Source organism: Vibrio tasmaniensis (genome assembly GCF_024347635.1).
Classification (GTDB): domain Bacteria; phylum Pseudomonadota; class Gammaproteobacteria; order Enterobacterales; family Vibrionaceae; genus Vibrio; species Vibrio tasmaniensis.
The window spans coordinates 115343-173013 of record NZ_AP025510.1 but is presented as its reverse complement, the minus strand read 5'-3'; the positions used below and the strand labels follow the sequence as shown (position 1 = coordinate 173013).

General features: G+C 45.2%; 42 protein-coding genes, 10 tRNA genes, 9 rRNA genes and 1 riboswitch (2 of these 62 running past the window's edge). Of the genes, 15 read left to right on the top strand and 46 right to left on the bottom strand.

Features of this window, described 5'->3' with window-relative positions; genetic code table 11:
* The 8 genes from rplK to OCV44_RS00775 form a co-directional block, all read right to left on the bottom strand.
* Positions 1-126, bottom strand: the beginning of a protein-coding gene (rplK, locus tag OCV44_RS00810; RefSeq protein WP_010435555.1) for a 50S ribosomal protein L11. 303 nt of this gene lie to the left of the window's left edge; 126 of the gene's 429 nt are visible here — the first part of the coding sequence; its start codon is at positions 124-126; its stop codon lies beyond the left edge, outside the window.
* A 213-nt stretch (positions 127-339) separates the two neighbouring features.
* On the bottom strand, positions 340-888 hold the full coding sequence (gene nusG / locus OCV44_RS00805) for a transcription termination/antitermination protein NusG (protein ID WP_012605006.1): 549 nt from the start codon (positions 886-888) through the stop codon (positions 340-342).
* A 13-nt stretch (positions 889-901) separates the two neighbouring features.
* Positions 902-1279, bottom strand: coding sequence for a preprotein translocase subunit SecE (gene secE / locus OCV44_RS00800; RefSeq protein ID WP_017096511.1), 378 nt, complete (start codon positions 1277-1279; stop codon positions 902-904).
* A gap of 223 nt (positions 1280-1502) precedes the next feature.
* Positions 1503-2687, bottom strand: coding sequence for an elongation factor Tu (gene tuf / locus OCV44_RS00795; RefSeq protein WP_012604914.1), 1185 nt, complete (start codon positions 2685-2687; stop codon positions 1503-1505).
* A 94-nt stretch (positions 2688-2781) separates the two neighbouring features.
* Positions 2782-2857 (bottom strand) — tRNA-Thr (locus tag OCV44_RS00790).
* Between the two features lie 13 nt (positions 2858-2870).
* Positions 2871-2945 (bottom strand) — tRNA-Gly (locus OCV44_RS00785).
* A 39-nt stretch (positions 2946-2984) separates the two neighbouring features.
* Positions 2985-3069 (bottom strand) — tRNA-Tyr (locus OCV44_RS00780).
* 44 nt (positions 3070-3113) lie between these two features.
* Positions 3114-3189, bottom strand: a tRNA-Thr gene (locus OCV44_RS00775).
* Positions 3190-3398: 209 nt separating this feature from the next.
* Here OCV44_RS00775 and coaA point away from each other — a divergent pair.
* Positions 3399-4322, top strand: a complete 924-nt coding sequence (gene coaA, locus OCV44_RS00770; RefSeq protein ID WP_009844725.1) for a type I pantothenate kinase — start codon at positions 3399-3401, stop codon at positions 4320-4322.
* Positions 4323-4329: 7 nt separating this feature from the next.
* Here coaA and birA read toward each other — a convergent pair whose 3' ends face one another.
* A complete protein-coding gene (gene birA, locus OCV44_RS00765) occupies positions 4330-5295 on the bottom strand; it encodes a bifunctional biotin--[acetyl-CoA-carboxylase] ligase/biotin operon repressor BirA (RefSeq protein WP_139686232.1) in 966 nt (321 codons plus the stop codon).
* On the bottom strand, positions 5292-6338 hold the full coding sequence (murB, locus tag OCV44_RS00760) for a UDP-N-acetylmuramate dehydrogenase (RefSeq protein WP_139686233.1): 1047 nt from the start codon (positions 6336-6338) through the stop codon (positions 5292-5294). The genes birA and murB overlap by 4 nt, the downstream gene beginning before the upstream one ends.
* Positions 6339-6404: 66 nt before the next feature.
* Between murB and OCV44_RS00755 the strand changes: the two genes are divergently transcribed.
* The 5 genes from OCV44_RS00755 (at position 6405) to OCV44_RS00735 (ending at position 11626) form a co-directional block, all read left to right on the top strand.
* Positions 6405-6836, top strand: coding sequence for a GNAT family N-acetyltransferase (locus tag OCV44_RS00755; RefSeq protein ID WP_139686234.1), 432 nt, complete (start codon positions 6405-6407; stop codon positions 6834-6836).
* 91 nt (positions 6837-6927) lie between these two features.
* Positions 6928-8268 (top strand): CDP-diacylglycerol--serine O-phosphatidyltransferase, encoded by a 1341-nt coding sequence (pssA, locus tag OCV44_RS00750; RefSeq protein WP_139686235.1) that lies wholly within the window; start codon positions 6928-6930, stop codon positions 8266-8268.
* Between the two features lie 154 nt (positions 8269-8422).
* Entirely contained in the window at positions 8423-9457 is a 1035-nt protein-coding gene (locus tag OCV44_RS00745) for an IS630 family transposase (RefSeq protein ID WP_261900926.1), read from the top strand.
* Between the two features lie 78 nt (positions 9458-9535).
* Positions 9536-10553, top strand: a protein-coding gene (locus OCV44_RS00740) for an IS630 family transposase (protein WP_261900925.1) whose coding sequence is annotated in 2 segments (ribosomal slippage) — positions 9536-9994 and positions 9996-10553 — 1017 coding nt in all. Because the reading frame shifts where the segments join, the coding sequence is not laid out codon by codon here.
* A 37-nt stretch (positions 10554-10590) separates the two neighbouring features.
* A protein-coding gene (locus OCV44_RS00735; protein ID WP_157665725.1) for an IS630 family transposase occupies positions 10591-11626 on the top strand; the annotation gives its coding sequence in 2 pieces (ribosomal slippage) (positions 10591-11049 and positions 11051-11626; 1035 coding nt in all).
* 197 nt (positions 11627-11823) lie between these two features.
* On the opposite strand, the gene OCV44_RS00730 is transcribed toward OCV44_RS00735, so the two are convergent.
* The 15 genes from OCV44_RS00730 to OCV44_RS00660 form a co-directional block, all read right to left on the bottom strand.
* Positions 11824-11900: transfer RNA gene (locus tag OCV44_RS00730), tRNA-Asp, on the bottom strand.
* Between the two features lie 67 nt (positions 11901-11967).
* A 5S ribosomal RNA gene (gene rrf / locus OCV44_RS00725) occupies positions 11968-12083 on the bottom strand.
* A 100-nt stretch (positions 12084-12183) separates the two neighbouring features.
* Positions 12184-15077, bottom strand: a 23S ribosomal RNA gene (locus tag OCV44_RS00720).
* A 404-nt stretch (positions 15078-15481) separates the two neighbouring features.
* Positions 15482-15557: transfer RNA gene (locus OCV44_RS00715), tRNA-Val, on the bottom strand.
* Between the two features lie 32 nt (positions 15558-15589).
* Positions 15590-15665: transfer RNA gene (locus tag OCV44_RS00710), tRNA-Lys, on the bottom strand.
* Between the two features lie 2 nt (positions 15666-15667).
* Positions 15668-15743 (bottom strand) — tRNA-Glu (locus OCV44_RS00705).
* A gap of 90 nt (positions 15744-15833) precedes the next feature.
* A 16S ribosomal RNA gene (locus OCV44_RS00700) occupies positions 15834-17388 on the bottom strand.
* A 389-nt stretch (positions 17389-17777) separates the two neighbouring features.
* Positions 17778-17893: ribosomal RNA gene (gene rrf / locus OCV44_RS00695) — 5S ribosomal RNA — on the bottom strand.
* A 91-nt stretch (positions 17894-17984) separates the two neighbouring features.
* Positions 17985-20878, bottom strand: a 23S ribosomal RNA gene (locus tag OCV44_RS00690).
* A gap of 334 nt (positions 20879-21212) precedes the next feature.
* Positions 21213-21288, bottom strand: a tRNA-Ala gene (locus OCV44_RS00685).
* 21 nt (positions 21289-21309) lie between these two features.
* Positions 21310-21386, bottom strand: a tRNA-Ile gene (locus OCV44_RS00680).
* A 67-nt stretch (positions 21387-21453) separates the two neighbouring features.
* Positions 21454-23008, bottom strand: a 16S ribosomal RNA gene (locus tag OCV44_RS00675).
* Between the two features lie 389 nt (positions 23009-23397).
* A 5S ribosomal RNA gene (rrf, locus tag OCV44_RS00670) occupies positions 23398-23513 on the bottom strand.
* A gap of 95 nt (positions 23514-23608) precedes the next feature.
* Positions 23609-26502, bottom strand: a 23S ribosomal RNA gene (locus OCV44_RS00665).
* A 355-nt stretch (positions 26503-26857) separates the two neighbouring features.
* Positions 26858-28412, bottom strand: a 16S ribosomal RNA gene (locus OCV44_RS00660).
* Together the 16S, 23S and 5S rRNA genes with 6 tRNA genes alongside form the textbook arrangement of a ribosomal RNA operon.
* A gap of 633 nt (positions 28413-29045) precedes the next feature.
* On the opposite strand from OCV44_RS00660, the gene OCV44_RS00655 reads away from it, so the two are divergent.
* Positions 29046-29498, top strand: a complete 453-nt coding sequence (locus tag OCV44_RS00655; protein WP_009848258.1) for an RNA recognition motif domain-containing protein — start codon at positions 29046-29048, stop codon at positions 29496-29498.
* Here OCV44_RS00655 and murI read toward each other — a convergent pair.
* From murI to OCV44_RS00640, 3 genes are read right to left on the bottom strand one after another with little or no spacing between them, the layout of a single operon-like run.
* Complete coding sequence (gene murI / locus OCV44_RS00650) at positions 29461-30267, bottom strand: glutamate racemase (protein WP_211349782.1); 807 nt, start codon at positions 30265-30267, stop codon at positions 29461-29463. The two genes, OCV44_RS00655 and murI, sit on opposite strands and share 38 nt — an antisense overlap.
* Positions 30268-30327: 60 nt before the next feature.
* Positions 30328-30993, bottom strand: coding sequence for an adenine nucleotide alpha hydrolase (locus OCV44_RS00645; protein WP_139686119.1), 666 nt, complete (start codon positions 30991-30993; stop codon positions 30328-30330).
* Positions 30994-31041: 48 nt separating this feature from the next.
* Positions 31042-32916 carry a TonB-dependent receptor domain-containing protein gene (locus OCV44_RS00640; protein ID WP_139686118.1) on the bottom strand — a complete coding sequence of 625 codons (1875 nt, stop codon included), beginning with the start codon at positions 32914-32916 and terminating at the stop codon, positions 31042-31044.
* A gap of 40 nt (positions 32917-32956) precedes the next feature.
* Positions 32957-33158, bottom strand: a riboswitch (cobalamin riboswitch).
* Positions 33159-33342: 184 nt separating this feature from the next.
* Here OCV44_RS00640 and trmA point away from each other — a divergent pair.
* Positions 33343-34452: a tRNA (uridine(54)-C5)-methyltransferase TrmA gene (trmA, locus tag OCV44_RS00635; protein ID WP_139686117.1), complete on the top strand. Its 1110-nt coding sequence runs from the start codon at positions 33343-33345 to the stop codon at positions 34450-34452.
* Between the two features lie 86 nt (positions 34453-34538).
* Here the strand turns inward: trmA and OCV44_RS00630 are convergent, their stop codons facing one another.
* Both OCV44_RS00630 and fabR read right to left on the bottom strand, forming a co-directional pair.
* Complete coding sequence (locus OCV44_RS00630) at positions 34539-34910, bottom strand: YijD family membrane protein (protein WP_139686116.1); 372 nt, start codon at positions 34908-34910, stop codon at positions 34539-34541.
* Entirely contained in the window at positions 34910-35551 is a 642-nt protein-coding gene (fabR, locus tag OCV44_RS00625; protein ID WP_010438693.1) for an HTH-type transcriptional repressor FabR, read from the bottom strand. The genes OCV44_RS00630 and fabR overlap by 1 nt, the downstream gene beginning before the upstream one ends.
* A 327-nt stretch (positions 35552-35878) precedes the next feature.
* On the opposite strand from fabR, the gene sthA reads away from it, so the two are divergent.
* On the top strand, positions 35879-37279 hold the full coding sequence (sthA, locus tag OCV44_RS00620; RefSeq protein ID WP_086048554.1) for a Si-specific NAD(P)(+) transhydrogenase: 1401 nt from the start codon (positions 35879-35881) through the stop codon (positions 37277-37279).
* Between the two features lie 185 nt (positions 37280-37464).
* Here sthA and dinF read toward each other — a convergent pair whose 3' ends face one another.
* The 4 genes from dinF to OCV44_RS00600 all read right to left on the bottom strand — a co-directional run bounded on the left by dinF (position 37465) and on the right by OCV44_RS00600 (position 40991).
* Complete coding sequence (gene dinF, locus OCV44_RS00615; protein WP_211349781.1) at positions 37465-38820, bottom strand: MATE family efflux transporter DinF; 1356 nt, start codon at positions 38818-38820, stop codon at positions 37465-37467.
* A 117-nt stretch (positions 38821-38937) separates the two neighbouring features.
* The gene (locus tag OCV44_RS00610) at positions 38938-39816 is read right to left on the bottom strand and encodes a class I SAM-dependent methyltransferase (RefSeq protein WP_139686115.1); all 879 of its coding nucleotides are present in this window, start codon (positions 39814-39816) and stop codon (positions 38938-38940) included.
* 97 nt (positions 39817-39913) lie between these two features.
* On the bottom strand, positions 39914-40534 hold the full coding sequence (lexA, locus tag OCV44_RS00605; RefSeq protein WP_009848249.1) for a transcriptional repressor LexA: 621 nt from the start codon (positions 40532-40534) through the stop codon (positions 39914-39916).
* 94 nt (positions 40535-40628) lie between these two features.
* Positions 40629-40991 (bottom strand): diacylglycerol kinase, encoded by a 363-nt coding sequence (locus tag OCV44_RS00600; RefSeq protein WP_139686114.1) that lies wholly within the window; start codon positions 40989-40991, stop codon positions 40629-40631.
* Between the two features lie 219 nt (positions 40992-41210).
* On the opposite strand from OCV44_RS00600, the gene plsB reads away from it, so the two are divergent.
* Both plsB and OCV44_RS00590 read left to right on the top strand, forming a co-directional pair.
* Positions 41211-43634, top strand: a complete 2424-nt coding sequence (plsB, locus tag OCV44_RS00595) for a glycerol-3-phosphate 1-O-acyltransferase PlsB (protein WP_009848247.1) — start codon at positions 41211-41213, stop codon at positions 43632-43634.
* 166 nt (positions 43635-43800) lie between these two features.
* The gene (locus tag OCV44_RS00590; protein WP_261900921.1) at positions 43801-45177 is read left to right on the top strand and encodes an IS4 family transposase; all 1377 of its coding nucleotides are present in this window, start codon (positions 43801-43803) and stop codon (positions 45175-45177) included.
* A gap of 73 nt (positions 45178-45250) precedes the next feature.
* On the opposite strand, the gene ubiA is transcribed toward OCV44_RS00590, so the two are convergent.
* On the bottom strand, positions 45251-46105 hold the full coding sequence (gene ubiA / locus OCV44_RS00585) for a 4-hydroxybenzoate octaprenyltransferase (protein WP_139685689.1): 855 nt from the start codon (positions 46103-46105) through the stop codon (positions 45251-45253).
* Positions 46106-46648 carry a chorismate lyase gene (locus OCV44_RS00580; protein ID WP_170213746.1) on the bottom strand — a complete coding sequence of 181 codons (543 nt, stop codon included), beginning with the start codon at positions 46646-46648 and terminating at the stop codon, positions 46106-46108.
* 162 nt (positions 46649-46810) lie between these two features.
* On the opposite strand from OCV44_RS00580, the gene OCV44_RS00575 reads away from it, so the two are divergent.
* Entirely contained in the window at positions 46811-47218 is a 408-nt protein-coding gene (locus tag OCV44_RS00575; RefSeq protein WP_009848242.1) for a flagellar basal body-associated protein FliL, read from the top strand.
* A gap of 87 nt (positions 47219-47305) precedes the next feature.
* Here the strand turns inward: OCV44_RS00575 and glpG are convergent, their stop codons facing one another.
* The 6 genes from glpG to ftsY all read right to left on the bottom strand — a co-directional run bounded on the left by glpG (position 47306) and on the right by ftsY (position 52961).
* Positions 47306-48148, bottom strand: coding sequence for a rhomboid family intramembrane serine protease GlpG (gene glpG / locus OCV44_RS00570; protein ID WP_139685691.1), 843 nt, complete (start codon positions 48146-48148; stop codon positions 47306-47308).
* 56 nt (positions 48149-48204) lie between these two features.
* Positions 48205-48525 (bottom strand): thiosulfate sulfurtransferase GlpE, encoded by a 321-nt coding sequence (gene glpE, locus OCV44_RS00565; RefSeq protein ID WP_017084865.1) that lies wholly within the window; start codon positions 48523-48525, stop codon positions 48205-48207.
* 419 nt (positions 48526-48944) lie between these two features.
* Positions 48945-49802 carry an RNA polymerase sigma factor RpoH gene (gene rpoH / locus OCV44_RS00560; RefSeq protein WP_010438716.1) on the bottom strand — a complete coding sequence of 286 codons (858 nt, stop codon included), beginning with the start codon at positions 49800-49802 and terminating at the stop codon, positions 48945-48947.
* A gap of 177 nt (positions 49803-49979) precedes the next feature.
* Complete coding sequence (gene ftsX, locus OCV44_RS00555) at positions 49980-50948, bottom strand: permease-like cell division protein FtsX (RefSeq protein WP_139685692.1); 969 nt, start codon at positions 50946-50948, stop codon at positions 49980-49982.
* Positions 50935-51612, bottom strand: coding sequence for a cell division ATP-binding protein FtsE (ftsE, locus tag OCV44_RS00550; protein ID WP_009848236.1), 678 nt, complete (start codon positions 51610-51612; stop codon positions 50935-50937). Before ftsE ends, ftsX begins: the two co-directional genes overlap by 14 nt.
* 77 nt (positions 51613-51689) lie before the next feature.
* Complete coding sequence (gene ftsY, locus OCV44_RS00545; protein ID WP_139685693.1) at positions 51690-52961, bottom strand: signal recognition particle-docking protein FtsY; 1272 nt, start codon at positions 52959-52961, stop codon at positions 51690-51692.
* A 230-nt stretch (positions 52962-53191) separates the two neighbouring features.
* Between ftsY and rsmD the strand changes: the two genes are divergently transcribed.
* Complete coding sequence (gene rsmD / locus OCV44_RS00540) at positions 53192-53794, top strand: 16S rRNA (guanine(966)-N(2))-methyltransferase RsmD (RefSeq protein ID WP_004736589.1); 603 nt, start codon at positions 53192-53194, stop codon at positions 53792-53794.
* Between the two features lie 10 nt (positions 53795-53804).
* Positions 53805-54071 carry a DUF1145 domain-containing protein gene (locus OCV44_RS00535; RefSeq protein ID WP_009848233.1) on the top strand — a complete coding sequence of 89 codons (267 nt, stop codon included), beginning with the start codon at positions 53805-53807 and terminating at the stop codon, positions 54069-54071.
* Between the two features lie 116 nt (positions 54072-54187).
* Here the strand turns inward: OCV44_RS00535 and OCV44_RS00530 are convergent, their stop codons facing one another.
* The 4 genes from OCV44_RS00530 to OCV44_RS00515 form a co-directional block, all read right to left on the bottom strand.
* Positions 54188-54772, bottom strand: coding sequence for a YhgN family NAAT transporter (locus tag OCV44_RS00530; protein WP_139685694.1), 585 nt, complete (start codon positions 54770-54772; stop codon positions 54188-54190).
* 209 nt (positions 54773-54981) lie between these two features.
* Positions 54982-55218: a YecH family metal-binding protein gene (locus tag OCV44_RS00525; RefSeq protein WP_017079825.1), complete on the bottom strand. Its 237-nt coding sequence runs from the start codon at positions 55216-55218 to the stop codon at positions 54982-54984.
* A gap of 90 nt (positions 55219-55308) precedes the next feature.
* Positions 55309-55929, bottom strand: coding sequence for a lysoplasmalogenase (locus OCV44_RS00520; protein WP_139685695.1), 621 nt, complete (start codon positions 55927-55929; stop codon positions 55309-55311).
* A gap of 927 nt (positions 55930-56856) precedes the next feature.
* The gene (locus OCV44_RS00515; RefSeq protein WP_009848229.1) at positions 56857-57231 is read right to left on the bottom strand and encodes a hypothetical protein; all 375 of its coding nucleotides are present in this window, start codon (positions 57229-57231) and stop codon (positions 56857-56859) included.
* A 244-nt stretch (positions 57232-57475) separates the two neighbouring features.
* On the opposite strand from OCV44_RS00515, the gene OCV44_RS00510 reads away from it, so the two are divergent.
* Positions 57476-57671, top strand: partial view of a DUF2500 domain-containing protein gene (locus OCV44_RS00510; protein WP_139685696.1) — the 5' portion only. 134 nt of this gene lie beyond the right edge of the window; 196 of the gene's 330 nt are visible here — the first part of the coding sequence; it begins with the start codon at positions 57476-57478; its stop codon lies off the right edge, out of view.

Below are 57671 nucleotides of genomic sequence, written 5' to 3'. Positions count from 1 at the left end.
GAACGCTTTACAGAATTCCATGATGTTCACGCCGTGTTGACCTAGAGCAGGACCAACCGGTGGACTTGGGTTTGCCATACCAGCTGCAACTTGCAGTTTGATATAAGCTTCAACTTTCTTAGCCATGATATTTCCTAATTTTTGGGTACATGCGCTAGCCGTAAGGCAAGCTCCCCTTAATTTCAATTAACTCTTTCTTACTTCGATAGAAGTAAAAAGGCGCGAAATTATAATCATAATTCGCGCCTTTAACAACCCTAAAAAGGTGATTTTTTATACTCTTTCATTTTGAACAGCTTGTTAAATAGTTATCAACAGCTTACTCAAACTAACCGAGTCTTAGTCTAGTTTCTCAACCTGACCAAATTCAAGCTCAACAGGTGTTGCACGACCAAAGATCGATACAGATACCTTAATGCGGCTCTTCTCGTAATCCACTTCTTCAACAGTACCGTTAAAGTCAGCAAATGGACCATCGTTCACACGAACCACTTCACCCGCTTCGAACATTGTCTTAGGACGTGGAGACTCGCTCGCTTTCTCTAGACGGTTCAAGATAGCATCAGCTTCTTTGTCAGTGATTGGTGCAGGACGATCAGAGGTACCACCAATGAAGCCCATAACACGAGGAATGCTGCGTACTAAGTGCCATGATTCATCATTCATGATCATTTGCACTAATACGTAGCCAGGGAAGAACTTACGTTCGCTTTTACGGCGTTGACCTGCACGCATTTCCACTACTTCTTCAGTAGGTACTAAAACGTCACCAAAGAATTCTTCCATGTCGTGCATTTTAATATGTTCGCGTAACGATTGAGATACACGACCTTCATAGCCAGAAAAGGCTTGAACTACATACCAACGTTTTTTTGGAGCTTCACTCATGAATCAGAACCCTCTACACCCCAGTCGCTAGAGAAACTAAACGGACCATAATGCCGTCAATTCCCCAAAGCACTAGAGACATAACAATACATACAGCTAAAACGATCAATGTAGTTTGCATAGTTTCTTGGCGAGTAGGCCAAACAACTTTACGAATCTCCATACGAGATTCTTTTGCAAAATCGATCGCAGCTTTACCTTTAGTTGTTGTTGCTGCAACGCCTAGTGCGGCAGCAATCAGCACAACTACACCTGCAGCGCGAATTACAACAGACAATTCACCATACAGGTAATTACCCACAACAGCAGCAGCCAACAGTACAAAAGCGACTACCCACTTCATTGTATCTGCTGCACCTGAGCTATCAGGAGTTTCAGCGTTTGCTTTCATAAAACCAACCTGTGATAAGTCTTAAATATAGACGACAATAACCCCGCTGTTGCAGGGCACATTCCTTTGCGTTGCAAAACAACACATCTAACAGTCATTTTAGTTAAAAAGACCGTTTAATTCTTTGCTAAGAGCTAAAATTGATGTCAAAACACTCAACTCTTTTTTCAGCGCAGAAAAAGGGCATCAAATGATGCCCTTTTTACTAGTGGTTCGTCAAATCTTATGCAAAGATTTTAGCTACAACACCAGCACCAACTGTACGGCCACCTTCGCGGATTGCGAAACGTAGACCTTCGTCCATTGCGATTGGAGCGATTAGCTCAACAGTCATTTGAACGTTGTCACCTGGCATTACCATTTCTACGCCTTCAGGTAGAGTGATGTCGCCTGTTACGTCAGTTGTACGGAAGTAGAACTGTGGACGGTAACCCTTGAAGAAAGGAGTGTGACGGCCGCCTTCGTCTTTAGAAAGTACGTATACTTCAGACTCAAACTTAGTGTGTGGGTTGATTGAACCTTTAGCAGAAAGTACTTGGCCACGTTCAACGTCATCACGCTTAGTACCACGTAGAAGTGCACCAACGTTCTCACCTGCACGACCTTCGTCAAGCAGTTTACGGAACATTTCAACACCAGTACAAGTAGTAAGAGTAGTCTCTTTGATACCAACGATTTCTACTTCGTCACCTACACGTAGGATACCGCGCTCGATACGACCAGTAACTACAGTACCACGACCTTGGATTGAGAATACATCTTCAATAGGAAGTAGGAACGGTAGATCAACAGCACGCTCTGGAAGTGGAATGTAAGAATCTAGTGCTTCTGCAAGCTCAACGATCTTGTCTTCCCACTGCTTTTCGCCGTTTAGAGCGCCAAGTGCAGAACCTTGAATTACTGGAAGGTCGTCTCCTGGGTACTCGTACTCAGAAAGAAGTTCACGAACTTCCATTTCTACTAGCTCAAGTAGCTCTTCGTCATCAACCATGTCACATTTGTTCATGAATACGATGATGTAAGGGATACCAACTTGACGACCAAGTAGGATGTGCTCACGAGTTTGTGGCATAGGGCCATCTGTAGCAGCAACAACTAGGATACCGCCGTCCATTTGAGCAGCACCAGTGATCATGTTTTTAACATAATCGGCGTGTCCAGGACAGTCTACGTGTGCGTAGTGACGTTCAGGAGTATCGTACTCAACGTGAGAAGTTGCGATTGTGATACCGCGCTCGCGCTCTTCTGGAGCGTTATCGATAGATGCGAAATCTTTAGCAACACCGCCGTACACTTTTGCAAGTGTAGTACAGATAGCAGCAGTTAGAGTTGTTTTACCGTGGTCAACGTGGCCGATAGTACCAACGTTTACGTGCGGTTTCGTACGTTCAAATTTTTCTTTAGACATGGGGTGTCCCTCTAGGTACGGATTAGGTGGCTTAAAATAAGACCACGCAACCAAAAAAATGGTTTTTTTATTAAAAGGAGAAGAAGCTTTAGACTGGTGCTAATACCCAGAGTCGAACTGGGGGCCTCACCCTTACCAAGGGTGCGCTCTACCGACTGAGCTATATCAGCACACAAAATGAGTTGGAGCGTGCAGCGGGAATCGAACCCGCATCATCAGCTTGGAAGGCTGAGGTAATAGCCATTATACGATGCACGCAACACGTAACTCTGTTTGAGCTATTTAACCTTTAGAATATGGTGGAGGGAGACGGATTCGAACCATCGAAGGCAGTGCCGGCAGATTTACAGTCTGCTCCCTTTGGCCACTCGGGAACCCCTCCAAATTTTGAGCTTTCTCTCGCTTACCTTAAAGAAAGGGAGAAAGTGGTGCCGACTACCGGAATCGAACTGGTGACCTACTGATTACAAGTCAGTTGCTCTACCTACTGAGCTAAGTCGGCACAAGTGGGGCGCATTTTATTGAATGATTTTCCACCTTGCAATAGTAAATTGAAAAAAAGTGAAAAATTCTCCTATCAAATTCCTATATACAGCTATTTAGCTCAAGGTTTCTGCCTTTAACCCACATCTAGTACAGGAAGATATTTTATTTATCTATCGCTTGATGTATTTTCCATGCACTTGTTTTGTTATCCACTATAGAGTTTATATGAGCCCATTTATGTCATTTGACCGCGAACGTTGGTCTGAGCTAAGGAATTTAGTTCCGATGACACTTTCTGAGAGCGACTTAAAAGAGCTTCAAGGCATCAATGAAAAGCTCACAATGGAGGAAGCTGTTGAGATCTACCTGCCGCTCTCTCGTCTGTTAAATCTCTATGTGGCAGCCAGACAGAATAGAAACTCAGTACTCCATCAATTCCTGGATAAAAACGAGAAAGCACCACCTTTTATCATCGGTATTGCTGGAAGTGTCGCTGTTGGCAAAAGTACGACAGCACGACTCCTTAAAGCCCTACTTTCTCGCTGGGAGAACCACCCAAAAGTTGAACTAGTGACAACCGATGGCTTCTTATACCCAAATGAGGTGTTAGAAGAAAAAGGATTGATGAGCAAAAAAGGCTTTCCGGAGTCTTACGACATTAAGCGTTTAGTGAACTTTGTTTCGGATGTAAAAGCATGCAAGAGAAATGTCACGGCACCCGTGTACTCGCATCTTACGTACAACATTACTGATGACGTTAAGTGCGTCGACCTACCAGATGTGCTTATTATTGAAGGGCTTAATGTCTTACAAACAGGCATGAATGATCCACACGAGCCACATCGCGTGTTTATTTCAGACTTCCTTGATTTCTCACTCTATGTTGACGCTGATAGCCAACAAATCAAAGAGTGGTACGTCAATCGCTTTATGAAATTCCGCGATGGCGCGTTTACCAAACCTGGCTCTTACTTTAGTCATTACACGAAATTATCGAACCAAGCAGCACTGGATAAAGCGGAAGGTATCTGGAGTTCAATTAATGGCTTGAACCTAGAACAAAATATCCTTCCGACACGAGAAAGGGCTCACTTGATTCTACGTAAAGGCGCAGATCATATGGTTGAAGAAGTGTTACTAAGAAAATAGTAACGTCTTAGTCGCCTTTTCTTAGCGATATCTCACCACCGATATAGCGCTCGACACCATTCTCAGTTTTGAGTAATACAGCACCTTGTTCATCGATGCCTTGAACAACACCTTCAATTTCTCTAGGTCCAATGATCAACCTAACATTGCGACCTAAGAAATTATCTAAGCGGTTCCAACGTTCTACAAAATTCGACATCCCTTTCTGCTCATAATCGACAAGGGACTTATCCCAAGCATTGATCAGAGTCTGCGCTAACTGGTTACGATCGGGGACTTTTCCATCACACACTTCTTTAAGAGAAGTCCAAGGTTGGCCAATACCTGATATTGTTGGATCCATGGATAAGTTTAGCCCCAACCCAATCACAATATGAGCAGCGCCACCAGACTGCCCTGACAGTTCTACCAAGATACCTGCAAGCTTCTTGTCATTGTGGTAAAGGTCGTTCGGCCATTTGAGCTTTATACCTTCTACGCCCATCTCTTCCAAAGCTTCAACAACAGCGACACCAACCACAAGGCTCAAGCCCATTGCGGCAGCCATCCCTGCGTCGAGTCTCCAATACATTGAAAGATAGAGGTTTGCACCGAATGGCGATACCCACTCTCGTCCACGACGTCCACGTCCCGCAGCTTGATATTCAGCAATACAGACAGACCCCGATTCGAGGGTGCTAGTTCGCTCTAATAGATGTTGGTTTGTTGAACCTATGATTGGAATGAGTTCAAGAGCAGCATCGCGACTCACTGCAGATAACTTTTCTTGGTCAAGCATATCTAAACGACTGGCTAGCTTATAACCTTTGCCTTGTACTCGATAGATATCTAATCCCCACTCTTGAATACCTTTAATGTGCTTACTGATAGCCGCTCGTGACACACCGATCATTTCACCTAGGCCTTCACCTGAATGAAACTCACCGTCAGCAAGACATCTCAATAGTGCAAGTTTGGTACTGTGCTCTCTCATCCCAATGACTCCAAAGCTTTATCTAGGTTTGTTTCGCGGTCTCGCCCCATAAAACGCACTTCATGTTCCAATCGTATATCGAATTTATTCAAGACAGATTGGCGCACTCGTTCTGCAAGCTTAAGGATATCCACAGCAGAAGCCTCATCATAATTGATGATAACTAATGCCTGGTTTGGGTGAACTTGAGCACCGCCTTCTGTCACGCCTTTGAACTCGCATTGATCAATCAGCCAGCCTGCAGCGACTTTGATCATGTCATTGTTCTCATAGCCGACAATGTTGGGATATAGCGCTAACAAGCGATCAAAATGATCTTTGGTGATCACAGGGTTTTTGAAGAAGCTACCCGCATTGCCTTGGACTCTAGGGTCTGGCAGCTTGCTTGAACGGATAGCACATACTTCATCAAATATAGTACGAGGAGAGAGAGTCTCGACAGGAAGGCTTTTTAACGGGCCGTAGTGATTGCATGGCTCCCACTCTTTCGGCAACGTCAAACCAATCGCAACAACGAGCGCTTTACCATAGAGGCCGTGTTTGAAAATTGAATCTCGGTAACCAAAGAGACATTCTTCTTTGCTTAATCGCTTAACTGTATAAGTATCCAGACACAGGATATCGACATACTCGCATACGTCTTGCAACTCAACACCATACGCACCAATATTCTGAATCGGAGCAGAGCCTGAACAGCCGGGTATCATTGCTAGATTTTCTAGGCCACCCAGCCCCTTATCGACACTCCACTCAACCAAGCTTGGCCAATCCTCCCCACCATTTACATGCAGTAGGTGATGACTGTCCGTCTCGGTCAGCTTAATCCCGGCCAATTTATTCACAATAACCAGGCCAGCGAAGTGCTCAGTAAAAAGCATATTACTGCCCTTACCCAGTATTAACTTAGGTAAATCTGACCATTTAGGGTCTCTGTAAACGGAAATCAATTCTTCGGTAGTAGTGACTTCAACCAACGCATCACACGTCTGATCGATGGAAAAAGTATGAACATTTTTTAAACTAGCATTGAGATGGAATTGCATGGCGATATTCAATTAACTTACACTGCGGTCATTCTACAGCAGATAAACCAATGGCGCAGTGACTGAATGAACAATGTCATCATTACTCAATTAGACCCAGTAAAGATTCCCCTAGTTAAACGTTTCTATAAAGAACATTATCCAACGGGAAAAGCGAACAAGAGTGAACTGATCTATTCGTTATTACTAGATAACGAGCTTTGTGGTGTCGTGCGTTTTCGCACCATTGAAGATAATCGCTTACTTACCGGTATGGCGATATCAAAACAACATCGTGGTAAGCAATTAGGCTCCCAACTTATGGATTATTGTGTACAGCACACGCTAACGAAAAAAGATTACTGTTTTGCATACGCTCATCTCACCAATTTTTACGCGCGCCACCAATTCGTACAAATAGCCCCTAAAGATCTGCCTAATGCTCTAAGAGTTTTGTACGAACGCTATTCGAATAGCGGAAAAGATCTCATTCCTATGCATTATCAGCAAAATTGTTAGAGAATGCCTCGATCATCTAGTATTTGGGTCTATCCCTTTGGTAAAATTCAAGGTTCGCAATTTTGCATATTTTTAAGGTAAAACAGTCAATATGATTGCCAGTAGGAATCCATTCATACAGTTGCCAACCATAGCGCAGAATCCTGACAAGTTTGAAGTACTACTATCAGCGCAAGAGTTTAGAGCTCGCTTACTTGATGAGATATCTCGCGCAACAACTCGTATTAGTTTAGTCGCTTTGTATCTTGAAGATGATGAGGCTGGCCGTGAGATCCTAACTGCCTTATATGAAGCAAAGCAAAAGAATCCAGAATTAGATGTGAGTGTGTGTGTCGATTGGCACAGAGCTCAACGTGGATTGATTGGCGCGGAGTCTTCTGAAGGCAATGCAGCGATGTATAAAGAGTTCGCAGAAAAATATCAGCACTCTGTACCTGTCTATGGCATTCCAGTTCGCGGTAAAGAAGTCTTTGGCGTATTGCACTTAAAGGGGTTTATCGTCGATGACAGTGTGATATACAGCGGTGCAAGCCTTAACAATATCTACCTGAACTACCATGACCGCTATCGCTTTGACCGCTACCATGTTTTAAACAACTCAGCACTTTCTGACTCGATGTTTAGCTACGTGCAGGAGCAGATGATCTCAGATAGTGCTGTTTACGACTTAGCAGATAAGAACAAGCCTGCAACCAAAGAGCTGAAACCAGCGATTCGCCAGTTTCGAGCTTCCCTAGCAAGATCTCAGTATCAATTCGATGGACAAGACGTTTCTGCAGAGCAAGTTGCTGTAACACCATTGGTTGGTATCGGTAAAAGACGTAACCGTCTGAATCAGGGAATCAATCAACTTGTCGCTCAAGCTAAAGATGAAATATTTATCTGCACACCTTACTTCAACTTTCCACCTAGCCTAGCTAAAGAAGTAAAGAAAGCGCTTAAGCGTGGCGTAAAGGTCAGTATTGTTGTTGGCGATAAGACAGCGAATGATTTCTTTATCTCACCAGAAGAAGAGTTTAAAACGATTGGTGGGCTGCCTTACCTTTACGAATTGAACTTACGCCGTTTCGCTAAAGCTAATGAAGCTCATATTGCTAGTCGTAATCTATCAATTCGACTTTGGCAACACGATTCCAATAGCTACCACCTAAAGGGGATTTGGGTCGATAAGCGCTACATGCTACTAACAGGCAATAACCTAAACCCGCGCGCATGGAAACTGGATTTAGAGAACGGTATCTTTATCCAAGACAACTACCATCACCTAACAGACAAGTTCCAAGCTGAAGTAGATAATATCCTTCAACACACTCAACTTATCTGTACTTATAAGCAGTTAGATAAGGTAGAGAGCTACCCGATGGAAGTTCAGAAGTTGATTCGTAAGATCACTCGCGTCAAAGCCGACAGAGTGCTTAAGCAAATACTGTAGTAGATGTATTAACAACACTATTTATCAACGCCTAGCAAACGCTAGGCGTTTTTGTATCTACGAGATAGCGAGATACTTTGAAGAAGGCGACTTATACCAATTAAAGTCAAAATATGATCTAATTAAGGCCGTCGAACTCTTACAGAAAATCGCCATGGATAGCCTTAATAATACTGATTTTAAAAAGCTAGCAAGCCAACAAAAAACCATTCAAATGAAGGTTCGCTTGCTAGCACTTGCCCACTTCAAAGAAGGTCACTCGCGTACTCAAATTTCCAAATACCTTAAAGTCAGTCGAACTAGTGTAAACAAATGGGTTCAAGTATTTCTTGAAGAAGGATTGGAAGGGCTTCAAGAAAAACCTCGCACAGACAGACCTGCATACCTCAATGCAGAACAACGAAAACAACTCAGTGCATTCATTAAGAAAGAAGCAGAGTCCCCTTCAGGCGGGCGCCTTGTCGGGAGCGATATACATGACTACATCGTGAAAAACTTTGATAAATACTACCACCCTAATTCTATCTATTATCTCCTCGACCACATGGGCTTCTCTTGGATAACTTCTCGCTCCAAACACCCTAAACAATCACAGCAAATCCAAGACGATTTTAAAAAATTCAAAATAGAAACGATCCTTAAGATCCCCGGCCATATTGGGCTAGAGAGTGTTGATGTCTGGTTTCAAGACGAAGCTAGGTTTGGCCAACAGAACACAACGACACGTCTTTGGGCGACTCGTGGAACGAGGCCTCGCGTGGTAAAACAACAGCAATTTGAATACGCTTATTTGTTTGGTTCGGTATGCCCTGAAAGAGGAATTGGCGAAGCCATAGTGGTTCCTTGGGTTAACAAGGACATAATGACAAATCACTTAGAGCAGATATCTAAGGCTACTGAAAAAGGACGTCATGCTGTCGTTATAATGGATGGTGCAGGCTGGCATACCGATGATATTGCGAGAGAGTTTAATAACGTCAGTACTATTAAGCTTCCTCCCTACTCGCCAGAGCTTAACCCTATAGAGCAAGTTTGGAGTTGGTTGCGACAACATTATCTAGCGAATCAAAGTTTCACTGATTATAACGACATTGTTTCCAAGGTTTGTTGCGCTTGGAATGAATTTCTTGAGTGCAAAGAGCGTGTCACAAAAATGAGCAGAAGGGATTGGATAAACCTGATCAGTTAATTTTCCGGATTGGTATTATACCAATTAAAGTAAAAATATGATCTAATTAAGGCCGTCGAACTCTTACAGAAAATCGCCATGGATAGCCTTAATAATACTGATTTTAAAAAGCTAGCAAGCCAACAAAAAACCATTCAAATGAAGGTTCGCTTGCTAGCACTTGCCCACTTCAAAGAAGGTCACTCGCGCACTCAAATTGCCAAATACCTTAAAGTCAGTCGAACTAGTGTAAACAAATGGGTTCAAGTATTTCTTGAAGAAGGATTGGAAGGGCTTCAAGAAAAACCTCGCACAGGCAGACCTGCATACCTCAATGCAGAACAACGAAAACAACTCAGTGCATTCATTAAGAAAGAAGCAGAGTCCCCTTCAGGCGGGCGCCTTGTCGGGAGCGATATACATGACTACATCGTGAAAAACTTTGATAAATACTACCACCCTAATTCTATCTATTATCTCCTCGACCACATGGGCTTCTCTTGGATAACTTCTCGCTCCAAACACCCTAAACAATCACAGCAAATCCAAGACGATTTTAAAAAAATTCAAAATAGAAACGATCCTTAAGATCCCCGGCCATATTGGGCTAGAGAGTGTTGATGTCTGGTTTCAAGACGAAGCTAGGTTTGGCCAACAGAACACAACGACACGTCTTTGGGCGACTCGTGGAACGAGGCCTCGCGTGGTAAAACAACAGCAATTTGAATACGCTTATTTGTTTGGTTCGGTATGCCCTGAAAGAGGAATTGGCGAAGCCATAGTGGTTCCTTGGGTTAACAAGGACATAATGACAAATCACTTAGAGCAGATATCTAAAGCTACTGAAAAAGGACGTCATGCTGTCGTTATAATGGATGGTGCAGGCTGGCATACCGATGATATTGCGAGAGAGTTTAATAACGTCAGTACTATTAAGCTTCCTCCCTACTCGCCAGAGCTTAACCCTATAGAGCAAGTTTGGAGTTGGTTGCGACAACATTATCTAGCGAATCAAAGTTTCACTGATTATAACGACATTGTTTCCAAGGTTTGTCGCGCTTGGAATGAATTTCTTGAGTGCAAAGATCGTGTCATACCAATTAAAGTAAAAATATGATCTAATTAAGGCCGTCGAACTCTTACAGAAAATCGCCATGGATAGCCTTAATAATACTGATTTTAAAAAGCTAGCAAGCCAACAAAAAACCATTCAAATGAAGGTTCGCTTGCTAGCACTTGCCCACTTCAAAGAAGGTCACTCGCGCACTCAAATTGCCAAATACCTTAAAGTCAGTCGAACTAGTGTAAACAAATGGGTTCAAGTATTTCTTGAAGAAGGATTGGAAGGGCTTCAAGAAAAACCTCGCACAGGCAGACCTGCATACCTCAATGCAGAACAACGAAAACAACTCAGTGCATTCATTAAGAAAGAAGCAGAGTCCCCTTCAGGCGGGCGCCTTGTCGGGAGCGATATACATGACTACATCGTGAAAAACTTTGATAAATACTACCACCCTAATTCTATCTATTATCTCCTCGACCACATGGGCTTCTCTTGGATAACTTCTCGCTCCAAACACCCTAAACAATCACAGCAAATCCAAGACGATTTTAAAAAAATTCAAAATAGAAACGATCCTTAAGATCCCCGGCCATATTGGGCTAGAGAGTGTTGATGTCTGGTTTCAAGACGAAGCTAGGTTTGGCCAACAGAACACAACGACACGTCTTTGGGCGACTCGTGGAACGAGGCCTCGCGTGGTAAAACAACAGCAATTTGAATACGCTTATTTGTTTGGTTCGGTATGCCCTGAAAGAGGAATTGGCGAAGCCATAGTGGTTCCTTGGGTTAACAAGGACATAATGACAAATCACTTAGAGCAGATATCTAAAGCTACTGAAAAAGGACGTCATGCTGTCGTTATAATGGATGGTGCAGGCTGGCATACCGATGATATTGCGAGAGAGTTTAATAACGTCAGTACTATTAAGCTTCCTCCCTACTCGCCAGAGCTTAACCCTATAGAGCAAGTTTGGAGTTGGTTGCGACAACATTATCTAGCGAATCAAAGTTTCACTGATTATAACGACATTGTTTCCAAGGTTTGTCGCGCTTGGAATGAATTTCTTGAGTGCAAAGATCGTGTCACAAAAATGAGCAGAAGGGATTGGATAAACCTGATCAGTTAATTTTCCGGATTGGTATCACAAAAATGAGCAGAAGGGATTGGATAAACCTGATCAGTTAATTTTCCGGATTGGTATAATCAATGGTTGATCGTGGGTTACTGGCCATAAACAACCTTTACGGAAGTCGTAACCAAGAGTTAAAACTCATACGCCAGAAACGACGAAAGCCTAGTCGTAAGACTAGGCTTTCTGATAAGTGGCGGAGTGGACGGGACTCGAACCCGCGACCCCCGGCGTGACAGGCCGGTATTCTAACCAACTGAACTACCACTCCGCAGTGGTCAACTCACTAAGTGAGCGTCCATATCTCCAGGTCGGTCAACCTAAAGATTTAATTTAAAGCCTGGCGATGTCCTACTCTCACATGGGGAAGCCCCACACTACCATCGGCGCTATTGTGTTTCACTTCTGAGTTCGGCATGGAATCAGGTGGGTCCACAATGCTATGGTCGCCAAGCAAATTTTAAAATTCGGAAAGCTTATTTAAAAGTATTTCTCTTCAAACGCATTCAAGGTCTGGTCTTTCTATTGAGTCCACAAAACCCCTTGGGTGTTGTATGGTTAAGCCTCACGGGCAATTAGTACAGGTTAGCTCAATGCCTCGCAGCACTTACACACCCTGCCTATCAACGTCGTAGTCTACGACAACCCTTTAGGACACTTATAGTGCCAGGGAAAACTCATCTCAAGGCTCGCTTCCCGCTTAGATGCTTTCAGCGGTTATCGATTCCGAACTTAGCTACCGGGCAATGCCATTGGCATGACAACCCGAACACCAGAGGTTCGTCCACTCCGGTCCTCTCGTACTAGGAGCAGCCCCTTTCAATTTTCCAACGCCCACGGCAGATAGGGACCGAACTGTCTCACGACGTTCTAAACCCAGCTCGCGTACCACTTTAAATGGCGAACAGCCATACCCTTGGGACCGACTTCAGCCCCAGGATGTGATGAGCCGACATCGAGGTGCCAAACACCGCCGTCGATATGAACTCTTGGGCGGTATCAGCCTGTTATCCCCGGAGTACCTTTTATCCGTTGAGCGATGGCCCTTCCATTCAGAACCACCGGATCACTATGACCTGCTTTCGCACCTGCTCGAATTGTCATTCTCGCAGTCAAGCGGGCTTATGCCATTGCACTAACCACACGATGTCCAACCGTGTTTAGCCCACCTTCGTGCTCCTCCGTTACTCTTTGGGAGGAGACCGCCCCAGTCAAACTACCCACCAGGCACTGTCCGTAATCCCGATTCAGGGACCAACGTTAGAACATCAAAACTACAAGGGTGGTATTTCAAGGACGACTCCACCACATCTAGCGACGCGGTTTCATAGTCTCCCACCTATCCTACACATGTAGGTTCAATGTTCAGTGCCAAGCTGTAGTAAAGGTTCACGGGGTCTTTCCGTCTAGCCGCGGGTACACTGCATCTTCACAGCGATTTCAATTTCACTGAGTCTCGGGTGGAGACAGCGTGGCCATCATTACGCCATTCGTGCAGGTCGGAACTTACCCGACAAGGAATTTCGCTACCTTAGGACCGTTATAGTTACGGCCGCCGTTTACCGGGGCTTCGATCAAGAGCTTCGACCGAAGTCTAACCCCATCAATTAACCTTCCGGCACCGGGCAGGCGTCACACCGTATACGTCATCTTACGATTTTGCACAGTGCTGTGTTTTTAATAAACAGTTGCAGCCACCTGGTATCTGCGACTCTCGTCTGCTCCATCCGCAAGGGACTTCACTGATAAGAGCGTACCTTCTCCCGAAGTTACGGTACCATTTTGCCTAGTTCCTTCACCCGAGTTCTCTCAAGCGCCTTGGTATTCTCTACCCGACCACCTGTGTCGGTTTGGGGTACGATTCCTTACAATCTGAAGCTTAGAGGCTTTTCCTGGAAGCATGGCATCAATGACTTCACTACCGTAGTAGCTCGACATCGTATCTCAGCGTTAATGAAAGTCCGGATTTACCTAAACTTTCCGCCTACGTACTTGAACCTGGACAACCGTCGCCAGGCCCACCTAGCCTTCTCCGTCCCCCCATCGCAATTGTAAGAAGTACGGGAATATTAACCCGTTTCCCATCGACTACGCCTTTCGGCCTCGCCTTAGGAGTCGACTTACCCTGCCCCGATTAACGTTGGACAGGAACCCTTGGTCTTCCGGCGAGGGAGTTTTTCACTCCCTTTATCGTTACTCATGTCAGCATTCGCACTTCTGATACCTCCAGCAGCCCTTACAGACCACCTTCAACGGCTTACAGAACGCTCCCCTACCCCACATACCCTAAGGTACGTAGCCGCAGCTTCGGTGTATAGCTTAGCCCCGTTACATCTTCCGCGCAGGCCGACTCGACCAGTGAGCTATTACGCTTTCTTTAAATGATGGCTGCTTCTAAGCCAACATCCTGGCTGTCTGAGCCTTCCCACATCGTTTCCCACTTAGCTATACTTTGGGACCTTAGCTGGCGGTCTGGGTTGTTTCCCTCTCCACGACGGACGTTAGCACCCGCCGTGTGTCTCCCGGATAGTACTTACTGGTATTCGGAGTTTGCAAAGGGTTGGTAAGTCGGGATGACCCCCTAGCCTTAACAGTGCTCTACCCCCAGTAGTATTCGTCCGAGGCGCTACCTAAATAGCTTTCGGGGAGAACCAGCTATCTCCAGGTTTGATTGGCCTTTCACCCCTAGCCACAAGTCATCCGCTAATTTTTCAACATTAGTCGGTTCGGTCCTCCAGTTGATGTTACTCAACCTTCAACCTGCCCATGGCTAGATCACCTGGTTTCGGGTCTAATCCTAGCAACTGTACGCCCAGTTAAGACTCGGTTTCCCTACGGCTCCCCTAAACGGTTAACCTTGCTACTAAAATTAAGTCGCTGACCCATTATACAAAAGGTACGCAGTCACACCACGAAGGTGCTCCTACTGCTTGTACGTACACGGTTTCAGGTTCTATTTCACTCCCCTCACAGGGGTTCTTTTCGCCTTTCCCTCACGGTACTGGTTCACTATCGGTCAGTCAGTAGTATTTAGCCTTGGAGGATGGTCCCCCCATATTCAGACAGGATATCACGTGTCCCGCCCTACTCGTTTTCACTGATTATGAGATGTCGATTACGGGGCTATCACCCTTTATTGCGGCACTTTCCAGAGCCTTCATCTGTCTCATTAAAAGCTTAAGGGCTAATCCAATTTCGCTCGCCGCTACTTTCGGAATCTCGGTTGATTTCTCTTCCTCGGGGTACTTAGATGTTTCAGTTCCCCCGGTTTGCCTCCTGTTGCTATGTATTCACAACAGGATACTTACTTATGTAAGTGGGTTTCCCCATTCAGGAATCCCAGACTCAAAAGGTTATTACTACCTAATCTGGGCTTATCGCAAGTTATTACGCCTTTCATCGCCTCTGACTGCCAAGGCATCCACCGTGTACGCTTAGTCACTTAACCATACAACCCGAAAGGGTTTCTATTTGCTTTCACTTTAAAAAGTGAAGACAAATAAGCGTATGGCAACTAACCAAGGTTTTTGGTTGTCATTAAGAAGGGTTAATTCTCAATGACTGTTTGCCGGACTCAATTGTGAATCAAACTAACGTTTGATTCGAATACAAGACACTTGAATGTGTTTGTTGTGTTTATCTAATGAAAGATAAACATTGAGAACTTTTAAATTTGATTGAATTACTTGTAAGTAAATCAATCAGTCAGCTTTCCAAATTGTTAAAGAGCATGAGACTTTAAGAACCAGTGTTCTAAAATTCACATTTTCTAAAGACTCTCAGGGTCAAACACACCAACCAACGACAAAAGAAGTGGTTTGGATATGACAATAACCAAGAATATTTAGAGAATGGTGGGCGATACCGGGCTCGAACCAGTGACCCCCTGCTTGTAAGGCAGGTGCTCTCCCAACTGAGCTAATCGCCCACGATAGTTTTAATTCCTTCGCGGAGAAAGAATGGTGGGTCGTGCAGGATTCGAACCTGCGACCAATTGATTAAAAGTCAACTGCTCTACCAACTGAGCTAACGACCCAATGGTATCCCGTAGGGGAGTCGAACCCCTGTTACCGCCGTGAAAGGGCGGTGTCCTAGGCCTCTAGACGAACGGGACACTGGATATTGAAGAACTTGGGAGTTCTTCGTCTCTTTACTTTTCTAAACCTAATCAATCTGTGTGGACACTCATCGTGGTATCTTCGTATAAGGAGGTGATCCAGCCCCAGGTTCCCCTAGGGCTACCTTGTTACGACTTCACCCCAGTCATGAACCACAAAGTGGTGAGCGTCCTCCCCGAAAGGTTAAACTACCCACTTCTTTTGCAGCCCACTCCCATGGTGTGACGGGCGGTGTGTACAAGGCCCGGGAACGTATTCACCGTGACATTCTGATTCACGATTACTAGCGATTCCGACTTCATGGAGTCGAGTTGCAGACTCCAATCCGGACTACGACGCACTTTTTGGGATTCGCTCACTATCGCTAGCTTGCTGCCCTCTGTATGCGCCATTGTAGCACGTGTGTAGCCCTACTCGTAAGGGCCATGATGACTTGACGTCGTCCCCACCTTCCTCCGGTTTATCACCGGCAGTCTCCCTGGAGTTCCCGACATTACTCGCTGGCAAACAAGGATAAGGGTTGCGCTCGTTGCGGGACTTAACCCAACATTTCACAACACGAGCTGACGACAGCCATGCAGCACCTGTCTCAGAGCTCCCGAAGGCACACCTGCGTCTCCGCTGGCTTCTCTGGATGTCAAGAGTAGGTAAGGTTCTTCGCGTTGCATCGAATTAAACCACATGCTCCACCGCTTGTGCGGGCCCCCGTCAATTCATTTGAGTTTTAATCTTGCGACCGTACTCCCCAGGCGGTCTACTTAACGCGTTAGCTCCGAAAGCCACGGCTCAAGGCCACAACCTCCAAGTAGACATCGTTTACGGCGTGGACTACCAGGGTATCTAATCCTGTTTGCTCCCCACGCTTTCGCATCTGAGTGTCAGTGTCTGTCCAGGGGGCCGCCTTCGCCACTGGTATTCCTTCAGATCTCTACGCATTTCACCGCTACACCTGAAATTCTACCCCCCTCTACAGCACTCTAGTTCACCAGTTTCAAATGCAGTTCCGAGGTTGAGCCCCGGGCTTTCACATCTGACTTAATGAACCACCTGCATGCGCTTTACGCCCAGTAATTCCGATTAACGCTCGCACCCTCCGTATTACCGCGGCTGCTGGCACGGAGTTAGCCGGTGCTTCTTCTGTTGCTAACGTCAAGATGCGCAGCTATTAACTACACACCCTTCCTCACAACTGAAAGTACTTTACAACCCGAAGGCCTTCTTCATACACGCGGCATGGCTGCATCAGGCTTGCGCCCATTGTGCAATATTCCCCACTGCTGCCTCCCGTAGGAGTCTGGACCGTGTCTCAGTTCCAGTGTGGCTGATCATCCTCTCAGACCAGCTAGGGATCGTCGCCTTGGTGAGCCATTACCTCACCAACTAGCTAATCCCACCTAGGCATATCTTGACGCGAGAGGCCCGAAGGTCCCCCTCTTTGGCCCGTAGGCATTATGCGGTATTAGCCATCGTTTCCAATGGTTATCCCCCACATCAAGGCAATTTCCTAGGCATTACTCACCCGTCCGCCGCTCGACGCCCATTAACGCACCCGAAGGATTGTTAGTGTCGTTTCCGCTCGACTTGCATGTGTTAGGCCTGCCGCCAGCGTTCAATCTGAGCCATGATCAAACTCTTCAATTTAAGATTTTGTGACTCAACGAATACTGACTTCAAAACTAATATTTACCGAAGTAAACATGTAATTCTAAAGCTATTACCATTCCAACAGAATGGTAATGAATTGACTGTGCCAAATAACCGAAGTTATTCGTATTGGTCACTCAGTTCATTGAAATCAATTTTGATTCCGAAGAATCTGTTTTATCTAACGATAAAACGTTTTGATATTCATCAACGAGTGCCCACACAGATTGATAGGTTTAAATTGTTAAAGAGCTTTGCTTTCAGTGCCTTAGCAAGTAAGCAGGACGCGTATAATACGCTTTCCACTTTGAAAGTCAACATAAAACTCTAAGAAACTTAGAACTCTATGGTGACTTGTCTATTAAATAGACAAAGTCGAAATTAAAGCCTGGCGATGTCCTACTCTCACATGGGGAAACCCCACACTACCATCGGCGCTATTGTGTTTCACTTCTGAGTTCGGCATGGAATCAGGTGGGTCCACAATGCTATGGTCGCCAAGCAAATTTTAAAATTCGGAAAGCTTATCTAAAATATCTCTTCAAACTCATTCAAGGTCTGTCTTTGAGTCCACAAAACCCCTTGGGTGTTGTATGGTTAAGCCTCACGGGCAATTAGTACAGGTTAGCTCAATGCCTCGCAGCACTTACACACCCTGCCTATCAACGTCGTAGTCTACGACAACCCTTTAGGACACTTATAGTGCCAGGGAAAACTCATCTCAAGGCTCGCTTCCCGCTTAGATGCTTTCAGCGGTTATCGATTCCGAACTTAGCTACCGGGCAATGCCATTGGCATGACAACCCGAACACCAGAGGTTCGTCCACTCCGGTCCTCTCGTACTAGGAGCAGCCCCTTTCAATTTTCCAACGCCCACGGCAGATAGGGACCGAACTGTCTCACGACGTTCTAAACCCAGCTCGCGTACCACTTTAAATGGCGAACAGCCATACCCTTGGGACCGACTTCAGCCCCAGGATGTGATGAGCCGACATCGAGGTGCCAAACACCGCCGTCGATATGAACTCTTGGGCGGTATCAGCCTGTTATCCCCGGAGTACCTTTTATCCGTTGAGCGATGGCCCTTCCATTCAGAACCACCGGATCACTATGACCTGCTTTCGCACCTGCTCGAATTGTCATTCTCGCAGTCAAGCGGGCTTATGCCATTGCACTAACCACACGATGTCCAACCGTGTTTAGCCCACCTTCGTGCTCCTCCGTTACTCTTTGGGAGGAGACCGCCCCAGTCAAACTACCCACCAGGCACTGTCCGTAATCCCGATTCAGGGACCAACGTTAGAACATCAAAACTACAAGGGTGGTATTTCAAGGACGACTCCACCACATCTAGCGACGCGGTTTCATAGTCTCCCACCTATCCTACACATGTAGGTTCAATGTTCAGTGCCAAGCTGTAGTAAAGGTTCACGGGGTCTTTCCGTCTAGCCGCGGGTACACTGCATCTTCACAGCGATTTCAATTTCACTGAGTCTCGGGTGGAGACAGCGTGGCCATCATTACGCCATTCGTGCAGGTCGGAACTTACCCGACAAGGAATTTCGCTACCTTAGGACCGTTATAGTTACGGCCGCCGTTTACCGGGGCTTCGATCAAGAGCTTCGACCGAAGTCTAACCCCATCAATTAACCTTCCGGCACCGGGCAGGCGTCACACCGTATACGTCATCTTACGATTTTGCACAGTGCTGTGTTTTTAATAAACAGTTGCAGCCACCTGGTATCTGCGACTCTCGTCTGCTCCATCCGCAAGGGACTTCACTGATAAGAGCGTACCTTCTCCCGAAGTTACGGTACCATTTTGCCTAGTTCCTTCACCCGAGTTCTCTCAAGCGCCTTGGTATTCTCTACCCGACCACCTGTGTCGGTTTGGGGTACGATTCCTTACAATCTGAAGCTTAGAGGCTTTTCCTGGAAGCATGGCATCAATGACTTCACTACCGTAGTAGCTCGACATCGTATCTCAGCGTTAATGAAAGTCCGGATTTACCTAAACTTTCCGCCTACGTACTTGAACCTGGACAACCGTCGCCAGGCCCACCTAGCCTTCTCCGTCCCCCCATCGCAATTGTAAGAAGTACGGGAATATTAACCCGTTTCCCATCGACTACGCCTTTCGGCCTCGCCTTAGGAGTCGACTTACCCTGCCCCGATTAACGTTGGACAGGAACCCTTGGTCTTCCGGCGAGGGAGTTTTTCACTCCCTTTATCGTTACTCATGTCAGCATTCGCACTTCTGATACCTCCAGCAGCCCTTACAGACCACCTTCAACGGCTTACAGAACGCTCCCCTACCCCACATACCCTAAGGTACGTAGCCGCAGCTTCGGTGTATAGCTTAGCCCCGTTACATCTTCCGCGCAGGCCGACTCGACCAGTGAGCTATTACGCTTTCTTTAAATGATGGCTGCTTCTAAGCCAACATCCTGGCTGTCTGAGCCTTCCCACATCGTTTCCCACTTAGCTATACTTTGGGACCTTAGCTGGCGGTCTGGGTTGTTTCCCTCTCCACGACGGACGTTAGCACCCGCCGTGTGTCTCCCGGATAGTACTTACTGGTATTCGGAGTTTGCAAAGGGTTGGTAAGTCGGGATGACCCCCTAGCCTTAACAGTGCTCTACCCCCAGTAGTATTCGTCCGAGGCGCTACCTAAATAGCTTTCGGGGAGAACCAGCTATCTCCAGGTTTGATTGGCCTTTCACCCCTAGCCACAAGTCATCCGCTAATTTTTCAACATTAGTCGGTTCGGTCCTCCAGTTGATGTTACTCAACCTTCAACCTGCCCATGGCTAGATCACCTGGTTTCGGGTCTAATCCTAGCAACTGTACGCCCAGTTAAGACTCGGTTTCCCTACGGCTCCCCTAAACGGTTAACCTTGCTACTAAAATTAAGTCGCTGACCCATTATACAAAAGGTACGCAGTCACACCACGAAGGTGCTCCTACTGCTTGTACGTACACGGTTTCAGGTTCTATTTCACTCCCCTCACAGGGGTTCTTTTCGCCTTTCCCTCACGGTACTGGTTCACTATCGGTCAGTCAGTAGTATTTAGCCTTGGAGGATGGTCCCCCCATATTCAGACAGGATATCACGTGTCCCGCCCTACTCGTTTTCACTGATTATGAGATGTCGATTACGGGGCTATCACCCTTTATTGCGGCACTTTCCAGAGCCTTCATCTGTCTCATTAAAAGCTTAAGGGCTAATCCAATTTCGCTCGCCGCTACTTTCGGAATCTCGGTTGATTTCTCTTCCTCGGGGTACTTAGATGTTTCAGTTCCCCCGGTTTGCCTCCTGTTGCTATGTATTCACAACAGGATACTTGCTTATGCAAGTGGGTTTCCCCATTCAGGAATCCCAGACTCAAAAGGTTATTACTACCTAATCTGGGCTTATCGCAAGTTATTACGCCTTTCATCGCCTCTGACTGCCAAGGCATCCACCGTGTACGCTTAGTCACTTAACCATACAACCCGAAAGGGTTTCTATTTGCTTTCACTTTAAAAAGTGAAGACAAATAAGCGTATGGCAACTAACCAAGGTTTTTGGTTGTCATCAAGAAGGGTTAATTCTTAATGACTGTTTGCCGGACTCAATTGTGAATCAAACTAACGTTTGATTCGAATACAAGACACTTGAATGTGTTTGTTGTGTTTATCTAATGAAAGATAAACATTGAGAACTTTTAAATTTGATTGAATTACTCGTAAGTAATCAATCAGTCAGCTTTCCAAATTGTTAAAGAGCTAGATTTCTTTCGAAACCATTTTTAAATATTTTCAGATAAAAACACTTAAAGATGGTGGAGCTATGCGGGATCGAACCGCAGACCTCCTGCGTGCAAGGCAGGCGCTCTCCCAGCTGAGCTATAGCCCCATCTTTGTTTCTAGTCGATATTGGTGGGTCTGAGTGGACTCGAACCACCGACCTCCCGCTTATCAGGCGAGCGCTCTAACCAGCTGAGCTACAGACCCAATATCGTCTCTTTTACTTTTCTAAACCTAATCAATCTGTGTGGACACTCATCGTGGTATCTTCGTATAAGGAGGTGATCCAGCCCCAGGTTCCCCTAGGGCTACCTTGTTACGACTTCACCCCAGTCATGAACCACAAAGTGGTGAGCGTCCTCCCCGAAAGGTTAAACTACCCACTTCTTTTGCAGCCCACTCCCATGGTGTGACGGGCGGTGTGTACAAGGCCCGGGAACGTATTCACCGTGACATTCTGATTCACGATTACTAGCGATTCCGACTTCATGGAGTCGAGTTGCAGACTCCAATCCGGACTACGACGCACTTTTTGGGATTCGCTCACTATCGCTAGCTTGCTGCCCTCTGTATGCGCCATTGTAGCACGTGTGTAGCCCTACTCGTAAGGGCCATGATGACTTGACGTCGTCCCCACCTTCCTCCGGTTTATCACCGGCAGTCTCCCTGGAGTTCCCGACATTACTCGCTGGCAAACAAGGATAAGGGTTGCGCTCGTTGCGGGACTTAACCCAACATTTCACAACACGAGCTGACGACAGCCATGCAGCACCTGTCTCAGAGCTCCCGAAGGCACACCTGCGTCTCCGCTGGCTTCTCTGGATGTCAAGAGTAGGTAAGGTTCTTCGCGTTGCATCGAATTAAACCACATGCTCCACCGCTTGTGCGGGCCCCCGTCAATTCATTTGAGTTTTAATCTTGCGACCGTACTCCCCAGGCGGTCTACTTAACGCGTTAGCTCCGAAAGCCACGGCTCAAGGCCACAACCTCCAAGTAGACATCGTTTACGGCGTGGACTACCAGGGTATCTAATCCTGTTTGCTCCCCACGCTTTCGCATCTGAGTGTCAGTGTCTGTCCAGGGGGCCGCCTTCGCCACTGGTATTCCTTCAGATCTCTACGCATTTCACCGCTACACCTGAAATTCTACCCCCCTCTACAGCACTCTAGTTCACCAGTTTCAAATGCAGTTCCGAGGTTGAGCCCCGGGCTTTCACATCTGACTTAATGAACCACCTGCATGCGCTTTACGCCCAGTAATTCCGATTAACGCTCGCACCCTCCGTATTACCGCGGCTGCTGGCACGGAGTTAGCCGGTGCTTCTTCTGTTGCTAACGTCAAGATGCGCAGCTATTAACTACACACCCTTCCTCACAACTGAAAGTACTTTACAACCCGAAGGCCTTCTTCATACACGCGGCATGGCTGCATCAGGCTTGCGCCCATTGTGCAATATTCCCCACTGCTGCCTCCCGTAGGAGTCTGGACCGTGTCTCAGTTCCAGTGTGGCTGATCATCCTCTCAGACCAGCTAGGGATCGTCGCCTTGGTGAGCCATTACCTCACCAACTAGCTAATCCCACCTAGGCATATCTTGACGCGAGAGGCCCGAAGGTCCCCCTCTTTGGCCCGTAGGCATTATGCGGTATTAGCCATCGTTTCCAATGGTTATCCCCCACATCAAGGCAATTTCCTAGGCATTACTCACCCGTCCGCCGCTCGACGCCCATTAACGCACCCGAAGGATTGTTAGTGTCGTTTCCGCTCGACTTGCATGTGTTAGGCCTGCCGCCAGCGTTCAATCTGAGCCATGATCAAACTCTTCAATTTAAGATTTTGTGACTCAACGAATACTGACTTCAAAACTAATATTTACCGAAGTAAACATGTAATTCTAAAGCTATTACCATTCCAACAGAATGGTAATGAATTGACTGTGCCAAATAACCGAAGTTATTCGTATTGGTCACTCAGTTCATTGAAATCAAGTTTGTTACCGAAGTAACTGCTATTACCTAAGTAATAACGTTTTGATATTCATCAACGAGTGCCCACACAGATTGATAGGTTTAAATTGTTAAAGAGCTTTGCTTTCAGTGCCTTAGCACGTAAGCAGGACGCGTATAATACGCTTTCCACTTTGAAAGTCAACATAAAACTCTAAGAAACTTAGAACTCTATGGTGACTTGTCTATTAAATAGACAAAGTCGAAATTAAAGCCTGGCGATGTCCTACTCTCACATGGGGAAACCCCACACTACCATCGGCGCTATTGTGTTTCACTTCTGAGTTCGGCATGGAATCAGGTGGGTCCACAATGCTATGGTCGCCAAGCAAATTTTAAAATTCGGAAAGCTTATCTAAAAGTCTCTTCAAACGCATTCAAGGTCTGTCTTTCTATTGAGTCCACAAAACCCCTTGGGTGTTGTATGGTTAAGCCTCACGGGCAATTAGTACAGGTTAGCTCAATGCCTCGCAGCACTTACACACCCTGCCTATCAACGTCGTAGTCTACGACAACCCTTTAGGACACTTATAGTGCCAGGGAAAACTCATCTCAAGGCTCGCTTCCCGCTTAGATGCTTTCAGCGGTTATCGATTCCGAACTTAGCTACCGGGCAATGCCATTGGCATGACAACCCGAACACCAGAGGTTCGTCCACTCCGGTCCTCTCGTACTAGGAGCAGCCCCTTTCAATTTTCCAACGCCCACGGCAGATAGGGACCGAACTGTCTCACGACGTTCTAAACCCAGCTCGCGTACCACTTTAAATGGCGAACAGCCATACCCTTGGGACCGACTTCAGCCCCAGGATGTGATGAGCCGACATCGAGGTGCCAAACACCGCCGTCGATATGAACTCTTGGGCGGTATCAGCCTGTTATCCCCGGAGTACCTTTTATCCGTTGAGCGATGGCCCTTCCATTCAGAACCACCGGATCACTATGACCTGCTTTCGCACCTGCTCGAATTGTCATTCTCGCAGTCAAGCGGGCTTATGCCATTGCACTAACCACACGATGTCCAACCGTGTTTAGCCCACCTTCGTGCTCCTCCGTTACTCTTTGGGAGGAGACCGCCCCAGTCAAACTACCCACCAGGCACTGTCCGTAATCCCGATTCAGGGACCAACGTTAGAACATCAAAACTACAAGGGTGGTATTTCAAGGACGACTCCACCACATCTAGCGACGCGGTTTCATAGTCTCCCACCTATCCTACACATGTAGGTTCAATGTTCAGTGCCAAGCTGTAGTAAAGGTTCACGGGGTCTTTCCGTCTAGCCGCGGGTACACTGCATCTTCACAGCGATTTCAATTTCACTGAGTCTCGGGTGGAGACAGCGTGGCCATCATTACGCCATTCGTGCAGGTCGGAACTTACCCGACAAGGAATTTCGCTACCTTAGGACCGTTATAGTTACGGCCGCCGTTTACCGGGGCTTCGATCAAGAGCTTCGACCGAAGTCTAACCCCATCAATTAACCTTCCGGCACCGGGCAGGCGTCACACCGTATACGTCATCTTACGATTTTGCACAGTGCTGTGTTTTTAATAAACAGTTGCAGCCACCTGGTATCTGCGACTCTCGTCTGCTCCATCCGCAAGGGACTTCACTGATAAGAGCGTACCTTCTCCCGAAGTTACGGTACCATTTTGCCTAGTTCCTTCACCCGAGTTCTCTCAAGCGCCTTGGTATTCTCTACCCGACCACCTGTGTCGGTTTGGGGTACGATTCCTTACAATCTGAAGCTTAGAGGCTTTTCCTGGAAGCATGGCATCAATGACTTCACTACCGTAGTAGCTCGACATCGTATCTCAGCGTTAATGAAAGTCCGGATTTACCTAAACTTTCCGCCTACGTACTTGAACCTGGACAACCGTCGCCAGGCCCACCTAGCCTTCTCCGTCCCCCCATCGCAATTGTAAGAAGTACGGGAATATTAACCCGTTTCCCATCGACTACGCCTTTCGGCCTCGCCTTAGGAGTCGACTTACCCTGCCCCGATTAACGTTGGACAGGAACCCTTGGTCTTCCGGCGAGGGAGTTTTTCACTCCCTTTATCGTTACTCATGTCAGCATTCGCACTTCTGATACCTCCAGCAGCCCTTACAGACCACCTTCAACGGCTTACAGAACGCTCCCCTACCCCACATACCCTAAGGTACGTAGCCGCAGCTTCGGTGTATAGCTTAGCCCCGTTACATCTTCCGCGCAGGCCGACTCGACCAGTGAGCTATTACGCTTTCTTTAAATGATGGCTGCTTCTAAGCCAACATCCTGGCTGTCTGAGCCTTCCCACATCGTTTCCCACTTAGCTATACTTTGGGACCTTAGCTGGCGGTCTGGGTTGTTTCCCTCTCCACGACGGACGTTAGCACCCGCCGTGTGTCTCCCGGATAGTACTTACTGGTATTCGGAGTTTGCAAAGGGTTGGTAAGTCGGGATGACCCCCTAGCCTTAACAGTGCTCTACCCCCAGTAGTATTCGTCCGAGGCGCTACCTAAATAGCTTTCGGGGAGAACCAGCTATCTCCAGGTTTGATTGGCCTTTCACCCCTAGCCACAAGTCATCCGCTAATTTTTCAACATTAGTCGGTTCGGTCCTCCAGTTGATGTTACTCAACCTTCAACCTGCCCATGGCTAGATCACCTGGTTTCGGGTCTAATCCTAGCAACTGTACGCCCAGTTAAGACTCGGTTTCCCTACGGCTCCCCTAAACGGTTAACCTTGCTACTAAAATTAAGTCGCTGACCCATTATACAAAAGGTACGCAGTCACACCACGAAGGTGCTCCTACTGCTTGTACGTACACGGTTTCAGGTTCTATTTCACTCCCCTCACAGGGGTTCTTTTCGCCTTTCCCTCACGGTACTGGTTCACTATCGGTCAGTCAGTAGTATTTAGCCTTGGAGGATGGTCCCCCCATATTCAGACAGGATATCACGTGTCCCGCCCTACTCGTTTTCACTGATTATGAGATGTCGATTACGGGGCTATCACCCTTTATTGCGGCACTTTCCAGAGCCTTCATCTGTCTCATTAAAAGCTTAAGGGCTAATCCAATTTCGCTCGCCGCTACTTTCGGAATCTCGGTTGATTTCTCTTCCTCGGGGTACTTAGATGTTTCAGTTCCCCCGGTTTGCCTCCTGTTGCTATGTATTCACAACAGGATACTTGCTTATGCAAGTGGGTTTCCCCATTCAGGAATCCCAGACTCAAAAGGTTATTACTACCTAATCTGGGCTTATCGCAAGTTATTACGCCTTTCATCGCCTCTGACTGCCAAGGCATCCACCGTGTACGCTTAGTCACTTAACCATACAACCCGAAAGGGTCTTAGTGTATGGCAACTAACCAAGGTTTTTGGTTGTCATCAAGAAGGGTTAATTCTTGATAACTGTTTGCCGGACTCAATTGTGAATCAAACTAAAGTTTGATTCGAATACAAGACACTTGAATGTGTTTGTTGTGTTTATCTAATGAAAGATAAACATTGAGAACTTTTAAATTTGATTGAATTACTCGTAAGTAATCAATCAGTCAGCTTTCCAAATTGTTAAAGAGCATAAAGCAAAAAGCTTTAATCAATAACTTACGTTATTAATTAAAGCTCTGGCTTTAACTAAATCTAAACCATCAATCTGTGTGGACACTCATCGTGACTATCTTCGTATAAGGAGGTGATCCAGCCCCAGGTTCCCCTAGGGCTACCTTGTTACGACTTCACCCCAGTCATGAACCACAAAGTGGTGAGCGTCCTCCCCGAAAGGTTAAACTACCCACTTCTTTTGCAGCCCACTCCCATGGTGTGACGGGCGGTGTGTACAAGGCCCGGGAACGTATTCACCGTGACATTCTGATTCACGATTACTAGCGATTCCGACTTCATGGAGTCGAGTTGCAGACTCCAATCCGGACTACGACGCACTTTTTGGGATTCGCTCACTATCGCTAGCTTGCTGCCCTCTGTATGCGCCATTGTAGCACGTGTGTAGCCCTACTCGTAAGGGCCATGATGACTTGACGTCGTCCCCACCTTCCTCCGGTTTATCACCGGCAGTCTCCCTGGAGTTCCCGACATTACTCGCTGGCAAACAAGGATAAGGGTTGCGCTCGTTGCGGGACTTAACCCAACATTTCACAACACGAGCTGACGACAGCCATGCAGCACCTGTCTCAGAGCTCCCGAAGGCACACCTGCGTCTCCGCTGGCTTCTCTGGATGTCAAGAGTAGGTAAGGTTCTTCGCGTTGCATCGAATTAAACCACATGCTCCACCGCTTGTGCGGGCCCCCGTCAATTCATTTGAGTTTTAATCTTGCGACCGTACTCCCCAGGCGGTCTACTTAACGCGTTAGCTCCGAAAGCCACGGCTCAAGGCCACAACCTCCAAGTAGACATCGTTTACGGCGTGGACTACCAGGGTATCTAATCCTGTTTGCTCCCCACGCTTTCGCATCTGAGTGTCAGTGTCTGTCCAGGGGGCCGCCTTCGCCACTGGTATTCCTTCAGATCTCTACGCATTTCACCGCTACACCTGAAATTCTACCCCCCTCTACAGCACTCTAGTTCACCAGTTTCAAATGCAGTTCCGAGGTTGAGCCCCGGGCTTTCACATCTGACTTAATGAACCACCTGCATGCGCTTTACGCCCAGTAATTCCGATTAACGCTCGCACCCTCCGTATTACCGCGGCTGCTGGCACGGAGTTAGCCGGTGCTTCTTCTGTTGCTAACGTCAAGATGCGCAGCTATTAACTACACACCCTTCCTCACAACTGAAAGTACTTTACAACCCGAAGGCCTTCTTCATACACGCGGCATGGCTGCATCAGGCTTGCGCCCATTGTGCAATATTCCCCACTGCTGCCTCCCGTAGGAGTCTGGACCGTGTCTCAGTTCCAGTGTGGCTGATCATCCTCTCAGACCAGCTAGGGATCGTCGCCTTGGTGAGCCATTACCTCACCAACTAGCTAATCCCACCTAGGCATATCTTGACGCGAGAGGCCCGAAGGTCCCCCTCTTTGGCCCGTAGGCATTATGCGGTATTAGCCATCGTTTCCAATGGTTATCCCCCACATCAAGGCAATTTCCTAGGCATTACTCACCCGTCCGCCGCTCGACGCCCATTAACGCACCCGAAGGATTGTTAGTGTCGTTTCCGCTCGACTTGCATGTGTTAGGCCTGCCGCCAGCGTTCAATCTGAGCCATGATCAAACTCTTCAATTTAAGATTTTGTGACTCAACGAATACTGACTTCAAAACTAATATTTACCGAAGTAAACATGTAATTCTAAAGCTATTACCATTCCAATAGAATGGTAATGAATTGACTGTGCCAAATAACCGAAGTTATTCGTATTGGTCACTCAGTTCATTGAAATCAAGTTTGTTACCGAAGTAACTGTTATTACGCTCTTTCGAAAAAGAACCAATAACGTTTTGATATTCATCAACGAGTGCCCACACAGATTGATAGGTTTAAATTGTTAAAGAGCGCTAGCGTTTTGTGATTTGCATCTCAGTCGCTAGGGGTGCGTACTATACCTGCACCACTTAGAGAGTCAAGGGTTATTTTAAAACTCTTATTCTCTACCGATTTCGCTGTGTGACTTTCGTCTCACTCCTTGTCGGTGAGGCGGCATTATAGAGAGTTCGACATAGAGCACAAGAGCTTTTTCGAATAAAAGTTTTGTTCGCCTAAAAAGCCACCACATCCGCATTTTTCGAATAAAAACTAAACATTTGAGACGTATCACAGCAATACATTGGCAAAATGGAAGCCATGAACGTAAGATTCATGTGTCTATTTTGTTAATGGTAGATGCGTATATTTCGTTTATTAATATGTAGTATTCCGATATGAACTCAAAAAAATCGATGTTGTTAATTGTCGCGCTAGCTGTATTGGGCGGCATTGTTTTCTCTCAGGTAGATATATCGCCTGCAATTACCTTTATCCTTGGTGTCTTGGCTTCCGCTTTTGTTGTTAATTTTTCAAGCACCAACTCAAAATCAGAGTCAGAACCTAAGGCTTCAACAAAAACACTTTATGTGGGTAACCTTCCATACAAAGCGAATGAATCACATGTACGTGAATTGTTCTCTGAATATGGTGAAGTATTTGCTGTACGTCTAATGAAAGACAAGCGGACTGGTAAAAGAAGAGGTTTTGGATTTGTTGTTATGGCAAGTAATGATGTGAATCATGCTATTTCAGAACTTAACGATAAAGATTACATGCAACGTACTTTAAAAGTACGCGTTGCAAACGATCCTAAACATCCAGAAACGGACGAAGCTGAACTGAGCTAAACCCTAACTGCTTCAGCATACTATTTAGTGCACTTTCTTTTTTAGGAAGTGCACTACAAAAAGCCTCACGCACTCCCCCTTCTTCTGTACTGCTCTCTAAATCCAATAAACCTTGAACCCGCTTAGCAATAGCCTTACCTGAATCAATCAACACAACGTTTTTACCTAGTACTTGCTGAATCTCTGATTTGATCAGGGGAAAATGAGTGCACCCTAAAACAGCCACATCAATTGTGTTGATCATTGGTTGGAGGATTTGCTGCAGCTCTTCAAGGTTAATCGCCTCTCCTCGGAGTTTATCTTCGGCCATATCCACCAGCTGAGTAGAACCTAAAAGCTCAACTCTTTTATTACTAGAGAAGTTTTTTATGAGCTCGTGTGTGTATTCACGAGTAATCGTTGCGGGTGTTGCTATAAGACCAACGGCTTTATTGGCAAGTAGGGATGCAGGCTTGATTGCCGGAACAACCCCGACAATAGGGATTGGGTTATTAGCTCGAAGTGTAGGTAACACAATCGTACTTGCGGTATTACAGGCTATCACCACAATATCAATAGTGTGGCTAGCCACAAAACTGGCAACGATGCTTTGAACTCTGTGGATAAGGACTTGCTGATCGAGCTCACCGTATGGGTAAGCCTCGTTATCGAATACATAAGTATAGTTATGATTCGGTAGTAACTGGCTTATCTCCTTATATACAGATAGTCCACCCACTCCAGAATCAAAGACCAATATATTTTTTTGCAGACTATCCGACACGACGATTACCTATAATAAGTTTCGCTGCAATGATACTCCTTCGCTTAGTTTTCGCCAATCATCACTCTACATAATGCAAGCTTGATAACGTTGATGAACAAAGCGCTCACCTTGCTCTACATTTTCTAGCTCTATCTTAAGCTTACCTTTAAAGCATGGCGCTGACGTCACTAAGGTGTGGAACTCACCATCTTCGCCACATGGATCGACATGAATCGGTAAGCTGTCTATTAGGTCAAGCGTGTATTCTTTCCCGCAATAGCTCATATCTAATGCATCGTTATCGACCGTGACGAGAAAGGTTTCGATTCCTCTGTCTATTATTTCACTCGCAAGTGCCTGACTGCTCTCTCCCATTAGAGGGAACACACACTCCCAACCGGCAGGTTCTATATAGCTTCTTCGGTAATCAGCAATACCATTGCAAAACATGTCTCCAAACGCGACCGCATCGATTGATAGGCCAGAACCTTTAAGTGCCGAGACAATCGTACTTTGGTAAACCTCATTACTGGGGAAGACTTCCGGTAGCTCAATCATAATTAATGGTAAACCGATCAATCTAGCTTGCATTGCAACTACCTCAATAGGAGTTACTTGGAAAGGAACTTCATCTCCAACATATGTCGTATAGAGAGCAACAACTTCATGCTCGGTGCTTTCAAGTAGGCGCTCTAACGTTAACGTAGAGTCTTTACCTGACGACCAACTTATGACGACTTTCTTTTTCATTGATATATCCAATAAGAAAAAACCGCCCGAAGGCGGTTTGCATACCAGTTAGAACTGGTATGAAGCATTTAGGTAGTATGCTTGATCTTGCGTTTCATACTTATCCACCGTTTGGTATTGAGTATTAAACAAGTTTTCAACTTTAGCTCGTAGTTTCCATTGTTCGGTCAACTGGTAAGCTAGTGTAAAGTTCACGAGGCTATACGGTTCAAGTTCCACCGTATTTTTTGCATCGTCATAGCGTTTACCTTGATACTGATAGCTCAAATCACCACGCCAGTCATTGTGTTCATAGCTGACCAACCATTTCGCTGCAAAGTTTGCTCTACGAGACAGCTCTTTATCTTGAATGTCTTCTGGTTGACCATAACCAGCAACATTGATTTTGTTGTTATGGTCTAGGAAGTCTAGCGACACTGAGTGTGAAATCACGCCGGTCTCAAACTGCGAGCTTACTTCAATACCACGTATTGTCGCATCAGAATTCTTTAAAGCTTCACCTTTTGACTGATAACTTACCAAATTAGTAATTTTATTTGAATAACCTACAACGCGTATATCTGATACGTCAGAGAAGAACTCAAATCCAGCCTCAAAACTCAAAGACTCTTCTGGTTTCAAGTCACTCTTACCATAGCCAGGCCAGAATAAGTCATTGTATGTCGGAGCTCGAAAGGCAGTACCACCAGACGCAATCAAACGCCAATTCTGATTAACAAGATAACCAGTTCCTAGCTGCCATGTCGACTTTCCGCCATAGACTTCGTTGTCATCATGACGAACACTTGCTTCAATTTGCAGACCTGAATTGTCATAGAAAGCCGAAGCGAATACTGCATTATTCTTACGACTAGTACCGTCATATTTCTGGTAGCTATTGCTGCTCCAAATTTTGGAATCAGCCACGGTATCTTTGGTTAGATCTACGCCAGCATTAAGTGCAAAGCTCTCAGATAGCTGATAAGAGTTCAGCCAGTTAAGAGCATGGCGGTCAGTGATTAAGTGGCTACCCGGAACTTGACCGCCTTTATTGTTACTATCGTCGCGGTTAGTTGATACAGACAAAGATGAACGATACTTCTCACCATTATATGCAACAAGCGCTGCGTAGTTGAAAAGAATAGATTCTTGCTCATCAGCTGATAGCTTACCTGTTGAAAAGTCCTTATAACTTTCATATTCAGTCACGCCTTTATGATAGAAGCCCATCACTTTGGCAGACCACTCAGGTGAAAAGTTTGTCCCAACCTCAAGCGTTAAGTCTTGACGGCTATAGCCATCTTCATCAGGTTGAACCGGGCCAGTGCCTACGACATCAAAACCATCTGACGCTTCAGTGTTTACAGACATATTGATCCAAGAGTTCTGACCAACTTTAGAGCTCACACCAGCTGCGCCTTGGCGATAGTTGTCAGTACCAGCTCCAATTTGAACTGTACCTGAGTCAACATCAGCCCCTGATGAAGTAATAATGTTAATTACGCCACCTATTGCATCAGCACCATATACCGCAGCACGAGCACCTTTTACTAACTCGATACGTTCAACACCGCTTAGAGGAATAGCAGAGAAGTTCGCACTACCAGTTGTCGCACTACCAATTCTCACCCCGTTATAGAGGACAATGCTTTGATTCGAAGAGGTACCGCGGACAAAGACTGAACTGTTTTGTCCACGTCCGCCATTTTGCGTTACTTGCACACCAGGTAACAATGCTAAAGCTTCCGTTAGAGATTTGATTTGCAGATTATCAATTTGCTCTTTAGTCACAATGTCGACCGTTGCTGTAACTTGACCCACAGACTGCTCAAAACGGTTAGCCGTAACGACCATGGTTTCGTCAGCAGATGCTTCTTGTGCGTGTAAATTGGAGATAGGTGAAAGCAGCGATGCTACAGCAACCGCTAAAAGGGATTTGTTCATATTGTGATCCTAAATCGCGTAAAGTCCTACCAAGCCACATTATGTGGCTTGGCCGCTGGCAGGTATTCGGACTCAAGAGCACAACCTTTCGGTTACCTAATATTCGACTTCCCACAAAATGCTATTTGCAGTGTCTATGAATACTCGTTCTCTTTTACCGCTGCGCGTCAGTTCTGGATTCCCACCAGATTCCCTTTCAGCCATCTATACATCTAGATAGCACCAGCTTGCAAAGATGTTATTAAGCTATCTTTCTTTTGTCCAGTCAATATTCAAAATTTCCGTGCTACAAAACTTTAGTGATATTACATTGCTATTATTTACGAACGATCTTTTACTCATTGTTAGGACAACACTGGACATAGTGCTGAGATTGAATAAAATCTGCGCTCTTGATTTAAAAGCACGACAGCAAAAGGCATAACAATGGCGAATTTAGAAGTAAACCCGCAACGCTACCAAGAACAACTCGTAGAAAAGACTGAGCGTCTTACTGAAATGTTCTCAGAATATAATGTGCCTGAGTTGGAAGTGTATGAATCTCCAGAGCAACACTACCGCATGCGTGCTGAATTCCGTGTGTGGCATGAAGGTGACGATATGTATTACGTCATGTTCAATCAAGAGACTAAAGAAAAATACCGTGTCGACCAGTTCCCAGCGGCTAGCCGCCTGATCAACGATCTAATGCCTCTCTTAACGGATGCAATGAAAGACAACCATTCTCTGCGCCATAAGCTCTTCCAAGTCGATTTCCTTTCGACTTTAAGTGGTGAGATTTTGGTGTCACTGCTTTACCACCGCCAATTGGGTGAACAGTGGATTCAAGATGCTAAAGCACTTAAGCAGCAATTAAACGATGAAGGTTTTAACCTAAACCTGATCGGCCGTGCGCGTAAGATGAAAATCGTACTGGACCGCGACTACGTTATTGAAAAGCTAGATGTGAATGGTGATAGCTACATCTACCAGCAAGTTGAGAACAGCTTTACCCAACCAAACGGTAAAGTAGCAGAAAAAATGTTGGAGTGGGCAGTCGACTGTACTCAAGACAGCAAAGGCGACTTGCTTGAACTTTACTGTGGTAACGGTAACTTCTCACTAGCACTGGCACAGAACTTCGAACGTGTACTGGCAACAGAACTAGCGAAGCCGTCAGTAGAATCTGCGCAATACAACATCGCAGCCAACAAGATTGAAAATGTTCAGATCATCCGCATGTCTGCGGAAGATTTTACCGTAGCAATGGAAGGCAAGCGTGAATTCCGTCGCCTACAACAAGCAAACATCGATCTGAAGAGTTACAACTGCAACACTATTTTTGTTGATCCACCACGTTCAGGTATGGATGTGGATACTTGTAAGATGGTTCAAGGTTACGAGCGCATCATGTACATCTCTTGTAACCCTGAAACTTTGAAAGAGAACCTAGATATTCTAAGCGAAACGCACGATATCACTCGTTTTGCTCTATTTGACCAGTTCCCTTACACGCACCATATGGAAGCCGGTGTATTCCTAGAGCGTAAAGCGTAAGCCTCGCTCTCTAGATCAACGTTGAAGCTAAACAGCAGATACAAAAAAACGAGCCAATTGGCTCGTTTTTTTATTTATACGTTGGTTTAAGCGGTTTTACCGATAAAGCCTAGCTTCTTACCTACCCAAGCGAGCAGTAGCATCGCGACGATAATCGCAAAGAAATTTGACCCGGCATCAGGGTGCTGTGCTTTCACAAAAGCCGAGTGGCCAAATGCACCTACAAAGAAGCAAGCTAAACCCACTAACGGAATATCTTCAGATACTGGATTTGTTAGGTATTCTTGGTATAGCGCTTGTACAGCCAACACTAAAGCAATCAGCGGGAAAATAGAGAAGCCCACTTCGCTCATTGTTACCCAAGATAACAGTGCATCACCACATACACCTGCTACAACAGCAAGTACGAGTGTCTTTTTTTCAGAACCACGGTTTACAGTATTATTTTCATTCGACATTATTCAATCCCGCCTTTTAATCGGTTACGTTCACGTTCTTTACGATACCAAAAAGCTCCTTTGGCCATCATTCGCAATTGCATGATCAAACGCTCAGCCAATTCATCTCGCTGACGTCGATCTAAATCTAATGCTTCTGCCCCTGAGTTAAAAACTAAGATGACGGAGGCTTCCGCTTGAGTAAAAGCTTCGTCTCTTGTCATTCCTGTTGTGATTAAATATTCGGTTAACTCAGCAGAGAAGTGCTGTATCTCACGAGCTACCGCGGCACGAAACTCAAATGAGGTTCCTGAGCGCTCCCGCAATAACAGTCTGAATACGTTTGGACTGCTTTCAATGAATTCCATAAAGGTTTCAACCGATGTGCGAATCACGCTGCCTTCTTTTACTATGCGTTGCCTAGCTTGACGCATCAACTGACGCAACAATAAGCCACCTTCATCAACCATAGTTAAGCCAAGCTCATCCATGTCTTTGAAGTGGCGATAAAAGGAAGTCGGAGCTATTCCAGCCTCACGAGCGACTTCTCTCAAGCTTAGATTAGAAAAACTACGATCGGCACTGAGTTGGCTAAATGCCGCATCGATTAAGCTACGACGAGTCTTTTCTTTTTGCTGTGCGCGAATGCCCATTGGTTTCATACTTTATCAACATCTTCTTTTACAGCCTAAACAGGCATGTCTAATACTCTATCCAATATAACGCGAATCACTTACTTATATAAGGCACTCTGGTTATATAAGACACTAAACACACCTCTTTGTTCACGTATCAAAGTAAATACGTTCAAAGAAAACATTTCAATATCCGCACCGTCATTTGGAGACATACGACATACCAAATATTATTTTTTCAGTAGCATGACGTGATCTCACCGACTCTCTGATGCCCTTTTCATGTACCCAAGAACAGAATCAGTTAAAATCTCGCTAAAGCAATGTTAATCAAATATAACAAGGAAGATATCTATGCCACACTCCAACCACTTTGATGTAATCGTAATTGGTAGTGGCCCCGGAGGAGAAGGGGCAGCGATGGGGTTAACCAAAGCAGGGTTGAACGTTGCAATCATTGAAAAAGAGAGCAGCGTTGGTGGTGGTTGTACCCACTGGGGGACCATTCCTTCCAAAGCACTGCGTCATGCCGTAAGCCGTATAATTGAATTCAACAGTAACCCTCTGTTTTGTCAGAACAACAAAAGTATCCACTCAACATTTTCCAATATTCTGGGGCATGCTAAATCGGTCATAGACAAACAGACTCGACTACGCCAAGGTTTCTACGATCGCAACCAATGCACGTTAGTCTTCGGTACTGCACGTTTTATCGACACCCACACCATATCTGTAATGCAAAGTGACGGCACTGAAGAACATTACAGTGCAGACAAATTTGTTATCGCGACAGGTTCTCGTCCTTATCAACCAGACAATGTCGACTTCCTGCATGAACGTGTCTACGACAGCGATTCGATTCTTTCTCTGAAACACGACCCTCAGCACATCATCATCTATGGTGCTGGTGTTATCGGCTGTGAATATGCCTCTATATTTCGCGGTTTAGGCGTTAAAACCGATCTCATTAATACTCGCGATCGCCTGTTGTCCTTCTTAGATAACGAAACCTCAGATGCACTTTCTTACCACTTCTGGAACAGTGGTGTTGTTATTCGTAACGATGAGACCTTTGAGAAAATTGAAGGCACTGATGACGGCGTAATCATTCACCTAGAGTCAGGTAAGAAAATGCGTGCCGACTGTCTACTGTATGCCAATGGCCGAACGGGTAATACTGACAAGCTGAACCTTGGTGCGGTTGGCTTAGAAGCGGACTCTCGTGGACAAGTATCAGTCAACAGCAACTACCAAACCAGTGTTGAACATGTTTACGCTGTCGGTGATGTAATTGGGTATCCTAGCCTAGCAAGTGCTGCTTATGATCAAGGTCGATTCGTGGCTCAAGCCGTGGTGAAAGGTGAAGCCGAACGACACCTTATCGAAGACATTCCAACAGGCATCTACACCATCCCAGAGATCAGCTCTGTTGGTAAAACCGAGCAAGAGCTTACCGCAGCTAAAGTTCCGTATGAAGTGGGACGTTCTTCATTCAAGCACTTAGCTCGTGCTCAAATCGCAGGTAAAGATATTGGTAGCTTGAAGATACTCTTCCATCGTGAGACCAAAGAGATTTTGGGCATTCACGTGTTTGGTGAACGTGCTGCTGAAATCATTCATATCGGCCAAGCGATCATGGAACAGAAAGGTGAAGCCAACACCATCGAGTACTTTGTGAATACCACATTTAACTACCCAACGATGGCCGAAGCGTATCGCGTAGCAGCGCTTAACGGACTTAACCGTTTGTTCTAAACAAAGAACCAACAGAACTATTTGACCACCTGTAGGCCAAATACATAAACAGTAAGCCATGAGCTTGCTGTTTTCATTTAAACTACTGAATTATATATCTATGCGAGTAATTAGAACATGATAGTCTAAATACCTTTTTATCTGCACAGCTTCTATTTATCGCTCCCTGAACTAAGCTATGCAAACTAAGCGAGAAACTCACCCTTCTTCCACTGAGAAACAAACAACACACCAAGACCAATGCCACGCATCGCCATAAAGCTCAACATTGCTAGCCACAGCGCATGATTCTCTAAACCTGATGCTAAGTAGAAAATTACGAAGAAACTGCAGGTAGCCACAAACATACTATTACGCATATCTTTGCCCTTGGTTGCGCCCACGAAGATACCGTCCAGCAAGAAGCACCACATAGAAATGAGCGGCATCGCAATCAACCACGGTAGGTAAACTTCAGCCTGAGTCTTCACTTCTGGGATGGTGGTGATCATATTAATCAAGCTAGACCCAACAATCGCGAACGCTATGGTCAGTACCAAACAAATATTGAAGCTCCAGAAGAAAGTGCCAATCAAAGACTGATTTAACTCTTCTTTATCTCTCGCGCCAATCGCCTTTCCGACCATAGCTTCCATTGCATAAGCAAAACCATCCATCCCATAAGAGATGATCATCAAGAAACTCATCAACACTGCATTGGCTGCCACAACATCATCGCCAAAGCTTGCACCTTGGAAGGTCATGAAAGTGAAAGTCGCTTGTAGGCATAGTGAACGAAGGAAGATATCGCGATTCAGTTTTACGAAACGACTCAAACCTTGGCTGGTTTTCTTAAGCAGATCCCATGGCGATGGTAACTGCTTTCTCAACCAGATTCGGTAAATACAAATCAGGCCAAATGTTAGACCGGCATAATCAGCCATTACAGATGCCAATGCTGCACCTTCGACTTGCCATTCTAAACCGATAACAAAAACGATATCCAAAACGATATTGGTGACATTGGTGATGATCACCATCCACATTGGCGCTTTGGCATTTTGAGTCCCGAGTAGCCAACCTAAAATTACAAAGTTAGTCAGCGCAGCAGGTGCACTCCAAGCGCGGATAGAGAAGTACTGTAGGCCATAATGTTTGACTTGCTCACTGGCACTGCTCAATGAGAAAACCGCATCCGCAACAAAGCTGTGCAATAGTAAAAATACACCTGCAAAGCCTAAAGCCATGGTCACGCCTTGCACGAAAACCAAGCCAAGCTGCTTGCCATCGTCCGCACCATAAGATTGTGCGGCTAGCCCAGTCGTCGACATGCGTAAGAAACCGAGCAGCCAAAAGGTCACGTTGATCATTGTGCCACCCAGCGCCACACCACCTAAATACCAAGAATGTTCCAGATGACCGATAACCGCAGCATCGACTAAGCCCAACAGTGGAACCGTAATATTGGAAAGAACCATAGGGATCGCGAGCAACAGCACTTTTTTGTGCATCGCCTGATTGGATAAAATTTGAAAAATGGTTTGGGGATTAAATAACTTCACGATCACCTCTGAGATTAGAGGCGATAGTTTAACCTAGTGAGTGGGCTTTCACTATGTTGTGGAATTTTACTTATAGCGGCTATGTACTCAGCTATTCGAAATACAGAGTCTCTAGAATTACCATTTAACGAGTACTAATTGCGGCGTTAAACGCTTTTTTACCTGAGAGATCTTACAAAGGAGTCGTTGCCACAACTTCCAACGATTACACTGCTGGTCAAGTGGAGAAAACGCTTTTACCCATTGTGCCCATGGCAACCAATTGAGGACGCTGTCTATCGGAGAAGATAAGCCATGTGCGTATTTTCCAGAACCGAGCTTTTGCCCCAGAGCACTAGAGCTTTTATCTCCAGCTAACACTAAACACGCATGTGCGTGGGTAAAATAACGGCTCAAAGACTGAATAAAGTTCGCCGTCTGCTGTTCATTGCAATCCAGTAGAGCATGTTCACACACCACCATCACCGAAGCTTGTTCTGGAATATTAAGTTCATCCAACCAAGTCAGGTCATCCACCGAACCACACTCTAAACGGTAGCGTTCATTCTTGTGGAACAGGCGTTGTCTCCAAACTAGATTCTCGGTTACATCCAATTCAACCCAGTGACAACGGCCGTTATCTAAACGGTAGAAACGGGTATCGAGGCCTGCCCCAACATTGATAATCCAAGCATCTGGGTTGTGAGATAGAAATTGTTGAACTTGAGCGTCACAAAGTTGAGTCAGTGTTGCGTAGAGAAGTTGTTGCTGATCGAGTTCGCCAGTCAGACATTCAGGTGCGAGTTGGCAACGCTTGCAAGCTTGCGCTGCGATAGGGTCATAAACGAGACCATCATCGGCTAAGCTTTCTCGACTGCGAAACCAAAGGTGTTGAACAAGATTGGTCGGGACTTGGAATTCTTGATGTGCCGACCCTTGATCAGAAGAAGCCTTTTGAACAGAAGATCGCGGCTTAGGAATAAGCGGCTTCATTTGAGGTTTGGTTGGATTTGGCATCATCATCTTCCTTGTATCTCGACAAAGAAGATGATAATGAATATCAATTACAATAACAAGTTATTGAGAGTAAATATCAACAAGCTGTTTGCACTGACTACATCCAGTCGGTGTTACGAATAATACCAACCGCAAGTCCTTCAATAGACAAGTGTTGAGATTCTAGATCGACATGGATAGGAGAAAACTCTTCATTTTCAGCGTGTAACAGTACCGTTGAACCTTTACGTTCTAGGCGTTTTACCGTTACATCATCATCGACACGAGCCACGACAACTTGTCCATCACGCACGTCTTGTGTTTTATGCACGGCCAGTAAATCGCCATCCATAATACCGATGTCTTTCATACTTTCGCCATTTACGCGAAGTAAGAAGTCAGCTTGTGGCTTAAACATACCTGGGTCAACTTGGTAATGCATTTCTACATGCTCTTGAGCCAAAATAGGCTCGCCAGCGGCAACTTGACCAATCAAGGGTAAACCTTGCTCTTCGTTCGCTGCATCTTCTAGCAAAATACGAATACCGCGAGACGCACCCGGGATAATCTCAATCGCTTCTTTACGAGCAAGAGCTTTCAAATGTTCTTCTGCTGCATTTGCAGAGCGGAAGCCAAGTTCACGTGCGATTTCTGCACGAGTCGGTGGCATACCGCAATCTTCGATCTTACTTTTGATAAGGTCAAAAACTTGTTGCTGGCGGGGCGTTAACGGCTTCATGATTCACCTGTCTTTTTATACAGTTGACTGTGAGTATATCCAGTAACTGAACAAAAGCAAAGCAATTGGTTGTTTTTAGTTCATTTTTAGCGAATTACAAAAATAAGATCTCTAACCACACGTAACCAGCTAATACTAAACAGATAAAAACGGCAGCTGAGCCAACATCTTTCGCCATCCCAGAAAGCTCATGATGTTCGCTACCTATTCGGTCAACGACCGCTTCAATCGCGGTATTGATCAACTCGACAACCATCACCAACACGACTGCTGAAATCATCAAGATTCGCTCAACTTGGTTTACATCTAAGTAGAACGCCAACGGAATAAGCACTGCGGCCATGAAGACTTCTTGTCGAAATGCAGCCTCGTTTTTAAACGAGCTCGTGATACCTTGCCATGAAAAGCCCGCCGCTTTGATGATACGTTTGAATCCGGTGTTTGATTTTTTGGTCATTTTTAACCCTATACTCAATCAGTCGATGAATGATTTTCCACAAACTTAACGGCAATATGACTATTTCCATTAAAAGGTTAGACCAGTTTCTGGTATTCTTGCATCGATTAAATTTACGCCTAGGCTTATCCCTATTTCACTCATAGGATTTATCCTTTCATTATAGAAATAGAGATACGCTTGAGCACATTGAAATAACTATTGAGGCAGTGAACCTATATGTCTTCTGGACAATCTTTTTCACGTTCATTAATGAAGCTACCTTTATCCCTATTGGTAAAGAGCACATCAATCCCTTCAAACCCTGTAGAGGATTTGAACATTGATTTGAGCAAACCGATTGTATACGCCTTACCGTTTCGCTCAAGTGTAGACATTCTTACATTGCAAAAACATGCACTTGAACTAGGGTTACCTGATCCGTTGAGCAAACTTGAAATCAATGGCAAATCACTGCAACGCTACGTTTTTATCTCTTCTCGCAAAACTCTACTGCAAGACGATGATTATGTACCAAGCTCATCAATTGAAGTCTTCTCTGAACTGCTGTCACTGCATGCAGAAGACTCTGAGCTCGACGTTCAAGTTATCCCTGCCACCGTATTGTGGGGTCGAAAGCCTGGTAAAGAGAATAACCAGAAGCCTTACCTACAAGCAATGAACGGCTTAGAGAAATCGAAAGCTGTATTGCTAGCAGGTCGTGACTGTCTGGTTCGCTTTAGCCCAGTGGTATCTCTACGATACATGGCTAACTCACACGGCACCGACAGCACCATCGCGCATAAACTGGCGCGCGTGGCACGCATTCACTTCTCTCGTCAAAAGCTTGCAGCATCGGGCCCAAATCTACCAAGCCGCCAAGCTCTGTTCGACCGCCTGCTAAAGTCAGAAGCAATCAAAAAGGCGATAGAAGATGAAGCTGAATCAAAAAATATTTCCATAGAGAAAGCGAGCAAAGAAGCTCAAGACATCATGGATGAGATCGCAGCTAACTTCTCTTACTCGCTGATTAAACGCGGTGAGAAGATTCTTGGTTGGTTGTGGAATAAGTTGTACCAAGGCCTGCATATTAGCAACGCTTCAACCGTTCGTAAGCTGGCTCAAGATGGTCACGAGATCGTTTATGTACCTTGTCATCGTAGTCACATGGATTACTTACTACTTTCTTATGTGCTTTATCATGAAGGCATGGTGCCTCCGCACATCGCAGCAGGTATCAACCTGAACTTCTTCCCTGCCGGTCCTATTTTCCGTCACGGCGGTGCGTTCTTTATTCGTCGTAGCTTCAAAGGCAACAAGTTGTACTCGACTATTTTTCGCGAATACCTAGCGGAATTATTCGCTAAGGGTTACTCGGTAGAATACTTCAGTGAAGGTGGTCGCTCTCGTACAGGTCGTCTATTGCAGGCGAAAACCGGCATGCTAGCGATGACAATCCAAGCCATGCTGCGCGGCATGAACCGTCCGGTGACTTTGGTTCCTGTATACATCGGCTATGAGCACGTAATGGAAGTCGCGACCTACGCGAAAGAACTTCGTGGTAAGCGTAAAGAGAAAGAAAACGCGAGCCTAGTGATTCGTACGATTCGTAAGCTGCGTAACTTTGGTAAAGGCTACGTGAACTTCGGTGAGCCAATTCAGCTTAACCAATATCTGAACGAACATGCTCCTGAGTGGACTAAAGATATCGACCCAATGGGAACCAGCAAACCACAATGGATGAACCCGGTGGTTAATGACTTGGCAACCAAAATGATGACGCACATTAACGATGCGGCAGCGACCAATGCCCTGACTCTTTGTGCAACGGCGCTATTGGCTTCTCGACAGCGCGCATTGTCTCGTGACTCTTTGGTTTCTCAGATCAACTGCTACCTGTCTTTACTTAAGAATGTGCCTTATTCAGGTACATTCACAGTGCCTAAAGACAGCGCTGAAGACTTAGTAAAACACGCAGAGTCATTGAACAAGTTCTTAATTGAATCAGACACTATGGGCGACATCATTTCGCTTGATCGTCACCAATCGATTCTGATGACCTACTATCGTAATAACATCATTCACTTGTTTGCATTGCCATCATTGATCGCTCAGATGACCATTCGTCAGCACGGTTTATCAATCGACGCTATTCAAGAAAATGTTGCAGCTATCTACCCATTCTTAAAGAAAGAGTTATTTTTAAGCTACGACGAAGATCAGCTTGAAAGCGTGGTTGCGAACATCATTGATGAGCTAGTCGGTCAAGGTATGCTTGTTGTGTCGAACAACCAAGTAACGATCAACCAGTCAAACAGCCAAGCACTGATGCTACTAGGCCGTACGATTTCAGAAACGCTCCAGCGCTACTCAATTGCTCTGAACCTATTGGCAGAGAATCCTGATCTAGATAAGTCAGACCTTGAGCAGAAGAGCCAAGACATCGCACAGCGACTGGGTCGCCTACAAGGTATCAACGCACCGGAGTTCTTCGATAAAGGCGTGTTTGCGTCGATGTTCGCAACTCTGAAACAGCAGCAATATCTGGATAACGATGGTAACTGTGATTTAGAAAAGACTCAGCAATTCGCTAAACTTCTCTACTCAATGCTTTACCCTGAAGTACGTTTGACGATTCAAGAGAGTATCCACCAAGCAGAATAATCTCTTGGTTAGCATTCACTTTAATCACTAGACTGAATACGATCAAAAAAGGCACCCAATGGGCTGTCTCTTATACACAAATCCCTAAGCCACGCTTAGGGATTTTTTTTGAACTATTTTTAGGTTTCATGATCTGATCATCTAAGCAATGACAAGGATGATTATCATGACCTATATAGAGCCTACCCTTTGGGCACAAAAACAGTTCGGTCAAGCCCACCTTAATGACCCTAGACGCACTCAAAGACTCGTTGCTCTCGCAGCCTCACTGGCCGAGCAACCTGGTGTACCCGTCTCGAAACTCATTATCTCCCCTGCTGAAATGGAAGGGGCTTATCGCTTCATCCGTAATGAGCAAATCAAAGCAGAAGATATCGCAGAAGCGGGTTTTTATGTCACCGCACAAGAAGCATTAGAGCAACAAACACTTCTTGCCTTAGAAGACACCACTTCTCTCAGTTACTCCCATCGTAGCATTCGAGATGAACTCGGGCATTCCAATCAAGGCAATCGACATCGCGCCATGTTCGTACACTCAACCTTACTTTTTGCTCCCGATACTCAATCTGTTATTGGTTTAATTGAACAACAGCGCTGGACTCGTGATATAGAAAAGCGAGGTCAAAGGCACCAGCATGCGACTCGACCATACAAAGAGAAAGAAAGTTATAAGTGGGAACAAGCCTCTCGCCATGTCGCTGAGCGACTTGGCGATAAAATTTCGGATGTCATTTCTGTGTGTGATAGAGAAGCAGACCTATTTGAATACCTCACTTACAAGCGAGAGCAACAACAGAGATTCCTCGTTCGCTCAATGCAAAGCCGCTGTATTGAAGAGCATGATAATCGTCTTTATAGCTATGCCTCTACCCTGTTATCAGCCGGAGAGAAAGTGCTCGAAATACCGCAAAAAGGCGGTCGTAAAGCTCGCAAGGCTCATTTAGATATCAAATATGCCCCCGTGACACTCAAGTCTCCTGCTAACAAGAAAGAGTTCGATAACATTCCGCTTTACTACGTGGGATGTATAGAACAAGGAGAGAGTGATAATAAGCTCGCATGGCACTTACTGACTTCAGAGCCGATAACGAGCAAGGAAGAGGCACTCAAAATCGTCAGTTATTATGAGCGGCGCTGGCTAATAGAAGATTTTCATAAAGTCTGGAAAAGTGAAGGGACTGAAGTTGAGCAACTGAGAATGCAAAGTAAGGATAACTTAGAAAGGCTCAGCGTCGTTTTGGCTTTTATCGCGACTCGGTTACTCCAGTTGAGGTTTATGAATGAATCAGACGAGTTATCTAAGACCAGTTGTGAGCAGGTATTAAAAGGCAAAGCGTGGAAGTTAATGTGGCTCAAGTTGGAGAGTAAAAAACTACCGAAAGAAGCGCCTAATATATCATGGGCTTACAACGGTATTGCTCGGTTAGGTGGTTGGAAGAATACCAAGCGAACAGGTCGCGCTTCTATAAAGACGTTATGGCAAGGATGGTTTAGGTTACAAACCATCCTTGAAGGGTATGAACTCGCTAAGTCTCTTGATTAACCAGACTTGTGATCAAGAGACAGCCCAATGGGTGCCTTTTTCTTTAGCGTTCGTTTACTTGTAAAGCTGATGCTTACCAGAAGGTAATGAACAAGCCTACAGTCACCGCCATTCCAACATAGTTATTGTTCAAAAAGGCTTGGAAGCAAAGGTCTCGATCGCGGTGACGCATCAGATGCTGTTGATACACGAACAAGCTTCCCGAAACTAACAATGCCCAGTAGAACGTATCACCGAGTTGGTAGTGCATTCCCAATGCAATCAGCATCGCCAGTGTAACTAACTGCAGCGCGCCCACAATAAGCTTATCAAAACGACCAAATAGAATAGCCGTCGACTTGATACCAATCTTCAGGTCATCGTCTCGGTCAACCATCGCATATTGCGTGTCGTAGGCTATCGTCCACAACGCATTAATCACGAAGATAAACCACACAATGCTTGGCAGTTCATTGGTTTGCGCCGCCCAAGCCATTGGTATTGCCCAACTGAAAGCCAATCCGAGAAACAACTGTGGAAGGTGTGTAAAACGCTTCATGAAAGGATAAATGAACGCTAGACCAACGCCAATAAAAGAGAGCTTAATGGTCAGCGGGTTCATGGTGAGTACCAACAAGAAAGAAACCACAGCTAACACTAGAAAGAGCACAATGGCTTCCTTGCTGGAAACCAAGCCTGAAGGTAATGGACGTTGCTTGGTGCGTTTGACATGACCATCAACTTTACGGTCAGCAAAGTCATTAATCACACAGCCAGCCGATCGCATTAACACCACACCGAGTATGAAAACAACCAAGACATCAAAATCAGGCATGCCTTTCGCAGCAATAATCAGCGACCACAAGGTCGGCCAAAGGAGTAACAGAGTACCAATCGGGCGATTCATTCGCGTCAATTGCCAGTACGCCTTCGCTTTGGTGGCAAGCATTTACACACTCTCCTTAGAGTAAATGGGGGATGTTGGTAAAAAAAGTTCGGCCACAAGCATCGGTTTATGATTCATCCATAATCGAGAACGACGCGCGAGTAATCGCTCATCGCCAGCGATAACCCAACCGACTTGCAGCGCATCTCGCTCTACATTCTCAGCACTGAAAACCGTTAATCCAAGCGGGACATCCCCTTGTTGAGAAAGGTCAGAGTGCTGATGGTCTTCTAGGGTAATTCGAGGTATTAAGGTTCGACCTAACACCCACGGCTCATCATCACCCTTTAAAATCACTTTACGTAGTAAGCAATCATGTGATGATAAAAGGCGTTCTTCGTCCTTCTGCAGAATTGATCGTTCCACAACTTGATTATGAAGCAACTCAACAGACAGGTGCTTGCAGCACTTGCCCAACTTACGGGAAAGCGATCCTTGTTCCATAAGCCACTCTTTGGTGGTTTCATTAGGAAAACTAAATTTTTCTGTGCTTTGCCAATCTACATTCATTAACGAATTTAGATACAATGATATTGACTGATTCATACTAGTATTCAATAGGTGACTTTACACGTACAATAAAGCTTCAATTTTCGAATAAAATTAAAGCGTCCTTCGAATTGTAAACGTATTTAGATTTAGACCGCTCATTGTAACAAGACTAATGCGTTTCGAATATCGCGAATAAACTAAAGAAAAGTCTCAAATATGCACAAACGTTATGTAGCCCAACTATTTATTGCGATTAATCTACTATTTTCAGCATCAAGTTTCGCTGAAGAAGAATCGACACCCAAACTAGCCTACTTCACGCTAGAGCCCGATCTCACCACCAATTTTTACACTAAAGGTAAAAAACTGGGCTATATTCAGGTCCGTCTCGACATAATGGTCGCAAATAGTAATGACTTAGAAGCCATTGAGCATCATCAGCCATTGATTCGTGATGCGGTGATTGAATTACTCGGCAAACAAAATGAAGAAACAATTAAGTCTCTATCCGGTCGTGAAGATTTGAGAAAGTCCTTAGTTGAGCACCTCAATAAGATTTTACTTCCTGAAACAGGTAAAACCCTCATTGCTGACTTATTGTTTACCAAATACCTTTATCAGTAATGATGTAAAAACGATTCCCAATAAAAAAGCGGCTCATCTGGCCGCTTTTTTGTCTCTATCGTTTGGCTACTCACTAGAAAAAATGAGTTAGCTTCTTGCCGAGCTCGGTGCTTTCATCGCATCGATAAAGCCAAGAATGACACCAGCGGCTAGGCCAGCTAAATGCGCTGTATTGGCGATCGCCATAAATGGCTGCATGTACCCAAGCACTAACCACACCAACATAAAGCCGACAATCTGTCTTGGGATACCTAAACCAAGTTGTGGTGCCTTCGCACCGACAACCCATAAGTAACCAACCAAAGCATACACAACACCAGACAAGCCACCGAAGTTCGCCCCTTCAACCCAATACTGCCCAGCACCTGAAAGCGCAGAAGAGACAGCAAAGATCTGAAGTAGCTTGAGGCTGCCTAGTTTCTTCTCAATGTCCCCACCTAGCTGCCACCACCACAAAATATTGAATGCGATGTGCATAACAGAGAAATGCAGAACGGCATGGCTCAACCAACGCCACAACTGCCATTGCTGTCCATCCACCGCAGGGAAATGCAGGGCATTGAAAATAGCTTGGCCAAAACCAATCTGTTGCAGCGCAAAAATTACCACACACACCAACATTAGGCTCAGTGTCACGGGGCCCGCTTTGGCTTTTATCATGCCCATGAAGCTCGGGGTGTGATAATGAAAGTTGCTCTTTCTGGTCTCTGCCATGTCCCAAGAGGCCGCTTGATAGCGTTTATGATTGGGTTCAGCCAAAAAACGATTCAGCTCAGCTTCGGTTTCAACCTGAAATTGACCATCAAGAAGCCACAAAGCAAAACGCCCTTCTCCCTCTGGAGACATCTGAATAGGGATCTGACGGGAGGCCATATAATCAATAAATGCTTGAGCAAGACGTGGGTTGTCTAACACCATCAGTCTAATCATTGTTACTTCCTATTCATGCTATGGGAGATGCTTGAAGCGCTTAAGTGATAAAGCTATTAACCCGCGATCACCGGAAGTTCAGCACGATGCCAAGCTTCGAAACCGCCATCAACACTATATACCTCTTCAAAGCCTTGGTTCACTAAATATTGTGCCGCGCCTTGGCTACTAATGCCGTGGTAACACATCACTAAGATAGGCTGTTCGAACTCTACCTCATCCATAAACGACACCATTGTATCGTTCGTCAGGTGGTAGGCGGTTTTTGAATGGGCAACCGCAAAAGATTGCGGATCTCGTATATCGACAAGTCGAGCTTCACTTTGTTCAATAAGGGCTTGAGCGCCTTTAACGTCGATATGTTTAAACTGGTCCATGACTTTCTCTTTTTATACTGATTTACTTTGCTGCCATTGTAACCTATCCCAAGGCTAACAATCACATCCACTTAATAAGGTTATCCACCAGCGATCACTTTTACACCATTTGTGGATAAATCTGTGAATTGCGTGAATAAAGTGCCTTTTTAAAAATAGATCCACAACATGTAGTAATGATCCTGATCTAACTGTGGGTTAACTGAAACATATCCCCACGCGAAAAACCCCGCCAAAGCCTTACTACACCCTGCTTTTAGACAGCTGACGAATAAATTCCTCACAGAGTTATCCACAAAATCGTTTTGCAAATTTCGAACGCAAAAGTTGAGAAATCGATCAAAAACAAAAAGGCCGAGATCTCTCGATCTCGGCCTTTTCAAATTCAGCTTATTTTATCGCTTCTGGCTTATCTGCCTTTAGAAGTCACCAACGGCTTGCTTCAATTTCTTCATCGCATTCTTTTCTAACTGGCGAACACGCTCTGCAGAAATGCTGTAGGTATCCGCTAAGTCTTGCAGTGTTGCTTTGTTGTCGTCTAACCAACGTGAGCGAACAATGTGTTGGCTGCGTTCGTCTAAGCTCTTCAATGCGAGACCTAAGCGATTATTAGTATGTGATTCCCAGTTAGCCGCTTCAACCGTCTCAGCAACGTCTGATGCCTTGTCTTCAAGGTAATAAACTGGTGCAGTGTAAGCAGAACCACCGTCGTCGTCGTCCATAGGCGCTTCAAACGTCGCGTCCTGTGCCGCCAAACGAGATTCCATTTCTCGAACTTCTGAAGGCTCAACACCCAGTTCACGCGCAACCGTCTCAACTTCACCGTTATTGAACCAACCTAAACGCTTTTTAGACTTACGAAGGTTAAAGAACAATTTACGCTGCGCTTTAGTCGTTGCGATCTTAACGATACGCCAGTTACGCAATACGTATTCATGAATCTCAGCTTTGATCCAGTGAACAGCAAAAGAGACTAGACGGACACCAACTTCTGGATTGAAGCGCTTAACAGCCTTCATCAAGCCGATGTTACCTTCTTGGACAAGATCAGCCATTGGCAGCCCGTAGCCAGAGTAGCCTCTTGCAACGTGCACCACGAATCGTAGGTGTGAAAGGATCAAGCCTTTCGCAGCATCGATCTCACCTTTGTAATGTAATCGCTCTGCAAGTCCACGTTCCTCTTCAGGTGTCAGCATTGGGTAGCTGTTCGCTGATCGGATATAGCTATCTAAACTATCTTGTGTGACTAAAGCCATTTGATACGCTTGGTTTGCCATTCGGTTCCTCATCAATCTCTGATCTGGAGTAATACATCTATTAAAACCCAACAATCTTGAACCTAAAATGAACAGGTTTCAAGGAGGGGGAAGTAATTATGCATAATCAATTCGTCTATACAAGGCTAAAACTGGTTAAGAAGTGCCTATTTTTCGTCTAATTATGACTCTATTCACCTAAACAGGTTCAATTTCTTTTAGGTGACGCTGTGCAGAAAGCTTCGCAGCCACGCTACCAAGCAAGGTTCCGACGATCAAAAGCAATAAAGATTCATCCCAACTCAGGCCAATTAAGCGGAAGTGGCTATCGTACAACTGAGCCAAGTCATCCACTGCGCTGTTCAGTAATACGGTAATCAATGCCGTCATTACCCACGCGCTAATCGAACCTAATACACCAAACCACATTCCAGCATACAGGTATGGTCGAAGAATGTAGCTGTCGGTAGCACCAATCAGCTTCATGGTTTGAATCTCTTCTTTATGCGCCAACACATTAAATCGTAGTGTGTTGCCGATAATCAGAAATACGGCGCCCAACATCAACACAGTTAAGGTAATCACGATGACAGCCGCAAGTGCTTTGATAGCATCCAGTCGAGCTAACCAGTCTTCATCTAAACGAACATCAGTGACTAACTCTTGTTTCTTAACCTTGCCTGCCAGTTCTTTAATTAACGTGTCGCTGTGTACGCTTGGCGTAATCACCAACACACCTGGCAATGAATAATCATCGAGGATAGTTAGGGCGTCCTCAAAACCAGAATACTGGCTGAGGTCCTCAAGACCTTGCTGTGGAGAAATGTACTCCACTAGCTCGACTTGGTCCCAACTTTCGATTTCATCCTTGAGCACCATGACTCTCGGCTCAGGGATACCATCCTCTACATAAGCACTAATTTGTGACGGGCTGGTGACGTCTTGCGCCACTTCACCAACGTTCTTGCCCAGTAGGTACAAACAAGCGGGCATCGCCAACGCCATTGAAATCACCGCAAGCGTCAGCAAGTTACCTAATGGACGCTGCCACATTTGCGAGAACGATGACTTGGCTTGTTTCCAATGAACAACAAAAAAACCGTCGCTTGAAGCCCGGTTTGCTGCTCGATTGGATTGAGGTTTCTTGATGCGCTTATTCGCGGCCATAATCTTCAACCTCACTCAAAAAGCCTTGGTTTAATTCCAGATGACGATACTGAGGGCGAGTGTTCACTAACCCGATATCGTGCGTCGCTAGCATGATCGTGACACCCGCACGGTTGAACTCTTCAAACAAGCGTAATACACGACTCGATAGTTCAGGATCTAGGTTACCAGTTGGTTCATCCGCTAAAAGCAGAGTTGGGCGGTTAACTACAGCGCGAGCAATACCGACCCGTTGTTGTTCACCTCCAGAGAGCTGGCTTGGCAAACAACGGGCTTTGTCTAATAAACCAGTTTTGTCCAACGCGGCGCTGACTCGACGTTTAATTTCGTTTTCAGAAATAGATTCAATACGCATAGGCAGAGCGACGTTATCGAAGATCGAGCGATCCATCAGTAGGCGGTGATCTTGAAAGACAATTCCGATGTTACGACGTAAAAAGGGAATGTCTTTGGCTGGGATACGAGTAATATCGTGATCGTTAAACCAAACACGTCCGTCAGTTGGACGCTCTATCGCGCAGATCAACTTCAGCAAGGTACTTTTACCAGCACCAGAGTGCCCGCCTAAAAATGCCATCTCTCCTCGTTTTAGATGAAAGTCCACTTTTTGGAGCGCTTGTCGTCCGCCTCGGTAGGCTTTGCTCACTTGCTGAAATTTGATCACCGAAAATTCCTCTTACGATCACTCATATCAAATTTAAAACGGTAGCAGGTTAAAGATAAACCACTTTGCTACGCGCGTTACTCTTCACGGCTAAATAGTGCTTCAATAAAGTCTTTCGACTCAAATGGACGCAGGTCGTCAATGCCTTCGCCCACGCCAATATAGCGGATTGGAATCTGGAACTGGTCAGCAATTGAGAAAATTACGCCACCTTTCGCTGTACCATCTAGCTTAGTTAGCGTAATACCCGTTACTGGTGCCACGTCACTAAACAACTTCGCTTGGCTAATCGCATTCTGACCGGTACCTGCATCTAGCGTTAACATGATTTCGTGCGGTGCAGAATCATCGATCTTCTTCATTACACGAACAATCTTGCGTAGCTCTTCCATCAAGTTGCTCTTGTTCTGCAAACGGCCTGCAGTATCTGCAATCACAACATCAACACCACGCGCTTTCGCCGCTTCAATCGCATCGTAGATAACAGACGCGCTATCGGCACCAGTGTGCTGAGCGATAACCGGAACATCATTACGCTGCCCCCAAACCTGAAGTTGTTCAACCGCTGCCGCACGGAAGGTATCACCCGCCGCCAGCATCACTTTCTTGCCTTCACTTTGGAATTGTTTCGCCAGCTTACCGATAGTGGTTGTCTTACCCACGCCATTCACACCCACCATTAAAATAACGTAAGGTGTTTTAGTGGTATCAACAACCAGTGGCTGTTCCACTTGGCTCAAGATTTCTGACATCTCTTCTTTGAGCAGACCATAAAGCGCTTCACCGTCTTTTAGGTCATTACGGGATGCTTTTTCTGTTAGGTTTTCAATGATCTTAACGGTGGTATTCATACCCACGTCGGCGATCAGAAGTTGCTCTTCTAGTTCTTCAAACAGGTCTTCATCGATTTGCTTGCCTTTGAACAAACCAAAGAAGCCAGCACCAATGTTTGCTTTAGTACGGCTTAGGCTACGCTTAAGTCGTGCAAAGAAGCTTTCTGTCGGCTTCTCTTGAACTTCTTCAATCTTAGCTTGAGGAGCAATCACTTCTTCCTGCTCTGCTTCTGCTTCTGCTTCTGCTTCTGCTTCTGCTTCTGCTTCTGCTTCTGCTAGGACAGGCTGCTGCTCTTCTTGAGTCTCTTCAAGCGCTTGATCTGATTCAGCAAGCTCAGATTCAACTGATTGAATTTCAGTTGGCTTAGCTACTTCAGCTTCAACCTCGACTTGTGATTCAACTTCAGTTTGATCTTCAACGTTTTCTACGTTCGCTTCATTCTGAGTTTTTGGGCTTTGTTCTTCTTCACCAAAACCAAGCCACGATAATAATCCGCGCTTCTTTTTTTCCGTCATCAGAGGAGTTTCCTAGATCTACTAATTAGCTGTATTGACTTAATACACGTCGACTCTTTGCTATTGTTATACAATACAAGCTTGTACAAACGAATAGTAAAGAAAAATGACAAAGCAGTGATAAGTTTGCTTTTAGCTTGATACACTTTGTCATTGCAAATTTATTAAATATTCGAACCCACTTAAATTGGGCTCGGTATAGTATCACTTTATTAGCGGTCAAAAAATCTATGGTAAGACGTCGCCAGCAAAACACATCACAAAAAAAGCCATCCGGAGGCTTTGTTCGAATTATTAGTGGCTCATGGAGAGGTAGAAAACTGCCTGTTCATGATTTAGAAGGATTACGCCCAACCATTGACCGAGTAAAAGAGACCCTCTTTAACTGGGTGGCTCAAGATATCCCACATTCAACTTGCTTGGATGTATTTGCCGGTTCTGGCGGTCTAGGTTTTGAAGCCGCTTCTCGCCAAGCAAAAATGGTGACACTGCTCGAAATGAACCAAAAGGCGGCTAAACAGCTTTCTGATAACGCGAAAGAGCTCAAGGCAGACAACATCAATGTCGTGAATACTGATGCTATCTCTTTCCTTAAGAAGCCTGGTACTCCTTACGATATGGTTTTCCTTGATCCACCATTTCGTAAAGGCTTACTTGCAGAAACTGTACAACTGCTTGAGAGCAATGGCTGGTTGGCAGATAACGCCATCATTTACGTAGAGACCGAAAAGGAACTGCAGCTTGAGGCTATGCCAGAGAACTGGGAATTGCATCGCGATAAGACCACTGGCCAGTCTAGCTACCGACTGTTTAATCGAACCACTGAAGAATAGGAGTTATTGAATGAAGTTCTTACTTCCACTAGCAAAAGCAGCCATCGCCTTTGTTTGGTTTATCTTAATCGCCAATATTTTCTACCCATTCCCGGGTAATGCTGCGATTGCGCTTTATATCATGACAGCGTTCTTGTTCTTCATGCACGGCCTACAGATGCTAATTTTCATCGGTGCTTTTGGCGATAAGATCGAAATGTCACGTTGGGAGAAGTGGTCAATACTGATTTTCGGAGTCTTTGCCCTCCTCGATATCCGACGCAAACACATGATGTAATCGAGCTTAAGCTCAGATATAAAACGCTTAGCTACAGAAAACATCATGACAGAAACAGTAGATACCAAAACGCCGCTCATTTGAGCGGCGTTTTTTATTCAGCGATGATACTGATGTTAACCCATATAACCCTTAACACCATTTAAGAACATTTGAGTCGACAGCATAACCAGTAATAAGCCCATCAAGCGTTCGATGGCTTTAAGGCCTCTCTCACCCAGCACTCTCAGGAAGAAACCATTAAACATCAGAATAAAGAAAGTAGCGCCCCAAGCCAGCATCACCGCGGCTGAAAGCTCTAACATATTGTCAGGGTGCTGTGTCGACAGCAAAATCAGTGCAGCAATCACCGACGGGCCTGCAATCATCGGAATCGCCATCGGCACGATAAACGGCTCTTCACCCGCCGCTAGGCCAGTAATACTGCCTGCACTTGGGAAAATCATCTTAATCGCGATGATGAACAGAATAATACCGCCAGAGATACTCAAAGTTTCAGGCTGCACGTGCAGGAAGTTCATAATGCTTTGGCCAGCAAACAAGAACAACAGCAGGATAATCAGCGCAAACATCAGTTCACGAACAAGAACAATACGGCGACGTTTCGGATCAATATGCTTAAGGATAGAAAGCACGATTGGTAGATTGCCAAGCGGATCCATAATAAGAAAAAGCATGGTCGCTGCAGATAAGATTTCCATAAGTTTGTCTCAAAAGCGTAAGTGCGCGGAGTATAGCAGCCTCAAGATTGATTTTCGAACACAGTAATAAACGAGTTAACTTATGCTATTTAGAAGGGAATTTAACGAGAGCAAGTAGAAAAGAGAATTTAAGGAGTGAAGCCGAAACATCGTATCCACTCTTCTTATCTATAAAAGCCAAAAGGCTCTAAAAACCAAATCATTGGTAATTAGTGATTACACACACGTTCGCGATTGGTGCAAAGCTTATCATCGACAACCACGACCTTTTCCATCTTCAGGAAAAACTTCAGTAGGCCATCCAAATCCAAACCGTTCAGCTTACACGTATGAAAGCGAGCTTCAGCGCCATAGGTTTGAGCAAGCTCTTGCGTCAACTCTTCACGAGTCAGCGGCTTTTCACTCAGTAGGTTTAAAACGTTGTGTGCGTGGATTTCAGTGGTCATAACTCAATCTCATGTTTAATGAATTAAGCGTAGAGTACCGACTTTCAACAAGTCTGCCTTGATGTAGCTCAGAATTAAGCGAGCTCTACCCTAAATGGTGAGGGAAGCAACAATGAGAGCATGTGCAAGAAAATAACTGCCCGTTATCCAAAAGTAAGCGCCCTTAATTGGGCTGCGATAGAAATTTAGGGCGTACGCCAATGCGGAAAGCAGCAGCACGCAGCAACCAACAAAACCAACAGCATGTGATAGCTGAGGCTCAAGTAACCAGACTTCACCAGAAGCCCAAGCAAGCTGAATGAGCACAATACCCATTATAACCACTGGAAAAACGAGTTTGTCTAAACGAGGGAGTAATAGGAAGAAAGCAACGATACATGCAGCTAACAGCAGCGCGAACAACCACCAGACCATTTCCCCCGATAGCTGTAACCAAAATGCTTTGCTGTAACAAAGTTGAGCCAACAGGAAACAAACAAAATGCAGAAGACGTTTTTGAGTAACAGTATGAAGCACATCTGCGATCGCGGAGATCGCTAACCCAGCCACTACCCAATAAGTAAAATCAACGACAACAGATTGAGTTAGAGCAATAGTCGCCAATAATACAAAGGTAAAGACCTTATACAATAAAGCCTGACCGATATACCCATGTTTCGTTCCTGTTATTACTCCAATACCAGACAAGGAAACCGCCAACCAACTCCACATACCATTTGCCCTATTGCTTTTAATCGTCGCCAGTCTAGGCACACGGGTGTTGATGTAAAGCCTCAGCCCTTCAAAATTGGATCTTGATTACGCTTCCACTAAAAAGAGCGTCTTTAAATTGAAGTCGTCATAATTCCCGCAGCGATAGTGATTATTCTTTTAAAAATAGACTCATTAATCGGAAAACTCATATAAATTGACGCTAGAGAACTCAAACTTCAATTACAACCACTTCTAGCTTGTCAGATCCACAATATGTCGTCATATTATGTAAATACCACACAACTAAAAGTTTAAAATAAGTATAAAAAAATTATTAAAAACAATGATTTAAAATCGAAAAATAGACTTATCCGGAAATTTCCAACACTACACAAACCTAGACTTACAAAGTACGTAAATTACTTTTCTAAAACCCACTTTGTCAGGTTTCGCCAAGCTTCCTGTCAAAAAACCATCACAATAATCAAACCTAAAACCCACAAAACCCAAGAAAACAAACCCAGACACCACCAAGCCCTATTAATACAGTTTAACAACCTTTAACAATATAAATTACACAAAACACCAATTACAAAACAACAACTTAAATCAAATAAGAACAAAAAAAAATCATAGCGAACAAAATAAGAACACACCAAAACACACAGTAAACATAGCGAAATTGATATAAAACCCAATAGTTTTCTATCACTTTTAAAGGTTTCGAAAGTAATTCTTGATCTAAAGCCATAAGTAGTGCTATTCTTTAAAACATAGCGAGAGACAACCAAATTTAGGAGTAGTGTTATGATTTCATCTTCGCAAAGACAAGGACTTGTAATGATCGCGGTAGTTGTAGGTCTAATGACACTACCGATGATGTACTAAGCAAGTTACAGATAAAAAAAGGGACGCCATTAGCGTCCCTTTTTTTGTTCAATTTTTTCATTTCGAAAACAGATGCAGTGTTAACACATCCCAGTTCGCATAATAGAAACCAGCAGCAGCTAAAGTCATTGCCATCATCAGTAAGATTGCAACTCGCCAAATAAAACGACCACTACGTGGAGTCAACTCCTTCTCACAGTCGTTACACATCATGATGAACTTATGCTGGTCTTCCAACTTAGCCTCATGCTCATTAACTACCTTATTACGACACGTTGCGATATAACGCAGCTTACTCACCGTATCGTGCGGTAGCCTTTCTTCACAGCTTGACACAAGCTCATGCAATCCTTCGCCTTCGGCATGATATTGAAGCCTCAATAATTTCTCTATATTACGAGTTCTTGTCACCACTTTTTCAATATCGGTCATATTAGCCCTCCCACTCCACACTATAATTCTAGTCGAGCATTTCCCTATTCTTATACAAAATCACTGTTATTTACGAGAGAAAGAGACAATAAATAACAATGCTTTATCCCAAACTGGCCTCTAAATGTGATGTCTGCCGAAAAATAATCAGCTTGGCTTACAACAGTTCACGAATAACGGCTTGAAACACATATCCCTATTGCTTGAAAGATTAGAATAACCATCACGACTACATGGAGGTTACATGCCTAATTCACTCTTTCTTGCCATCTTTGCACTCGCCGGTCTAGCGGCTTGGGTATTTCTTGGTTTCTATCGAAAGCACTCACAAGGTGAAAATGCGCCAGAAAAGAAAGTGAACGTCACTGTGTTGGATAAACAATCCATCGACCTTCCTGATGCAGAACCAGGCCAAGAGGATCAAGAGTATTGGATTTACG

Coding starts and splice junctions, on each gene's coding strand:
- OCV44_RS00655 (WP_009848258.1), top strand. CDS start 29,046: ATGAACTCAAAAAAATCGATGTTGTTAATTGTCGCGCTAGCTGTATTG.
- OCV44_RS00745 (WP_261900926.1), top strand. CDS start 8,423: ATGGATAGCCTTAATAATACTGATTTTAAAAAGCTAGCAAGCCAACAA.
- lexA (WP_009848249.1), bottom strand. CDS start 40,534: ATGAAGCCGTTAACGCCCCGCCAGCAACAAGTTTTTGACCTTATCAAA.
- OCV44_RS00525 (WP_017079825.1), bottom strand. CDS start 55,218: ATGACCACTGAAATCCACGCACACAACGTTTTAAACCTACTGAGTGAA.
- rpoH (WP_010438716.1), bottom strand. CDS start 49,802: ATGGCAAACCAAGCGTATCAAATGGCTTTAGTCACACAAGATAGTTTA.
- pssA (WP_139686235.1), top strand. CDS start 6,928: ATGATTGCCAGTAGGAATCCATTCATACAGTTGCCAACCATAGCGCAG.
- OCV44_RS00645 (WP_139686119.1), bottom strand. CDS start 30,993: ATGAAAAAGAAAGTCGTCATAAGTTGGTCGTCAGGTAAAGACTCTACG.
- OCV44_RS00580 (WP_170213746.1), bottom strand. CDS start 46,648: ATGAATCAGTCAATATCATTGTATCTAAATTCGTTAATGAATGTAGAT.
- ubiA (WP_139685689.1), bottom strand. CDS start 46,105: ATGCTTGCCACCAAAGCGAAGGCGTACTGGCAATTGACGCGAATGAAT.
- OCV44_RS00575 (WP_009848242.1), top strand. CDS start 46,811: ATGCACAAACGTTATGTAGCCCAACTATTTATTGCGATTAATCTACTA.
- murB (WP_139686233.1), bottom strand. CDS start 6,338: ATGCAATTCCATCTCAATGCTAGTTTAAAAAATGTTCATACTTTTTCC.
- OCV44_RS00630 (WP_139686116.1), bottom strand. CDS start 34,910: ATGTCGAATGAAAATAATACTGTAAACCGTGGTTCTGAAAAAAAGACA.
- coaA (WP_009844725.1), top strand. CDS start 3,399: ATGAGCCCATTTATGTCATTTGACCGCGAACGTTGGTCTGAGCTAAGG.
- glpE (WP_017084865.1), bottom strand. CDS start 48,525: ATGGACCAGTTTAAACATATCGACGTTAAAGGCGCTCAAGCCCTTATT.
- OCV44_RS00535 (WP_009848233.1), top strand. CDS start 53,805: ATGAAGTTCTTACTTCCACTAGCAAAAGCAGCCATCGCCTTTGTTTGG.
- tuf (WP_012604914.1), bottom strand. CDS start 2,687: ATGTCTAAAGAAAAATTTGAACGTACGAAACCGCACGTAAACGTTGGT.
- OCV44_RS00640 (WP_139686118.1), bottom strand. CDS start 32,916: ATGAACAAATCCCTTTTAGCGGTTGCTGTAGCATCGCTGCTTTCACCT.
- birA (WP_139686232.1), bottom strand. CDS start 5,295: ATGAGAGAGCACAGTACCAAACTTGCACTATTGAGATGTCTTGCTGAC.
- ftsX (WP_139685692.1), bottom strand. CDS start 50,948: ATGGCCGCGAATAAGCGCATCAAGAAACCTCAATCCAATCGAGCAGCA.
- ftsY (WP_139685693.1), bottom strand. CDS start 52,961: ATGACGGAAAAAAAGAAGCGCGGATTATTATCGTGGCTTGGTTTTGGT.
- secE (WP_017096511.1), bottom strand. CDS start 1,279: ATGAAAGCAAACGCTGAAACTCCTGATAGCTCAGGTGCAGCAGATACA.
- OCV44_RS00600 (WP_139686114.1), bottom strand. CDS start 40,991: ATGACCAAAAAATCAAACACCGGATTCAAACGTATCATCAAAGCGGCG.
- sthA (WP_086048554.1), top strand. CDS start 35,879: ATGCCACACTCCAACCACTTTGATGTAATCGTAATTGGTAGTGGCCCC.
- glpG (WP_139685691.1), bottom strand. CDS start 48,148: ATGATTAGACTGATGGTGTTAGACAACCCACGTCTTGCTCAAGCATTT.
- trmA (WP_139686117.1), top strand. CDS start 33,343: ATGGCGAATTTAGAAGTAAACCCGCAACGCTACCAAGAACAACTCGTA.
- rsmD (WP_004736589.1), top strand. CDS start 53,192: ATGGTAAGACGTCGCCAGCAAAACACATCACAAAAAAAGCCATCCGGA.
- OCV44_RS00755 (WP_139686234.1), top strand. CDS start 6,405: ATGAACAATGTCATCATTACTCAATTAGACCCAGTAAAGATTCCCCTA.
- OCV44_RS00530 (WP_139685694.1), bottom strand. CDS start 54,772: ATGGAAATCTTATCTGCAGCGACCATGCTTTTTCTTATTATGGATCCG.
- OCV44_RS00590 (WP_261900921.1), top strand. CDS start 43,801: ATGACCTATATAGAGCCTACCCTTTGGGCACAAAAACAGTTCGGTCAA.
- nusG (WP_012605006.1), bottom strand. CDS start 888: ATGAGTGAAGCTCCAAAAAAACGTTGGTATGTAGTTCAAGCCTTTTCT.
- OCV44_RS00515 (WP_009848229.1), bottom strand. CDS start 57,231: ATGACCGATATTGAAAAAGTGGTGACAAGAACTCGTAATATAGAGAAA.
- OCV44_RS00610 (WP_139686115.1), bottom strand. CDS start 39,816: ATGCCAAATCCAACCAAACCTCAAATGAAGCCGCTTATTCCTAAGCCG.
- OCV44_RS00520 (WP_139685695.1), bottom strand. CDS start 55,929: ATGTGGAGTTGGTTGGCGGTTTCCTTGTCTGGTATTGGAGTAATAACA.
- plsB (WP_009848247.1), top strand. CDS start 41,211: ATGTCTTCTGGACAATCTTTTTCACGTTCATTAATGAAGCTACCTTTA.
- fabR (WP_010438693.1), bottom strand. CDS start 35,551: ATGAAACCAATGGGCATTCGCGCACAGCAAAAAGAAAAGACTCGTCGT.